The sequence below is a fragment of the Microbacterium lacus genome (assembly GCF_044794305.1).
In the GTDB taxonomy this organism is placed as follows: Bacteria; Actinomycetota; Actinomycetes; order Actinomycetales; family Microbacteriaceae; genus Microbacterium; species Microbacterium lacus_B.
This window is the reverse complement of record NZ_CP084996.1, coordinates 2,240,648-2,295,743: the sequence shown is the minus strand read 5'-3', so window position 1 is coordinate 2,295,743 and position 55,096 is coordinate 2,240,648. Positions and strand designations below refer to the sequence as shown.

Annotated in this window: 62 protein-coding genes (2 of these 62 cut by a window edge); 37 read left to right on the top strand and 25 right to left on the bottom strand. The window is 66.6% G+C overall.

The window, feature by feature from the left end:
* From LG299_RS10940 to LG299_RS10930, 3 genes are all read right to left on the bottom strand, one after another.
* Window positions 1-1,136, bottom strand: partial view of a histidine kinase gene (locus LG299_RS10940; RefSeq protein ID WP_404430118.1) — the 5' portion only. It extends 163 nt beyond the left edge of the window; only the first 1,136 of its 1,299 coding nucleotides appear in the window; it begins with the start codon at window positions 1,134-1,136; the stop codon falls past the left edge of the window.
* A 130-nt stretch (window positions 1,137-1,266) separates the two neighbouring features.
* Window positions 1,267-2,862, bottom strand: coding sequence for a Na+/H+ antiporter NhaC family protein (locus LG299_RS10935; RefSeq protein ID WP_404430116.1), 1,596 nt, complete (start codon window positions 2,860-2,862; stop codon window positions 1,267-1,269).
* 137 nt (window positions 2,863-2,999) lie between these two features.
* Entirely contained in the window at window positions 3,000-3,728 is a 729-nt protein-coding gene (locus tag LG299_RS10930; protein WP_404430114.1) for an EI24 domain-containing protein, read from the bottom strand.
* 148 nt (window positions 3,729-3,876) lie between these two features.
* Between LG299_RS10930 and LG299_RS10925 the strand changes: the two genes are divergently transcribed.
* Complete coding sequence (locus tag LG299_RS10925; protein ID WP_404430112.1) at window positions 3,877-4,317, top strand: SRPBCC family protein; 441 nt, start codon at window positions 3,877-3,879, stop codon at window positions 4,315-4,317.
* 10 nt (window positions 4,318-4,327) lie between these two features.
* Complete coding sequence (locus tag LG299_RS10920; RefSeq protein ID WP_404430110.1) at window positions 4,328-4,879, top strand: GNAT family N-acetyltransferase; 552 nt, start codon at window positions 4,328-4,330, stop codon at window positions 4,877-4,879.
* On the opposite strand, the gene LG299_RS10915 is transcribed toward LG299_RS10920, so the two are convergent.
* Window positions 4,869-5,171, bottom strand: a complete 303-nt coding sequence (locus tag LG299_RS10915) for a DUF427 domain-containing protein (RefSeq protein WP_404430108.1) — start codon at window positions 5,169-5,171, stop codon at window positions 4,869-4,871. The genes LG299_RS10920 and LG299_RS10915 overlap by 11 nt on opposite strands.
* 103 nt (window positions 5,172-5,274) lie before the next feature.
* Window positions 5,275-6,849, bottom strand: a complete 1,575-nt coding sequence (locus tag LG299_RS10910) for an FAD-dependent oxidoreductase (protein WP_404430106.1) — start codon at window positions 6,847-6,849, stop codon at window positions 5,275-5,277.
* Between the two features lie 64 nt (window positions 6,850-6,913).
* On the opposite strand from LG299_RS10910, the gene LG299_RS10905 reads away from it, so the two are divergent.
* On the top strand, window positions 6,914-7,465 hold the full coding sequence (locus LG299_RS10905) for a helix-turn-helix domain-containing protein (RefSeq protein ID WP_404430104.1): 552 nt from the start codon (window positions 6,914-6,916) through the stop codon (window positions 7,463-7,465).
* 43 nt (window positions 7,466-7,508) lie between these two features.
* Window positions 7,509-8,996, top strand: a complete 1,488-nt coding sequence (locus LG299_RS10900) for an SDR family NAD(P)-dependent oxidoreductase (RefSeq protein WP_404430102.1) — start codon at window positions 7,509-7,511, stop codon at window positions 8,994-8,996.
* Window positions 8,997-9,090: 94 nt separating this feature from the next.
* Here the strand turns inward: LG299_RS10900 and LG299_RS10895 are convergent, their stop codons facing one another.
* Window positions 9,091-9,501 carry an NUDIX domain-containing protein gene (locus tag LG299_RS10895; RefSeq protein WP_404430100.1) on the bottom strand — a complete coding sequence of 137 codons (411 nt, stop codon included), beginning with the start codon at window positions 9,499-9,501 and terminating at the stop codon, window positions 9,091-9,093.
* Window positions 9,502-9,610: 109 nt separating this feature from the next.
* On the opposite strand from LG299_RS10895, the gene LG299_RS10890 reads away from it, so the two are divergent.
* Both LG299_RS10890 and LG299_RS10885 read left to right on the top strand, forming a co-directional pair.
* Window positions 9,611-10,324 carry an acyl-CoA synthetase gene (locus LG299_RS10890; protein WP_404430098.1) on the top strand — a complete coding sequence of 238 codons (714 nt, stop codon included), beginning with the start codon at window positions 9,611-9,613 and terminating at the stop codon, window positions 10,322-10,324.
* Window positions 10,321-10,647 (top strand): amino acid transporter, encoded by a 327-nt coding sequence (locus LG299_RS10885; RefSeq protein WP_404430096.1) that lies wholly within the window; start codon window positions 10,321-10,323, stop codon window positions 10,645-10,647. The genes LG299_RS10890 and LG299_RS10885 overlap by 4 nt, the downstream gene beginning before the upstream one ends.
* A 3-nt stretch (window positions 10,648-10,650) precedes the next feature.
* Here the strand turns inward: LG299_RS10885 and purB are convergent, their stop codons facing one another.
* Entirely contained in the window at window positions 10,651-12,045 is a 1,395-nt protein-coding gene (gene purB, locus LG299_RS10880) for an adenylosuccinate lyase (RefSeq protein WP_404430094.1), read from the bottom strand.
* Between the two features lie 147 nt (window positions 12,046-12,192).
* Window positions 12,193-12,711, bottom strand: coding sequence for a low molecular weight protein-tyrosine-phosphatase (locus LG299_RS10875; protein WP_404430092.1), 519 nt, complete (start codon window positions 12,709-12,711; stop codon window positions 12,193-12,195).
* A gap of 153 nt (window positions 12,712-12,864) precedes the next feature.
* Between LG299_RS10875 and LG299_RS10870 the strand changes: the two genes are divergently transcribed.
* Window positions 12,865-13,161: a hypothetical protein gene (locus LG299_RS10870; protein WP_404430090.1), complete on the top strand. Its 297-nt coding sequence runs from the start codon at window positions 12,865-12,867 to the stop codon at window positions 13,159-13,161.
* Entirely contained in the window at window positions 13,158-14,513 is a 1,356-nt protein-coding gene (locus tag LG299_RS10865) for a hypothetical protein (protein ID WP_404430088.1), read from the top strand. Before LG299_RS10870 ends, LG299_RS10865 begins: the two co-directional genes overlap by 4 nt.
* On the opposite strand, the gene LG299_RS10860 is transcribed toward LG299_RS10865, so the two are convergent.
* The gene (locus tag LG299_RS10860) at window positions 14,488-14,877 is read right to left on the bottom strand and encodes a phage holin family protein (RefSeq protein WP_404430086.1); all 390 of its coding nucleotides are present in this window, start codon (window positions 14,875-14,877) and stop codon (window positions 14,488-14,490) included. The genes LG299_RS10865 and LG299_RS10860 overlap by 26 nt on opposite strands.
* A gap of 320 nt (window positions 14,878-15,197) precedes the next feature.
* Here LG299_RS10860 and LG299_RS10855 point away from each other — a divergent pair, with 320 nt between their 5' ends.
* The 17 genes from LG299_RS10855 (at window position 15,198) to LG299_RS10775 (ending at window position 28,526) form a co-directional block, all read left to right on the top strand.
* Window positions 15,198-16,304, top strand: a complete 1,107-nt coding sequence (locus LG299_RS10855) for a histidinol-phosphate transaminase (protein ID WP_404430084.1) — start codon at window positions 15,198-15,200, stop codon at window positions 16,302-16,304.
* A 4-nt stretch (window positions 16,305-16,308) separates the two neighbouring features.
* Window positions 16,309-17,475, top strand: a complete 1,167-nt coding sequence (locus tag LG299_RS10850) for a thiamine pyrophosphate-dependent enzyme (RefSeq protein ID WP_404430082.1) — start codon at window positions 16,309-16,311, stop codon at window positions 17,473-17,475.
* Window positions 17,472-18,473 (top strand): alpha-ketoacid dehydrogenase subunit beta, encoded by a 1,002-nt coding sequence (locus LG299_RS10845; RefSeq protein WP_404430080.1) that lies wholly within the window; start codon window positions 17,472-17,474, stop codon window positions 18,471-18,473. Before LG299_RS10850 ends, LG299_RS10845 begins: the two co-directional genes overlap by 4 nt.
* A 13-nt stretch (window positions 18,474-18,486) precedes the next feature.
* Window positions 18,487-19,827 (top strand): dihydrolipoamide acetyltransferase family protein, encoded by a 1,341-nt coding sequence (locus LG299_RS10840; protein WP_404430078.1) that lies wholly within the window; start codon window positions 18,487-18,489, stop codon window positions 19,825-19,827.
* Between the two features lie 5 nt (window positions 19,828-19,832).
* A complete protein-coding gene (locus LG299_RS10835) occupies window positions 19,833-20,153 on the top strand; it encodes a hypothetical protein (RefSeq protein ID WP_404430076.1) in 321 nt (106 codons plus the stop codon).
* Between the two features lie 31 nt (window positions 20,154-20,184).
* Entirely contained in the window at window positions 20,185-21,177 is a 993-nt protein-coding gene (locus tag LG299_RS10830) for a metal ABC transporter solute-binding protein, Zn/Mn family (protein WP_404430074.1), read from the top strand.
* Window positions 21,174-21,998 (top strand): metal ABC transporter ATP-binding protein, encoded by an 825-nt coding sequence (locus tag LG299_RS10825; RefSeq protein WP_404430072.1) that lies wholly within the window; start codon window positions 21,174-21,176, stop codon window positions 21,996-21,998. Before LG299_RS10830 ends, LG299_RS10825 begins: the two co-directional genes overlap by 4 nt.
* Window positions 21,999-22,011: 13 nt before the next feature.
* Window positions 22,012-22,869 carry a metal ABC transporter permease gene (locus LG299_RS10820; protein WP_404430070.1) on the top strand — a complete coding sequence of 286 codons (858 nt, stop codon included), beginning with the start codon at window positions 22,012-22,014 and terminating at the stop codon, window positions 22,867-22,869.
* 55 nt (window positions 22,870-22,924) lie between these two features.
* A complete protein-coding gene (locus LG299_RS10815; protein WP_404430069.1) occupies window positions 22,925-23,353 on the top strand; it encodes a Fur family transcriptional regulator in 429 nt (142 codons plus the stop codon).
* Entirely contained in the window at window positions 23,340-24,374 is a 1,035-nt protein-coding gene (locus tag LG299_RS10810) for a permease (RefSeq protein WP_404430067.1), read from the top strand. The genes LG299_RS10815 and LG299_RS10810 overlap by 14 nt, the downstream gene beginning before the upstream one ends.
* On the top strand, window positions 24,367-25,146 hold the full coding sequence (locus LG299_RS10805; protein WP_404430065.1) for a TIGR03943 family putative permease subunit: 780 nt from the start codon (window positions 24,367-24,369) through the stop codon (window positions 25,144-25,146). Before LG299_RS10810 ends, LG299_RS10805 begins: the two co-directional genes overlap by 8 nt.
* Window positions 25,136-26,548 carry a hypothetical protein gene (locus tag LG299_RS10800; RefSeq protein WP_404430063.1) on the top strand — a complete coding sequence of 471 codons (1,413 nt, stop codon included), beginning with the start codon at window positions 25,136-25,138 and terminating at the stop codon, window positions 26,546-26,548. Before LG299_RS10805 ends, LG299_RS10800 begins: the two co-directional genes overlap by 11 nt.
* Before the next feature lie 8 nt (window positions 26,549-26,556).
* On the top strand, window positions 26,557-27,264 hold the full coding sequence (locus tag LG299_RS10795) for a DNA-3-methyladenine glycosylase (protein WP_404430061.1): 708 nt from the start codon (window positions 26,557-26,559) through the stop codon (window positions 27,262-27,264).
* A gap of 118 nt (window positions 27,265-27,382) precedes the next feature.
* Window positions 27,383-27,619, top strand: coding sequence for a 50S ribosomal protein L28 (gene rpmB, locus LG299_RS10790; protein ID WP_404430059.1), 237 nt, complete (start codon window positions 27,383-27,385; stop codon window positions 27,617-27,619).
* Entirely contained in the window at window positions 27,619-27,789 is a 171-nt protein-coding gene (gene rpmG / locus LG299_RS10785) for a 50S ribosomal protein L33 (protein WP_005051772.1), read from the top strand. The genes rpmB and rpmG overlap by 1 nt, the downstream gene beginning before the upstream one ends.
* A 4-nt stretch (window positions 27,790-27,793) precedes the next feature.
* A complete protein-coding gene (gene rpsN / locus LG299_RS10780; protein ID WP_404430057.1) occupies window positions 27,794-28,099 on the top strand; it encodes a 30S ribosomal protein S14 in 306 nt (101 codons plus the stop codon).
* A 124-nt stretch (window positions 28,100-28,223) separates the two neighbouring features.
* Window positions 28,224-28,526, top strand: coding sequence for a hypothetical protein (locus LG299_RS10775; RefSeq protein ID WP_404430055.1), 303 nt, complete (start codon window positions 28,224-28,226; stop codon window positions 28,524-28,526).
* 34 nt (window positions 28,527-28,560) lie between these two features.
* Here LG299_RS10775 and LG299_RS10770 read toward each other — a convergent pair whose 3' ends face one another.
* From LG299_RS10770 to LG299_RS10755, 4 genes are all read right to left on the bottom strand, one after another.
* Window positions 28,561-28,701 (bottom strand): hypothetical protein, encoded by a 141-nt coding sequence (locus tag LG299_RS10770; protein WP_404430053.1) that lies wholly within the window; start codon window positions 28,699-28,701, stop codon window positions 28,561-28,563.
* Window positions 28,702-28,710: 9 nt separating this feature from the next.
* On the bottom strand, window positions 28,711-29,628 hold the full coding sequence (locus LG299_RS10765; RefSeq protein ID WP_404430051.1) for a potassium channel family protein: 918 nt from the start codon (window positions 29,626-29,628) through the stop codon (window positions 28,711-28,713).
* Window positions 29,629-29,774: 146 nt separating this feature from the next.
* Window positions 29,775-29,921 carry a hypothetical protein gene (locus LG299_RS10760; protein ID WP_404430049.1) on the bottom strand — a complete coding sequence of 49 codons (147 nt, stop codon included), beginning with the start codon at window positions 29,919-29,921 and terminating at the stop codon, window positions 29,775-29,777.
* A 185-nt stretch (window positions 29,922-30,106) separates the two neighbouring features.
* The gene (locus LG299_RS10755; RefSeq protein ID WP_404430047.1) at window positions 30,107-30,937 is read right to left on the bottom strand and encodes an alpha/beta hydrolase; all 831 of its coding nucleotides are present in this window, start codon (window positions 30,935-30,937) and stop codon (window positions 30,107-30,109) included.
* A 150-nt stretch (window positions 30,938-31,087) separates the two neighbouring features.
* Here LG299_RS10755 and LG299_RS10750 point away from each other — a divergent pair, with 150 nt between their 5' ends.
* The 3 genes from LG299_RS10750 (at window position 31,088) to LG299_RS10740 (ending at window position 34,389) form a co-directional block, all read left to right on the top strand.
* Complete coding sequence (locus LG299_RS10750) at window positions 31,088-31,648, top strand: TetR/AcrR family transcriptional regulator (protein ID WP_404430045.1); 561 nt, start codon at window positions 31,088-31,090, stop codon at window positions 31,646-31,648.
* A 197-nt stretch (window positions 31,649-31,845) separates the two neighbouring features.
* Window positions 31,846-32,133, top strand: coding sequence for an HU family DNA-binding protein (locus tag LG299_RS10745; protein ID WP_404430043.1), 288 nt, complete (start codon window positions 31,846-31,848; stop codon window positions 32,131-32,133).
* A 261-nt stretch (window positions 32,134-32,394) separates the two neighbouring features.
* A complete protein-coding gene (locus tag LG299_RS10740; protein ID WP_404434864.1) occupies window positions 32,395-34,389 on the top strand; it encodes a cytochrome c oxidase assembly protein in 1,995 nt (664 codons plus the stop codon).
* A gap of 34 nt (window positions 34,390-34,423) precedes the next feature.
* Here LG299_RS10740 and LG299_RS10735 read toward each other — a convergent pair whose 3' ends face one another.
* Window positions 34,424-35,473 carry a hypothetical protein gene (locus LG299_RS10735; protein WP_404430041.1) on the bottom strand — a complete coding sequence of 350 codons (1,050 nt, stop codon included), beginning with the start codon at window positions 35,471-35,473 and terminating at the stop codon, window positions 34,424-34,426.
* Between the two features lie 53 nt (window positions 35,474-35,526).
* Here LG299_RS10735 and LG299_RS10730 point away from each other — a divergent pair, with 53 nt between their 5' ends.
* Entirely contained in the window at window positions 35,527-36,888 is a 1,362-nt protein-coding gene (locus LG299_RS10730) for an ATP-dependent RecD-like DNA helicase (RefSeq protein WP_404430039.1), read from the top strand.
* Between the two features lie 28 nt (window positions 36,889-36,916).
* Here the strand turns inward: LG299_RS10730 and LG299_RS10725 are convergent, their stop codons facing one another.
* A complete protein-coding gene (locus tag LG299_RS10725; protein ID WP_404430037.1) occupies window positions 36,917-37,579 on the bottom strand; it encodes a heme oxygenase (biliverdin-producing) in 663 nt (220 codons plus the stop codon).
* A 69-nt stretch (window positions 37,580-37,648) separates the two neighbouring features.
* Window positions 37,649-37,957 (bottom strand): DUF2470 domain-containing protein, encoded by a 309-nt coding sequence (locus LG299_RS10720; protein WP_404430035.1) that lies wholly within the window; start codon window positions 37,955-37,957, stop codon window positions 37,649-37,651.
* A gap of 80 nt (window positions 37,958-38,037) precedes the next feature.
* Between LG299_RS10720 and LG299_RS10715 the strand changes: the two genes are divergently transcribed.
* Window positions 38,038-39,333, top strand: coding sequence for a serine hydrolase domain-containing protein (locus LG299_RS10715; RefSeq protein ID WP_404430033.1), 1,296 nt, complete (start codon window positions 38,038-38,040; stop codon window positions 39,331-39,333).
* 2 nt (window positions 39,334-39,335) lie between these two features.
* Window positions 39,336-40,211 (top strand): EamA family transporter, encoded by an 876-nt coding sequence (locus tag LG299_RS10710; RefSeq protein WP_404430031.1) that lies wholly within the window; start codon window positions 39,336-39,338, stop codon window positions 40,209-40,211.
* 9 nt (window positions 40,212-40,220) lie between these two features.
* On the opposite strand, the gene LG299_RS10705 is transcribed toward LG299_RS10710, so the two are convergent.
* Together LG299_RS10705 and LG299_RS10700 are read right to left on the bottom strand one after the other, a co-directional pair.
* Entirely contained in the window at window positions 40,221-41,132 is a 912-nt protein-coding gene (locus tag LG299_RS10705) for a hypothetical protein (protein WP_404430029.1), read from the bottom strand.
* Window positions 41,129-41,464, bottom strand: coding sequence for a hypothetical protein (locus LG299_RS10700; RefSeq protein ID WP_404430027.1), 336 nt, complete (start codon window positions 41,462-41,464; stop codon window positions 41,129-41,131). The genes LG299_RS10705 and LG299_RS10700 overlap by 4 nt, the downstream gene beginning before the upstream one ends.
* Before the next feature lie 89 nt (window positions 41,465-41,553).
* Here LG299_RS10700 and LG299_RS10695 point away from each other — a divergent pair, with 89 nt between their 5' ends.
* Window positions 41,554-42,378, top strand: a complete 825-nt coding sequence (locus LG299_RS10695) for a zinc-ribbon domain-containing protein (RefSeq protein ID WP_404430025.1) — start codon at window positions 41,554-41,556, stop codon at window positions 42,376-42,378.
* A 65-nt stretch (window positions 42,379-42,443) separates the two neighbouring features.
* Window positions 42,444-42,842: a hypothetical protein gene (locus LG299_RS10690; protein ID WP_404430023.1), complete on the top strand. Its 399-nt coding sequence runs from the start codon at window positions 42,444-42,446 to the stop codon at window positions 42,840-42,842.
* 38 nt (window positions 42,843-42,880) lie between these two features.
* On the opposite strand, the gene LG299_RS10685 is transcribed toward LG299_RS10690, so the two are convergent.
* Entirely contained in the window at window positions 42,881-44,602 is a 1,722-nt protein-coding gene (locus LG299_RS10685; protein WP_404430021.1) for an amidohydrolase, read from the bottom strand.
* Complete coding sequence (locus LG299_RS10680; RefSeq protein ID WP_404430019.1) at window positions 44,599-46,041, bottom strand: APC family permease; 1,443 nt, start codon at window positions 46,039-46,041, stop codon at window positions 44,599-44,601. Before LG299_RS10680 ends, LG299_RS10685 begins: the two co-directional genes overlap by 4 nt.
* A gap of 87 nt (window positions 46,042-46,128) precedes the next feature.
* On the opposite strand from LG299_RS10680, the gene LG299_RS10675 reads away from it, so the two are divergent.
* The 3 genes from LG299_RS10675 to LG299_RS10665 all read left to right on the top strand — a co-directional run bounded on the left by LG299_RS10675 (window position 46,129) and on the right by LG299_RS10665 (window position 48,541).
* Complete coding sequence (locus LG299_RS10675; protein WP_404430017.1) at window positions 46,129-46,731, top strand: TetR/AcrR family transcriptional regulator; 603 nt, start codon at window positions 46,129-46,131, stop codon at window positions 46,729-46,731.
* 214 nt (window positions 46,732-46,945) lie between these two features.
* Window positions 46,946-47,413, top strand: coding sequence for a GNAT family N-acetyltransferase (locus LG299_RS10670; protein ID WP_404430015.1), 468 nt, complete (start codon window positions 46,946-46,948; stop codon window positions 47,411-47,413).
* 72 nt (window positions 47,414-47,485) lie between these two features.
* A complete protein-coding gene (locus tag LG299_RS10665) occupies window positions 47,486-48,541 on the top strand; it encodes an LLM class F420-dependent oxidoreductase (protein ID WP_404430013.1) in 1,056 nt (351 codons plus the stop codon).
* Here LG299_RS10665 and LG299_RS10660 read toward each other — a convergent pair.
* The 3 genes from LG299_RS10660 to LG299_RS10650 form a co-directional block, all read right to left on the bottom strand.
* Window positions 48,538-49,089, bottom strand: coding sequence for an AAA family ATPase (locus LG299_RS10660; RefSeq protein WP_404430011.1), 552 nt, complete (start codon window positions 49,087-49,089; stop codon window positions 48,538-48,540). The two genes, LG299_RS10665 and LG299_RS10660, sit on opposite strands and share 4 nt — an antisense overlap.
* Before the next feature lie 47 nt (window positions 49,090-49,136).
* Complete coding sequence (locus LG299_RS10655) at window positions 49,137-49,361, bottom strand: RNA-binding S4 domain-containing protein (RefSeq protein ID WP_404430009.1); 225 nt, start codon at window positions 49,359-49,361, stop codon at window positions 49,137-49,139.
* Between the two features lie 229 nt (window positions 49,362-49,590).
* Entirely contained in the window at window positions 49,591-50,016 is a 426-nt protein-coding gene (locus LG299_RS10650; RefSeq protein WP_404430007.1) for a hypothetical protein, read from the bottom strand.
* A 259-nt stretch (window positions 50,017-50,275) separates the two neighbouring features.
* Between LG299_RS10650 and LG299_RS10645 the strand changes: the two genes are divergently transcribed.
* Complete coding sequence (locus LG299_RS10645; RefSeq protein WP_404430005.1) at window positions 50,276-50,467, top strand: hypothetical protein; 192 nt, start codon at window positions 50,276-50,278, stop codon at window positions 50,465-50,467.
* A 748-nt stretch (window positions 50,468-51,215) separates the two neighbouring features.
* Here LG299_RS10645 and LG299_RS10640 read toward each other — a convergent pair.
* A complete protein-coding gene (locus tag LG299_RS10640) occupies window positions 51,216-54,092 on the bottom strand; it encodes an exo-alpha-sialidase (protein WP_404430003.1) in 2,877 nt (958 codons plus the stop codon).
* 191 nt (window positions 54,093-54,283) lie between these two features.
* A protein-coding gene (locus LG299_RS10635; protein ID WP_404430001.1) for a Gfo/Idh/MocA family protein crosses the window boundary here: on the bottom strand, window positions 54,284-55,096 show its 3' portion. It continues 303 nt past the right edge of the window; 813 of the gene's 1,116 nt are visible here — the last part of the coding sequence; the start codon falls outside the window, past its right edge — the gene reads right to left on this strand; it ends in the stop codon at window positions 54,284-54,286.

Here is a 55,096-nt window from a genome sequence, read left to right as displayed (position 1 = left end):
CACAGGGTCGCGCCGTCGTGAAGCCGCACGACCGCACGGCATTCTGTCGCCCGGGAGTGCTTGGCTGCGTTGGTGAGCGCTTCGGCGATGGCGAAGTACGCTGCCGCTTCGCTCTCTCGGCTGCAGCGTCCGTCGATGCGCACGTCCAGGTGGACGGGAATCACTGATCTACCCGCGAGGGCAGAGAGCGCAGCGTCCAATCCGCGGTCATCGAGAATCGACGTGTGGATGCCGCGGGCCAACTGCCGCAGCTCGGTGATGGCCGCCTTGGTCGAGGTGTGAGCTTCGGCGATGAGGGCTTTGGCTGCGTCGGGATCGCTGTCGATCTTCTGCTGGGCAAGTCCGAGAGTCATCCCGACCGAGACCAGTCGCGGCTGAACGCCGTCGTGGAGGTCACGCTCGATGCGGGTGCGCTCGAGTTCAGCGGCCCGCATTGCTCCCGCTCGTTGCACTCGCGATGAGCGGGCTTCCTCGGTCAACTGGGCCTCACGCGAGGGCACCATGATGGCGCGCGCCGTCACCCCGTGAAGGATCGCCACCCCCACGATCGCGGCGAGCGACAGCACTGCGCTCGCGATGCCGACGGGCACCGCCCACACGATCGGGACTCCGATCCCGGTTCGCGCGATTTCGACGACGTCACCACGGGCGAACAGCGGAGAGAAGGCGAGGGCCACACCTCCGGCGAAGAGGCTGAACAGGAAGAGCACGATCGCGCCGAGCAGCGCCGAGATTGCTGCGTGAGCGACGCTGCGCCACATGCCCGGATCAACGAACTGCTGCCAGATCGTGCGCAGGGCCCCACCGAAGCCGGGGCGTCCGCTTGTACGTGTTCGCCTAGCCGGCAACCCGAAGGCGTACAGTCCATCGATGCGTGCCGTCTCGAGCCAGCTGAGGGCGAAGAGCGCGTAGACGAGCGCGACAAGGAGTAGGAGTCCGATCCCGAAGACGAACGTCAGACCGATGCCGACGCCCAGCATCCCGAACAGCATCCCGAAGACAGCGGGGCCGATCACTCCCCACGCCGCCAGTTGTGCAGTGGCGCCGGCGATACGGCTCGGCGAGGCGATTCGGGTCGAGGAGGCGGCGGGGGCCACGGTGGTGGGCGGTGGTGAACCCAGAGTTGCGGTGGTCATGCTCTCACGGTAGATCGTTCGGCGCTCGGGCACCCTAGAGGCTTCCGCCTACTTCTCCGGGGGCTGTCCCCCAGAAGAAAGGTCTGCTGCAGTGGGAACCTGAGCACGCCGACGTATGTCGGCAATCACCTCAGCTCGCGTGAGCCTCGACCCGCACGTCCTCGTCAAGGGGTTTGGCGATGAAGCGTGCAAGCAACGTGGCACCGACGATCCCCGCGAGGGTCACGACAAGACCGACCCAGATCAGACCGGTCGCGGCCAGCACGATGTACCCGATGAGCGCCGCAGCACCCGCGATGCCCACGAGTGGCAGCTGCGTCATCACGTGCGTGATGACATTGCACCCGGCACCGGTCGACGAAAGGATCGTGGTGTCTGAGATCGGTGAGCTGTGGTCACCGGCGACGGCGCCCGCGAGCACCGCACCGAGGATCGGCAAAAGGAGCTCGGGGGCATCCACCGAGTTGATGATTCCGCCCGCGATCGGCAGCAGCAGTCCGAACGAACCCCACGAGGTGCCGGTGGCGAACGCCATCGCGGCGGCGACGACAAAGACGATCGGGATGAGCCACTGTGGTGCGAGATTGGATGCCTCGACCAGAGAGCCCAGGAATGCTCCCGTTCCGAGCTGATCAATGAGACTTCCCAGCATCCACGCCAGCAGCAGGATCCCGATCGCCGGGAGCATCGCTCGTGTGCCACCGAGCCAGGCCCGACCGAAGCCACCCCAGCCGAAGCCCGCCTTACCTCTGGTGTAGAGCACGTAATAGTAGATCGCGAAAGCCAATCCGATGAGCCCGCCGATGACCAGCGCAAGGGTGGTGTCTGTTGCTGCGAGGATCTCGACCGGCGCCCAGCTGCCTGAGGCCTCCACACCCGTCCACACGATGGCGGCGAGAACGCCCAACACGAGAGCGACGAAGGGAACCACGAGTGCCTTTTTGGCGCCAGGCTCGTATACGGGAACATTCTCGCTGAGCTGCCCCGGAATGATCTCGCCTGCTTTGAACGGCTCGCCGGTTTCGATCGCCCGCCGCTCTTCACGCCGCATGGGGCCGATGTCGACGCGCAGCAGGATCACGAGCCAGACGAGTACGACCGCCGCAATGGCGTAGTAGTTGGATGCCGCTGCTCCAAGGAATGCCTCGACGCTGCTGATCGTGAGGGTGGATGCCGCCACGATCGGCGCGAGAATGCCGATGATGTACGCGCCCCAGCTCGAAAACGGTGCGAGCACCGCCACGGGGGCGGAGGTGGAGTCGACGATGTAGGCGAGCTTCGCGCGAGAGATGCGGTGCACGTCCGTTACGGGCCGGCTGATCTGGCCGACCGCGAGCGCATTGAAGTAGTCGTCGATGAATATCACGATGCCGAGGATCGCGGGGAGCAGTTGACCGCCCCGACGGGTCCGGATGCGTTCGACCGCCCAGTCTGCGAACGCTTTCGTTCCTCCCGACATCATGATGAACGCGGCCATTACACCGAGCAGCACGATGAACAGGAGGATGTAGATGTACCAGGTGTCGATCGCGCCGTCGCTCCAGAACAGCGCGACGAACGAGTCCCAGATGATTCGCAACGCCTCCAGCGGGTTGAATCCGGCAATGAGCAGCGCCGCGACGACGACGCCGGCTCCGAGGCTGATCATGACCCTTTTGGTGAGGATCGCGAGCACGATCGCGACGATCGGCGGTGCGATTGTCAGCCATGGGGCGGACTCGAGCATGTTGTGTCCTCTCGTCGGAGGTGCTTGCACCCCTCGCGAACGACCGCTGGCGGCCGGGCATCTGCCCCACATCGTACGGGGCAACGCACCTTCCCGCCCCACAGCAACCGTTCGACGCCTTCGAGGATTGTTCCCGGCTACGCCGCTTCGCGAAGCTCCCGAGCAAGGAGGGTCGATCCCGCCACCGCAGCCGGCATCGTTGCGACAGCGCCGAGAGGGATGAGGAAGCACAGTTGTGTCGCCACCCCGAAGCCCAGCGTGAGCCCGCGGTGTCGCCTGAGTAAGACTCGCTGCTCGGCGGACGAAAGACCGCGCGCCGACAGTCCGCGCCCGGCGAGTTCGTTCGCGAGCAGCCACCCCGTCAGAAGCACGCCGATGACGGTGCCGGCAACCGCGCCGACCACCGGAATGAACCCGAGCAGCGCGGCAACGATCGCAACGCCGAAACCACGGATGAGCAGGCCGAGGCCGGCGCCGAGCGATCGCCAGAACCCGGGTCCACTGTCGAGTCGTGTCTCGCCCAGGTCGGCCTCGACAGCTCTCCAGATTCGCTCGTAGAACGGATCACCGACGAAGAGAGTCAGGGCAGTGAAAGTGACCGCGACGAGAACGAGCGCTGCCCCCAGCACAGCTGTGCCGGCGGCGATACGAATGACCGTCACCCAGAGCCCGGGCCACCCGTCGGCGAAAGGCGTCACCGATTCCGCGATCCACGGCAAGTTCACGCCGAGAGTGATCAGGCCCGCGAGCAGAAACGCCCCGACAATCGCCGCGGGAATGAGCCCCAGCGCCATCCGTCGCGGCAATCGCCGCCAGTAGCCGAACCCACGGCCGAGGAGCGACATCCCCCTCACGAACTCTTTCATCGCCAACAGCCTAGGTGGCGCGCCTCGCGGGGCGACGAGATCAGATCAACGGCCGCGCGCGCCGTTTCGCGTGCAACGCTTGTCGTGCGCGGCTCTCATGCACCGCTTGCCCGACCGTCCGCTCGCCCGACCTGCCGTGAGGAGCCCGATGTTCACCGTCACCGAGGTTGTCTCCGTCGACCGTCCCATCGCGGAGGTCTTCGACTTCGTTGGCGATGCGCGCAACCGGCCACAGTGGGACTCGTCGGTCATCTCGGAAGAGCTGACCTCGCCCGAGCCGATCGATGTCGGCAGCACGATTCACACCCGCATGAAGGCTGTCGGACGCGAAGTCGAGTTCGATTGGCGAGTGCTCCAGCATGAACCGCCGACGGGCATGACGGTGACGAGCACCTCGGGGCCCATGGAGACGACCCTGCACTTCGAGCTCACCGGGACGGATGCTTCGACCGTCGTCCGCGCGACGATCGAGGCGAGCCCTACGGGGTTGATGAAGTTCGTCGAACCGATGATCTCTGAGGCCGTGCGCAGCAACCTGGCCACGGGCCTTACTCGCGTCAAGGTGATCCTCGAGGGCCGTCCGGCCTGAACCTCGACCAATGGACGATCTCATCGGTGAGCGACTACGCCTTCGCCGCCCGGCATCCGAAGACCTCGCCCACATCACTGCTCTCCACGGCAACGCGGAGGTGATGCGGATGATCGACGACGGCCGACCGGTGCCGGCCGATGTGGTGCGCTCGCGCGATTTCGTCACGCTCACGCGCGACTACGGCCCTGGACGGGGGTACTGGATCGGCGTGGATCCCGCCGGCGCCTTCATCGGGTGGTTCGGGTTGCGTCCGCGTTCGACTGACCCGGACGTGGTTGAACTCGGCTACCGCCTGCTGCCGGAGTTCTGGGGTCGTGGCATCGCCACGGAGGGGGCACGGATGCTGGTGCGCCACGCGTTCGACAGTGTCGGGGTGGCTCGGGTTGTCGCCACCACCATGACTGTCAACGTCGGTTCACGCCGGGTGATGGAGAAGGCGGGCCTGACGTGGGAGCGCACGTTCCACGAAGAGTGGGACGAGCCGATTGACGGCGCCGAGCACGGCGATGTCGACTACGCGCTCACCGCTGAACAATGGACGCGCGGCGTCAATCGCTGACGCGGACTTCTTTCCAGAACGCAACGTAACCCGAGAAGTCGCTGCCGACGCGCTCGATGGCGCTCGGCGTCGGGGTGAGGTACGCCCAGGCGCGGTCGGCGAGCTCATTCCCATCGGTGGTCACCGTGTAGTAGCTGCACTCACCCTTCCAGGAGCAGGTGTACGCCGTGGGGCTCGAGACGAGCACGCTCGCGGAGACGGATGCGGGCGGGAAGTACCAATTGCCCTCGATGCGAATCAGGTCGGACTCGGGTGCCTCGGCGAGCACCGTGTCGTTCAGCATGGCCTTCATGGCAGTCCTTTCGAGCGGGAACCATCTGGACTCGAGCCTAGGTACGCCTCGGTGGTGCAAGGGCCGATCTGTGGTGATCGGTAGGCCAGTTGCTGCAGGCGAATCACCGCCGACGGACCGCCACGACGCTGTCGTCGATCGTGGCAAATTCACCGTTGGGGTCAGTGATCGTGCGGGTGCGGAGCTCGGCGACCACGACCTCCCACTTGGTCGGGTCCAGTTCGAGCCCTGCCATCTCGTCAGGCGGGGTGATAAAACCGCCGTGGTTCGAGTGCTCGCCATCGGACCATGACGGCGGCGAGGCGTGGGAGACGAGCAGGAGGTATCCGCCGGGGGCGAGTGCGTTCGCCGCACGGCGCAGGATCGCCGAACGTGCGAACGACATCGGCGCCTGGAAGAAGTTCGCCGTGACGAGCTGCGCGTGCCCCGGAAAAGTCGCACGTGTGAGGTCGGATGCCTCGAACCGCACCCGCTCCTCACCGAGACCGCGCTCGCGCGCAGCGCGCTCGGCCCGAGTCGTTGCAGTGGCCGAGATGTCGATACCGAGCACTTCGAAGCCCTGCTCGGCGAGCCAGATTGCGTCGCCACCCTCGCCGCATCCGAGGTCGATCGCGCGGCCGCGCTCAGGATCGAGCTCGGCGATGAGGCTGACGAGCATCGCGTTCGGCTGGCCCGACCACACGCGCTCGCTGCGACCGTAGTGGCCCTCCCAGAACTCCGTGGCGTCCGCGGCCTCACCTGCCGCAACGGCGCGGTCGAAGTCTTCGGCCGTGAGGGTCGCGTTCACCGCGGCTCCGGTCATCGATCCGTTGCCCATCGACACCGGAACGTTGGCGAACGGCGCCACGACATTGCCGACGGCCCACACGCGCGGGTCGCTGGTCCGGCCAAGTGGGTCGACTTCGATCAGCTCACCCATCGGGCCATCGATGCGCGTGAGCCCGAGCTGGGACAAGAACCCGTCGTGCGGGCGCGGAGTGCCGGCAATGAAGAGCGCATCGATCGGAATGCCTCGACCATCCGCGCCGAGACCAGCACCGACCCGCACCTCCGAGATCGCCGAGCTCTCGCCCGTCACTTCGACCACCGGCTCGTCGATGACGATCACGCCGCGAGCGGCGAGACGGGCGCGGGCCGCAGCATCCACTCCCGCGATTCCGGACGTGAACACCGTGACCTGTGCACTCAACTGCCGGGCGAGCTCGGCCTGATGAAGGCCCATCGGCGAGGTGAGCAGCACGCCGATCCGCTGATCGCGCACCTCCCACCCGTGGCAGTACGGGCAGTGCAGCACGGTCTCGCCCCAGCGCTCGGCGAGCCCAGGAACCGGCGGCAGGTCGTCGGTGATTCCGGTCGCGACGATCAGCGCCCGGGCGTTGTGCGTTGCCGATGCGGTCGTCACCTCGACGGAGTCAGCGGTGGTCGTGACCGAAGTCACGTGTGCGTCCACGAACTCGACGCCGTAGACGGATGCCTCAGCCCGTCCCCGCGCGAGCAGTTCACCGGGAGGCGTTCCGTCGTGGCCGAGCACCCCGTGCATGTGGCTCGCGAACCGGTTGCGCGGCTCGCCGGCGTCGATCACGAGCACACGGCGGCGCGAGCGACCCAGCATGAGTGCGGCGCTGAGGCCAGCAGGCCCTCCGCCGACGATGATCGCGTCCCAGGCAGTGTGTGTCATTCTTCGAGGATTCCCGGGATAGGCTGAATCTGCAAGCGAGCTTGCAGAAACGGCAAGGTGTGTGATGAAGGAACTCGAGCAAGTCGGGCCCCGCTTGCGCGCCGTCCGCAAAGCCAAGGGCTGGACCCTCGACGACCTCGCCGAGAAGGCGGGAATGTCGGCGAGTACGCTCTCGCGCCTCGAGTCGGGCAAGCGACAGGCGAGCCTCGAGCTGCTCCTGCCGCTGACTCGGCAGCTCGGCATCCGTGTCGACGACCTGCTTCCGGACGAGCAACGCGACCCGCGCGTGCGGCGCCCGGTCATCCGGCGCGACGGGCTCGTCATCGCCCCGCTCGCGCCCGAGGACGCCGCGGTCGCCACCTACAAGATCACCTATCCGGGCGGTGTCGAACCGAAAGAACTGCGCACGCACGACGGGTTCGAATGGCTCTACGTGCTTTCGGGGCGGCTGCGGCTGAGGCTCGGCGAACAAGACCTCGTGCTCGGCAAGGGTGAGGCTGCGGAGTTCGACACCCGCATCCCCCACGCGATCTCGGCCGCGGGCGGCCGCCCGGCGCAGATCATCAGCATCTTCAACGCCGAAGGTGCGCGCATGCACACCCACGGCACCGACTGAGCGCGCGGGGCTGTCGCACAGGGTGTCCTCGATAGAATCTCCTGTGCCCTCCGAGAATCCTGACCTCGCCGCGCACCCGATCGACCCCGCAGAACTTGCCATCACCCTGCGCGTGATCGACGCCACGGTCGATCTCGACCGCGATGACCCGGTCTACATCGCGCTGCGTCACGCCACCGGCAAGATGTACAAAGACGTCAAGCGGCAGTCCCGCCGGCAGAAGCGCGATGCCATCGCCGAGGCTGATCGCGCGGTCGTCGCCGCCACCGCGACCGGAGCCCCGGACCGCATCGACGATGAGACCCGAGGCATCCCCCTCGCCACTCGCACGAAGACGCCGACCGCGGGCGAACTCATCAAGTCGCGCGCCTGCTACATCTGCAAAGAGCAGTACACGCTCGTCGACGCCTTCTATCACCAGCTGTGCCCCGACTGCGCGGCGATGAGCCACGAGAAGCGGGATGCGCGCACCGACCTCACCGGCAAGCGCGCGCTGCTCACCGGTGGTCGGGCGAAGATCGGCATGTACATCGCTCTTCGCCTGCTGCGCGACGGCGCGCACACGACGATCACGACGCGCTTTCCGCGTGATGCGGTGCGCCGGTTCACCGCGATCGAGGACTCGGCCGACTGGATCCACCGCCTGAAGATCGTCGGCATCGACCTGCGCGACCCCGCCCAGGTGATCGGGCTCGCCGACGCGGTCGCCGCGGACGGACCCCTCGATATCCTCATCAACAACGCCGCGCAAACCGTGCGCCGCTCGGCGGGTGCGTACAAGCCCCTCGTGGATGCCGAGCTCGCTCCCCTGCCGCACGGACCGCTGCCCGAGCTGCTGACCTTCGGCCACACGAACGACGCCCACCCGCTCGCCCTCGCGAAGTCGGTGTCGGCGCATCCGATTCTCGCCGCCGCGGCGCCTGCTTCTGAAAAGCTCAGTGCGGACGAGCTGACGGCCGAGGCCATGGCCGCGGGTTCGTCGTCGCTCGAGCGCCTCGCCGCGGGCACCGCGATCGACGCCGGCGGGCTCGTGCCCGACGAGCATCACATCAACAGCTGGACCCAGTCCGTTGACCAGGTCGAGCCGCTCGAGATGCTCGAAGTGCAGCTCGCGAATATGACGGCGCCCTTCCTCCTCGTCTCGCGGCTGCGGCCGTCGATGGCGGCGTCCTCCGCCCGTCGCACCTACGTCGTGAACGTGTCGGCAATGGAGGGTGTCTTCGGTCGCGGGTACAAGGGACCGGGGCATCCGCACACCAACATGGCCAAAGCCGCGCTCAACATGCTCACCCGCACGAGTGCGCGCGAAATGTTCGAGACCGACGGCATCCTGATGACCGCCGTCGACACCGGCTGGATCACCGACGAGCGCCCGCACTTCACGAAGGTGCGTCTGGCCGAAGAGGGCTTCCACGCCCCGCTCGACCTCGTCGACGGCGCCGCGCGCGTGTACGACCCGATCGTGCGCGGCGAGGCCGGCGAAGACCTGTACGGCGTCTTCCTCAAGGATTACCGCAAGAGCTCCTGGTAAGTCCGTGCGAGCACGCCCCCCATGTTGAGTGTCCAAGACACGCGGACGGGCTCACCGCAGCATCCGCGTGTCTTGGACACTCAACCGTCCAGAGTCATCGCTCCGGCAGAAAGTACGTCCGCGCGAGCGGCGCGACCTCGAGATCGTCGGCATCGGCGCGGGTGATCCAACGAAGTTCGTCGATTTCGGCGGCGATGGATGGATGCTGCGCCCCGAGGTCGACTTCGAACACCTCGGCGACGACGACGAAGCCTGGTTCGTTCGCCGCGCTCGCGCGGTAGCTGCCGAGGTGGCGGAGCTCGCTCGTGGCCACCTGCACACCGATCTCTTCGTCCAGCTCGCGGGCCAGCGTATCGGCAGGTGTCTCGCCCGGTTCGGGCTTGCCCCCGGGCTGCATGAAAGCGGTGGTTCCGGCTTTGCGCACGAGCAAGAGTCGCCCCTCAGCGTCGGCGATCACGGCTGCCGACACGTGGATCTCGCGCACGACAACGGGTTCAGCGGTCACCCTCGCACGCTAACACCGCTCGTGTTCTGACGCCGGGCTGCCCCCGGCAGGTCACAACCTAGAATGGAAGCATCCCACCCGATTTCCGTAGCTTTGCACAGGACTTTTCGTGACCGACACCCCCGCCGCCGCACCGCGCACCTTCGAGGTGCGCCACGTGCAACTCGCGCGCGCAGCGTTCGCGATCGTCGCGACGGTGATGATCACGTTCTCCGCCGATCACTCCGCCCCGGTCGGGCTCGCGGTGTTCAGCGGCTTCGCAATTGCGACCGGGCTCGTGCATTTGCTCGCGGTGTGGCTGGTCTACCCCGCCGGCGCGCGCTGGCCGTCGGTGCTTCTCGGTATCGTGACGCTCGCCGCAGGTATGGCGGGCGGCCTCGGACCGTTGCGCACGACGACGGGGTTCCTCGTGATCGTGATCTCGTGGGCGTTGGTCAGCGGGGTGATCGAGGCGATCGCCGGCTGGCGCGGGCTCCGCGGAGTGCGCGCGGCGAAGGACGGCGACGTTGCGCCCTGGGCCGGGGGCCCCCAGACCACGGATGCCCCGCGCAACGAGGCACGTGACGCGCTGGTCGTCGGCATTCTGACCATCGTCGTGGGAGTCGCGCTGCTGTTCGTGCGCGCGAGCTACGCCCTGCAGTACACCATCACCGACGTGAACGAGACGTTCACCCTGACGGGCATCATCATCGCCGTCGGCATCTTCGGCGGCTACGCGGCCATCCTCGGGGTCTACCTCGCGATCGCCGGATTCTCGCCGCGCGCGCCGCTGCCCGTCACGACCGAGGCTCCGGCCTCGCAGAATCTGAAGGACCACGCGTGACCGAGCCCACCACCCGCCGCGACCTCATGAAGCCCGTGCAGCTGCTCGGTCTCGCTTTCGGCGCGGCCGTGTTCGCCGGCGTCGTCACCCTGATCTCGATGGGCTTCTTCCAGCAGCGCTTCGAGGGTCAGTCCGAGCGCGCACTCGTCGTAGCGGCCGTCGTCGCGGGCATCACCTTCATCGTCGTCCTCGTCGGTGTCGCCCTCATGCTGCTCGTGATCGATCCGGTTCAGGTCACGAAGACCGTCGATCGCCCGGTCCTCATCGCGAAAGACGAAGAGCGGGCGGCAGATGCTTCGGCCCCCGGCGACCCGAAGCTCTAGGTCCTAGAGCTCTTCGACCAGCAGTTCGTCGACCAGAGCAGAGGCGAGCCCGACGTAGCAGGCCGGCGTCAGAGCGAGCAGGCGCTCTTTCGCGGCGTCGCCGATATCGAGGCCGCGGACGAACTCGGCGAGTTCGGGTCCACCGACGCGGCGACCGCGGGTGAGGTCTTTGAGCAGGGCGTAGGGGTCTGTGATCTGCGAGCGCCCGGCCGCGATTTCGGCGCGCACCACCGTCTGGATCGCCTCTGCAAGCACCTCCCAATTCGCATCGAGGTCGGCGTCGAGCGCCGGCTGGGCCAGCGCGATTTCGCGGAGCCCGCGCTGGAGGTTGTCGAGCGCGAGCAGCGAGTGACCGAAGGCGACGCCGATATTGCGCTGAGTGGTCGAGTCGGTGAGGTCGCGCTGCAGACGGCTGGTCACGAGCGTCGACGCGAGGGTCGAGAACAGTCCGCCGGCGATCTCCAGGTTCGCTTCGGCGTTCTCGAACCGGATCGGGTTGATCTTGTGCGGCATCGTCGACGAACCGGTCGCGCCCGCGACCGGAATCTGCGAGAAGTAGCCGACAGAGATGTAGGTCCATACGTCGGTCGCAAGATTGTGCAGGATGCCTCCGGCATGCCGAGCCCGATCGTAGAGCTCGACCTGCCAGTCGTGCGACTCGATTTGGGTGGTGAGCACGTTGAAGCCGATGCCCAGGCCTTCGATGAATTCGCGCGAGAGCGCGGGCCAGTCGACATCCGGCTCGGCCGAGAGGTGTGCCGACCAGGTGCCGGTCGCTCCCGAGAACTTCGCGAGGTAGTCGCCGCCCTCGATCTGGTCCGCCACGCGCTGAAGGCGCCAGGCGAACACCGCGAGCTCTTTGCCCATCGTTGTGGGGGTCGCCGGCTGACCGTGCGTGCGGGCGAGCATCGCAGCATCCCGATGCTCGACGGCCAGTGTCGACAGCGCCTCGATGACCGCGTGCAACTTCGGTAGCCACACCCGCTGGACGGCGCGCTGGACCGTGAGGGCATAGGACGCCGAGTTGATGTCTTCGCTCGTGCACGCGAAGTGCGTGAGCTCCGCGATACCGTCGAGACCGAGCGTGGCGAGGCGATCGCGCACGAGGTACTCGATGGCCTTGACGTCGTGGCGGGTGACCGCTTCCTTCTCGGCGAGCCAGTCGATCTCCGGCTGCCCGAAGTTCTCGTACAGCTCGCGGAGGCGCGCCTTGTCGCCCGCCGACAGCGGCGAGCTGCCGAACAGCGACCGATCGGTGAGGGCGATCAGCCACTCGACCTCGACCTCGACCCGAGCCCGGTTGAGGCCTGCCTCGGAGAGATAGTCGGCGAGCTCGGTGACCGCGGCGCGGTAACGACCGTCGAGAGGGCTGAGCGGCTGGGGAGGAAGAGAAGTCACGCTCCATGATATCGAGCGGATATCGCTCGAAACCGGAGTGCCGGGCGCCGACGAATTCACCCACGCGCTCATCTACAAGTTCGACCGCGCGTCCGTGGCGGTGCGGGTCGGGCCCCAGCACCACAGGGATTGGCGCTCCGCTCGGTGCTAGCTCAGTTTTGAAGGCACCGGGCGGATCGCGGGTTCGAGCTGCCGGAACAGTCCTTTCGTCGCGATCTCGATCATCGCGAGCACCTCGTCGAACATGCCTGTGCCTGCGTAATACGGGTCGGGCACGTCGAGGGTCGTCGCCGAGGGGTCGAACGAGAGCAGCAGGGCGATCTTGTCGGCGTCTGAGTCATCTCGCGCCCAACCGCGCAGGATGCGCTCGTGGCTGCGGTCCATCGCGATGACGAGGTCGTTGCCGGCGAAGTCCTCTTGGGTGAATTGCCGCGCACGATGCAGGGTTCCTTCGTACCCGCGGCGGTGCAGAGCGTCGATCGTGCGCTGATCAGCCTGCTCACCCACGTGCCAATCGCCGGTGCCGGCGCTCGACGAACCGACGCGGACACCGAGGCCCGCGGCATCCGCACACTCTCGAAAGACCGACTCGGCCATCGGTGACCGACAGATGTTGCCCGTGCAGACGAACACGACCCGAAACGGGTCAGCGGCGCTCGCGGTCATGGGCTCCATTGTGGCGTGCCCAGGCAGATCGCGACACTTTCGCTTTCTGGAGGCGTGGATCGACCGCTCCTGCACAGCGGGCTGAAGGTGCCCGTTGTGCACGAGTGCGGCGGCTGCGGGCATGGGACGACACTGTCCGGCGAGAGTGGAGCGGTGAACGACCTTCCCCCGAGCCTCCCGATCGACCCGCACACCGCTCGCACCCTGCTCGATGACGCTTCCCGACAGCTCGCCGAAGTGCAGTGGCGGCTCGTGAATGCGCGCGGGCGCGCAGCGCTGCTGTGTGAGGAGGTCGACTGGCGGACGCCTTCGGCTCGTGCCTTCTTCGCGCACATCGAGCTCTGGCGTGACGATGTGGTGCGCCTCTGGGGCGTCGCTGACAACGCGCGCGATCACGTGGGGTGGGCCCGGAGTGAGCTCGAGTCGCTCCTCTGGCGGGGTGCCGCGTGAGTGGCGATCTCGACATCCGTTCGGGGGGCGCCATCGCCGTCGACACCGAGTCGCTGCGCCAAGCCGCCGACGGGTTCGACATCATGGCGCGCGAACTCGACGACACGGTTCGCATGGCGACGGATGCTGCCGCCGACCTCTCGGCACTGTCCTGGCTGACCCCTGCCGCTGCACGTCACGCCGATCATCTGTGCGCGCAGGTACGCGAAGCGGCCAATCGGTCGCGCGACTCGGCCAGTGGGCTACGGACGACAGCGGCGCTGTACGAGAGCGCCGAGCTCGACGCACAGCTCGTCATCGCTCAGGCGGCGGGCGATACCGACGCCGTGCGGCAGATCCTCGCGCGCCAGGTTGCGCTGGAGGCGATGTATCCGGGGCTCGAGACTCTCCTCCGTGACCTCAGTCTTGCGCACGGCAACGACTGGGCGAACGGTCTGCTCCGAGATGCCACCGGCGGTCTCGGGGGTCTGCTCGGTCCGCCCAGTCTCGTCGGCATCGGCGCAGGCGGAACTGCGGCGCTCGCCGCACTCATGCTCGGAGTCCGCTCAATCGGCAACGGACCGGTTCCCCGCGGCACAAAGCTCGCCGGATCCCCCTCGCAGGTCACGGTTGCTCCTCTGAAGACCGGCCCTGCGGTAGCGCCCGTCTCTCTCGCGGCGATGGTGGCGCGTGTGCCCGGAGGATCAGACGCGCGCGTACGAGTCGAAACCTACGCAATGCCCGGCGGCACGAAACAGTACGTCGTTTACGTGGCAGGCACGCAGCCACCGAAATTGCGTGATCCGTTCGACCACATCTCGAACCTGCAGCTCTACAGTGGCAACCGCTCCGCGTCGTTCGACGCGACGCTCGAGGCGCTCCGTGCGGCGGGTGCGCAGCCCGGCGACACGGTGCACGCGGTCGGGCACTCGCAGGGTGCGATGATCGCCGCACACCTCGCTCTGGACAGTGAGTTCGACACGAAGACCCTGTTGAGTATCGGGTCCCCCGTCGAAGCCGACCTCGACGACGCGACGCTCAGCATCTCGCTCCGGCACACCGATGACCCCGTCTCGGTGCTCGCCGCCGGTGGTCACGCCCAGACGGTTGGCGCTCCGGGCAGTCTGCTCGTTGGGCGCGATGCATCCGACTCGCTCGGCATCACCTTCGACGCGCACCATCTGACCGAGTACGTCGAGACGGCGAAGATGATGGATGCCTCGACCGACCCGCGCATGCGGGGCGTGCACGACCTGCTCGATGAACTCGGCGGCGCAGCATCCGTCACCGTCACCGAATACTCCGCGATGCGCGGATCGGCCGTCCCGGTAGGTCGGTGGACGCCCGTCAGTCCTTCTGCGGACGCAGGATGATGCCGAACAGCCAGTTGATCAGCGAAATGATGATCGCCGCCACCACGCCGAGCCAGAAGTCCTCGACGCGCAGTCCCCAGCTCCAGAAGCTCGTGATCCACGCGGTGAGCCACAGCAGGAACGCGTTGATGATCAGGCCGATCAGGCCGAGCGTCAGGATGTACAGCGGGAAGGCGAGCACTTTCAGCACGGTGCCGATGACCGTATTGACGACGGCGAAGATCGCGGCCACGAGCAGCAGAGTCAGCACGAGCTGGAGCGTTTCGCCCGGGGGGAACGGGATGACGGTCACCTGCAACGCAGTGATGAGGGTGACAACCCAGATGGCGAAGGCGTTGATGACGACACGGATAAGGAATCGCATAGTGCGGCCAGTCTGCCACGCGCGCTATTCGGGTGACGAGCCCTCGCGGGGGCGATCCGCAATCGTCGACAGATCAACCTTGCTCTGCGCAACTTCGAGCACAAGGTCGAACGCCTCATCGTTGGTGAGTGTCATGCGGCGGTCGTTGAGTCGCAAGAACGTGAATGTGATGTACAGCGAAAGTCGTCTGTTGCCGTCGAAGAGCCCACAATTCTGCGCGACCGACGAGAACAGCGCCGCGGCCTTGAGCTCGCGGCGAAGAGGCGTGTCTGCGGCTGGATCCCTTCGGTGCTCCCGCCCACGCCTTCTAGACTCGGGTCGTGAGCTCAGACATCCCGATCCGCGTCCGGCCCGCCATCGCCGCGCTCCCGCCGTACAAGCAGGGCAAGCAGGCCGGGGCCGAGGCGTACAAGCTCTCGAGCAATGAGAACCCGTTCGATCCGCTGCCGGGTGTGCTCGAGGCGGTGCAGGCGGCGACGTCGTTGAATCGGTATCCGGATGCGTCGGCCGCCCGCCTGCGCGCAGCCCTCGCCGAGCGGTTCGGCGTCGACACCGACTCGATCCACGTCGGCGCCGGAAGCGTATCGATCCTCGCCCAGCTCGTGCAGGCCGCCGCAGGGCCCGGCGACGAGGTCATCTTCGCCTGGCGCTCGTTCGAGGCCTATCCGTGGCTCGCGATCGTCGCCGGGGCTACGGCAGTCCAGGTCCCGCTGACTGCCGGCTCGCGGCATGACCTGCCCGCGATGGCGGCGGCGGTGACCGACCGCACCCGCGCGATCATCGTGTGCAGCCCGAACAACCCGACCGGCCCGATCGTCACGCAGGCCGAGTTCGATACGTTCGTCGATACCGTGCCTGCCGATGTGCTCGTGATCCTCGATGAGGCGTACGCCGAGTTCGTCACCGACCCTGATGCCGTGGACGGAATGTACGTCCTCGGCAACTCGGGGCGTTCCAACGTGGTCGTTCTCCGCACGTTCTCGAAGGCCTTCGGACTCGCCGGCCTGCGAGTCGGCTACGCCGTCGGACACCCTCGGATTCTGGATGCTGCGCGCAGCGCCGCGATACCTCTGTCGGTCACCCTTCAGGGCGAAGAGGCCGCGCTCGCGAGCCTGACCGTGCAGGACGAACTTCTCGAGCGCGTGTCGGTCATCGCCGAGCGCCGCGACCGGCTTGCCGCCGGGTTGCGCGAGGCCGGGTGGGATGTGCCGCAGGCACAGGGAAACTTCATCTGGCTGCCCACGGGAGAGGAATCCCTGACTGCCGCGGCGGCGTTCGAAGAGGCCGGGCTCATCGTCCGACCCTTCGCCGGGGACGGGATTCGCATCTCGGTGGGCGAAGACGCGTCTGTCGAGAAGGTCCTAGGGATCGCAGCATCCGTTGTGAAATCTCTCCCAGAGGGCCACTCGGCGCGCGGGCTAGCGTAGAAAAGTGACCCAGCCTGACGTCTCGGCCCCTGTGACCCCACTGGCTCTGCCCGAAGAGCCGGGCCTTGTGCGCGTGCTCGCTGCGGACGGATCGTTCGCGCCCACCCCCGCGGCAGAGCCCTATCTCGCGCTGATCGATGGCCTCAGTGAGCCAGAGCTCGAAGGCCTTTACCGCGACATGGCGGTGATTCGGGCCTTCGACCGCCAGGCGACGAACCTCCAGCGACAGGGTCAGCTGGCCCTCTGGCCGCCGAGCCTGGGACAAGAAGCCGCGCAGGTCGGTTCGGCCCGCGCAGCCCGCGCTCAGGACCACATCTTTCCGTCCTACCGTGAACATTCCGTCACGCGCATACGTGGAGTCGACCCGGTCGACATCCTGCGAGTCATGCGTGGACTCACCCACGGCGGGTGGAACCCCGTCGACCCGAAGAACGGCAACACGCACATCTACACCCTCGTGCTCGGGTCGCAGACCCTGCACGCGACCGGGTACGGCATGGGGCTCGTCTTCGATGGTCGGTGCGGCACCGGTGACGTGGAGCGCGACGAAGCGGTGATGGTCTACTACGGCGACGGCGCGTCCAGCCAGGGTGATGTGCACGAGGCCATGGTGTTCGCTGCGAGCTACCAGACGCCCGAGGTCTTCTTCCTGCAAAACAACCAGTGGGCGATCTCGGTGCCGGTTGCCACGCAGTCGCGCGCTCCGCTCGTGCGGCGCGGTGAGGGCTACGGGATGCCGAGCATTCAGCTCGACGGAAACGATGTGCTCGCCAGCTACGCCGTCACCCGCGTCGCGCTCGACGAGGCTCGGACCGGCGGCGGACCGCGCGCGATCGAGGCGCTGACCTACCGGATGGGCGCGCACACGACGAGCGACGACCCGACGAAATACCGCACCTCGGCCGAGGAAGAGTCGTGGGCGCTGCGCGATCCGATTGAGCGCATGCACGTTTATCTGCGTTCGCGCGGGGCATCCGACGCGTTCTTCGCTGAGGTTGAGGCCGAGTCAGCCGCGGTCGCCGACGACGTGCGCGTGCGCACGAATGAGCTCGGAGGAATTCCGACCGAGTTGATGTTCTCGAACGTCTACACCGACCCCCATCCGCTCGTCGATGAGCAGCGCGCGTGGTTCGCCGCGTACGACGCATCGTTCGAGGAGGGGGCATCATGACCGCTGTCACTGGGACCAGCCAGATCTCGTCGATGCCGATCAGCAAGGCGCTCAACGCCGGGCTGCGCGCAGCGCTCGCGGGCAACGACCGCGTACTGCTGATGGGCGAAGACATCGGGCGTCTCGGCGGAGTCTTCCGTGTCACAGAGGGTCTGCAGGCAGAATTCGGCGAACGCCGCGTGCTCGACACGCCTCTCGCCGAATCGGGCATCGTCGGCACGGCGATCGGCCTCGCGATGGCGGGGTTTCGCCCGGTGTGCGAGATCCAGTTCGACGGGTTCGTCTTCCCCGCGTTCGACCAGATCACCTCTCAGCTCGCGAAGATCACCTACCGCCACGAGGGTGCGCTGCAGATGCCAGTCGTGATCCGCATTCCCTATGGCGGTCACATCGGCGCGGTCGAGCACCACCAGGAGAGCCCTGAGGCGTACTTCACGCACACCCCGGGCTTGCGCGTGGTGTCGCCCTCGACGCCGAACGACGCGTACTGGATGATCCAGGACGCGATCACCTCGAACGACCCCGTCATCTTCCTCGAGCCGAAGGCGAAGTACTGGCAGAAGGGCGAGGTCGATGCATCCGCCCGCGCACTGCCGCTGCACGCGTCACGGGTTGTGCGTCGGGGCACCGATGTGACCCTCGTCGGTCACGGCGCGATGGTGACCACGATGCTGCAGGCGGCGGCGCTGGCCGAGTCCGAGGGCACTTCGTGCGAGGTCGTCGACCTGCGCTCGCTGTCGCCCGTCGACTACGGTCCGATCCTCGATTCTGTGCGTCGCACCGGCCGGATGGTCTACTGCCAGGAGGCGCCGGGCTTCACGAGCCTCGGGTCCGAGGTTGCTGCAACAGTCATGGAGCGCGCGTTCTACGCCCTCGAAGCTCCGGTGCTGCGGGTGTCGGGCTTCGACACCCCGTTCCCCCCGGCCAAGCTGGAGGGCAACTACCTGCCCGACGCCGACCGCATTCTCGAGGCCGTAGACCGCGCCCTCGCCTACTGACAGGGAGACTCAAATGAGCACGCAGACGTTCGTCCTCCCCGATGTCGGGGAAGGCCTCACCGAGGCCGAGATCGTTCAGTGGCGGGTCGCCCCCGGCGACACCGTTGCCGTCAACGACGTGCTCGTCGAGATCGAGACCGCGAAGTCGCTGGTAGAGCTCCCTTCCCCGTTCGCGGGAACGGTCCACGATCTGCTGGCCGAAGAGGGCGCGACCGTCGAGGTCGGGTCGCCGATCATCACGATTGCGGATGCTGCGGCCCCCGCGACGACCATCGGTCAGAGCGAGCACGGGGCTCCGGCCGAGGCCGCCGAGCCCGAGGGTGGGGCCGTGCTTGTGGGCTACGGCACCGGCGGGCACGTGCAGTCCCGGCGGCGGCCGGTTGTGGCGACGGCGAAAGAGCGGGTCGAGGCATCCGTGGGGGTCGTGGCGAAGCCGCCGATCCGCAAGCTTGCGCGCGACCTCGGAGTCGATCTCGCGACGGTGACCCCGAGCGGCGCCGCCGGCGAAGTCACGCGTGAAGACGTCGTGAGCCACGCGTCGCAGGCATCGGTGTTCCGCAACATCGAAACCCCCGAGTGGGGTGCCGTGCGTGAAGAGACGATTCCGATCGCGCCCGCGGCCAAGCCCGCGGCGGCGGTGCCGGCGGCATCTGACCGTGAAGAGACGATCGCCGTCAAGGGTGTGCGAAAGGCCACCTCGTCGGCGATGGTGCAGTCGGCGTACACGGCACCGCACGTGTCCGTGTGGACCGACGTCGACGCCAGTCGCACGATGGAACTCGTCAAGCGCCTGAAGGCGTCGGCGGACTTCGCCGACGTCAAGATCTCGCCGCTGCTGATCATGGCGCGTGCGGTTGTGTGGGCATCGCGCCGCACCCCAATGATCAATGCCGCGTGGGTCGATGGCGATAACGGCGCCGAGATTCGCGTGCGTCGGTATGTCAACCTCGGCATCGCCGCGGCGACTCCGCGCGGACTGCTTGTGCCGAACATCAAAGACGCGCAGGATCTGTCGATGCGTGAACTCGCCCGGGCGCTCGAGAAGCTCACGCTGACCGCGCGCGAGGGCAAGACGACTCCGGCTGACCAGCAGGGCGGCACGATCACGATCACCAACATCGGTGTGTTCGGGATGGATGCCGGAACCCCGATCATCAATCCCGGTGAGTCGGGCATCGTGGCGCTCGGGACGATCCGGCAGAAGCCGTGGGTCGTGGACGGCGAGGTGCGGCCGCGCTGGGTGACCACCGTCGCCGGGTCGTTCGATCACCGTGTGATTGACGGAGACGGGATGTCGCGGTTCATCGCCGACGTCGCCTCGATTCTCGAAGAGCCCGCACTTCTTCTGGACTGAGCACCATGGCCGCTTCGCTGTTCGGATACGCGCTCACGGGCCCGCCGCCCAAGAATCGGTGGCGATGGCTGGCGTGGCTCGTCGCAGTCGTTGGCATCATCCTCGCTGTCGGGATTCCCGCCACGATCGGCGCAGTGGGACATTGGATTGATTTCGCGGAAACCGGCGAGGGTCGTGGGCAGGCGATCCTTTCGTCGCTCCTCCCTGTCTTTCTGCTGTTTCCGCTGACGATCGTGGTCGTGATGGGCCCGTCCCAATGGCGCTTCCACCGAGAGCGGGATGCTGAGGCGGAGAGCGCAGAAGACGGGCTGCCTCCCGGGTTTTGAGAACGATTATCAGTAGCGTTAGAGTGGAGGCATGAGCCCCCGACGTCTGATCGTTCCTGCTGCGCTGGTTGCAGCATCCGCCCTCGCCCTCGCCGGCTGCGCGAGCGCCGAAGCGTCCGGAAGCGAGGACGGACGAATCGCCGTCGTCGCGTCGACCAACGTCTACGGCCAGCTCGTCGAAGAGATCGGCGCAGACCGCGTCGCTGTCACCTCGATCGTCGCGGCGGGCTCGCAAGACCCGCACTCGTTCGAGCCGAGCGCCCGCGACCAGCTTTCGGTCAGCCGCGCAGATCTCATCGTCGAGAACGGCGGGGGGTATGACTCCTTCGTGGATGCGCTCATCGACGCGACCGGCACCGCGGCGCACGTCATCACCGCGGTGGAGTTCTCGCACGACTGGCCTGAGAACGACGGCCACGCCGAAGAAGAGGCGGGCGCCGAAGGCGATCACGCCGATGAAGAGCACGATCACGATCACGCCGACCACGGTCATGTCGAGGGCTTCAATGAGCACGTCTGGTACGACCCGCACACGATCGTCCACGTCGCTGAGGCGATCGCTGAAGAGCTCAGCGAGCTCTCGCCCGACGACGCCGCAACCTTCGACGCCAATCTCGAGACCTTCGCGGCGGGCATCGAAGACCTCGAAGCTTCGCTCGGCGAGATCGATGCCGCGCACGGCGGCGAAGAGATCTTCGTGACCGAGCCCGTTCCGCTGTACCTGACCGGTGCCGCCGGCCTTCTCAACGTTGCCCCCGAGGCCTTCACTGAGGCAGTCGAGGAAGGGCAGGATGTCGCGCCCGCGACGCTCCTCGACGCGCTCGACCTGGTCAGCGCAGGCACCGTGCGCGCGGTCATCGCGAACGCGCAGACCGGGGGTGCCGAGACAACCGCCATCATCGACGAAGCCGAAAGCCGAGAGATTCCCGTGGTGGAGTTCACAGAAACGCTGCCGGACGGCCAGACTTACCTCTCGTGGATGCAGTCGAACATCGAGGCGCTGGGGAAAGCGTTGGCGGAGTGAGCACCAGCCGGTCCCAACCCGCGCTCGAGATCCGCAACGCGTCACTGCGGCGAGACGACCGCGACCTGTGGAGCGGGCTGGACCTGGTCGTCGAGCCTGGCGAGTTCATCGCCGTGCTCGGTCCCAGCGGCTCAGGCAAGACCACCCTCCTGCGTGCGATTCTCGGGCTCGAGGACCTCAGCGCAGGCACGATCGCAGCTCTGGGTGCCCCGGTCGCCGGGCGTGGCAGTCGTGGCATCGGGTACATCCCCCAGCAGCGCCCGCTGCCGCCCGAAACGAGCCTGCGTGGCCGCGATCTCGTCGCGCTCGGCGTTGACGGGCACCGGTTCGGCCTGCCGTTCCCGAAGCGCGGCGACCGTGCCAAGATCGACGCCCTCATCGACGCCGTCGGCGCGAGCGAGTTCGCCGACCGGCCCGTCGGCCTGCTCTCGGGCGGCGAGCAACAGCGGCTTCGGGTCGGGCAGGCCCTCGCCGACGATCCGCGCCTGTTGTTGTGCGATGAGCCGCTCACGAGCCTCGACCTTGCCAACCAGCAGGCCGTCATCGGGCTGATCGACCGCCACCGCACCAGCACCGGCGCGGCGGTGCTGCTCGTCACCCACGACATCAACCCGGTGCTCAGCAAGGTTGATCGCATCCTCTACATCGCCAACGGACGCTTCACCCTCGGCACGCCCGCCGATGTGCTGCGCAGCGACGTCCTCAGCGACCTCTACGGCGCTAACGTCTTCGTGCTGCGCGCGGGCGACCGGCTCGTGGTGGTCGGCGCGCCGGATGCCGAGGCATCCCACCACCATCACGAGCACGAGCTGCACGAATGAGCGGTGAAGGCGCATGAATTGGGCAGACATCGCCGACGCGATGTTCGGCGGCCTTCCCGACTACGCCGAGATCCTCGCACTCGTGTCGAACTCGGTCATCGCGGGGGCCGTGCTCGGGCTCGTCGGTGGGCTTGTCGGCGTGTTCGTCATGCAGCGCGACATGGCTTTCGCCGTCCACGGCATCAGCGAGCTGTCGTTCGCGGGCGCCGCCGCCGCCCTGCTGATCGGCGTCGACGTGGTGACCGGCTCGATCGTCGGCTCGCTGATCGCGGCGGCGATCATCGGCTGGCTGGGGGCCAAAGCGCGAGATCGCAACTCGATCATCGGAGTCCTGATGCCTTTCGGGCTGGGCCTCGGCATCCTGTTCCTCTCGCTCTACGACGGCCGCAGCGCCAACCGGTTCAGCCTGCTGACCGGCCAGATCGTGTCGGTGCAGAACGCACAGCTCGGGTGGCTGATCGCGATCAGCGCGTTTGTGCTGATCGGGATGCTGCTCATCTGGCGCCCCCTGCGTTTCGACTCGCTCGACCCGCAGGCAGCGGCCGCCCGCGGGGTTCCGACGACGGCGGTGTCGCTCGGGTTCATGCTGCTGCTCGGACTGATCGTGGCCGTCAGCGTGCACATCATCGGCGCTCTACTCGTCATGGCACTGCTCGTCACCCCGGCCGCTGCGGCAATGCGCATCGCCGCAGGACCGCTCGCCGTGCCCCTGCTGGCCGCGCTGTTCGGTGTGATCTCGGCGGTTGGGGGGATCTTGCTCGCGATCATGGGAACCCTGCCGGTGAGTCCGTACATCACGACGATCTCGTTCGTGATCTACCTCATCTGCCGGATCATCGGCTCGCGTCGGGGTCGAGTGCTCCGTGCCTGAGGACTCCCGGCGGCCGCCCAGGGCTCAATCAGTGGCCGAAGGTAGAGTACCCACCATGACCGAGCGCATTGCAAAACCACGCAATACGAAGCAGCGCGACATGGTGCGCGAAGCGCTCGCTGGCGCGCCCGGATTCGTCAGCGCACAGAGCCTGCACGCTTCCTTGCGCGAAGACAACACCGGCATCGGCCTCGCCACGGTCTACCGCGCCCTGGCTGGGCTCGTTGCCCAGGGTGACGCCGACTCGCTGCAGAGCCCCGACGGCGAAGCGCTGTATCGCGCGTGCACCAGCACGGGTCACCATCACCACCTGATCTGCCGATCCTGCGGCCTGACGGTCGAAATCGAAGCGACCGACGTCGAGCAGTGGGCGCGGCGCACCGCCGAGAGCCACGGCTTCAGCGAGGCCGAGCACATCGTCGACATCTTCGGGCTGTGCACTGCATGCGCACAGAACCGGGACTCCGAGCGTGACGCGGACTGACTCGTTCGCGCCGCGCACCGCTCGCCTCGAGCCGACACCCGCCGCGCGCGCCGTTGTCGCCCTGGCCATCGGGGTGGCGTTCATCGCCGTGCTCTTCGCGATCGATGCGTTCGCGCCGGCGCTGTTCGAAGCATCCCTCCCCACACGCGCCGAAGACGGGCTCACACTCGCCATCAGCGTGCTCATCGAGTCGCTCCCCTTCGTAACCTTGGGCGTCTTCCTGTCGATCGCGGTGCAGGTGTGGATTCCTCCGGGAATGATCGAGCGATGGATGCCTCGCAGAGCCTGGGCGCGGCGGGCCGTGCTGTCGCTCCTGGGCATGTTCGTCCCCGTCTGCGAGTGCGGCAATGTGCCCTTCGCCCGCGGCCTGCTCATGCGCGGGTTCGGCGTGTCCGAGACGATGACGTTCCTCATCGCAGCTCCGATCGTCAACCCGATCGTGATCATCACGACCCACCAGGCCTTCGGGTTCAGTGACGGCATCCTGGTCGCACGCCTGATCGGTGGATTCGCGATCGCGAACCTGATCGGCTGGCTCTACAGCCGGCACCCTTCGCCGGATGCGCTGCTGACCGAGCGCTTCCGTGAGACGTGCGAGATCGTGACGCATGAGCCGGGAGGCCGCGGCCGCCGCAGTCTCGCGCAGTTCGTGATCGAACTGCGGGCCGTGATGCCGGCGCTGATCATCGGTTCGGCGCTCGCCGGAGCGGTGCAGGTGCTCGTGCCTCGCGACGCGTTGCTGGCGATCGGCTCGAACCCCGCCCTGTCGATCGTCGCGATGATCGCCCTGGCGATGGTGGTCTCGATCTGCTCGAACGTCGACTCGTTCTTCGCGCTGTCGTTCGCGTCGACTTTCACGCCCGGCTCGATCGTGGCGTTCCTGCTGGTCGGCCCCCTGGTCGACGTCAAGATGCTCGCCCTGATGCGCACCACCTTCACGACTCGGACGCTCGTCGGCATCACCGTCGTCGTGATCCTCGCGGCCTTCGCGATCGGAGCGGTGGTGAACCTGATTGTCTAGATCGAACGCCCTCGCAACCCGCTGGCTCGGCGTCGGATTGGCATCCGCGCTCGCCGTCGTCACAGTCTCGCTCTCGCTCACCGGTCGAATCGGTCTCTACATCAACCCCGAGTCGTCGTGGTTCGCGGTGGGCATGGCGGTATTGCTCCTCGTCGGTGCGATCCTCTCGTTCCTCCTCCCGCTCGGCGCCGAGTCCGACCACGGGCACGACCATGGGCACGACGGTGGCGACGACTCCAGCGATGCTGAAGGCGGCCACGAACACCACTCCCCTCAGGGGATCGGACTCGTGGCGTCGGTCGTGGGCGGGGTCGTCGCATCCGCCATCGTCATCGTCACCCTTGTGTTGCCGCCCGCATCGCTGTCTGCCGAACTCGCGATCTCGCGCGATGTCGGGGCTCCGCCTCTGTTTGTCGGAGCCGACACTGTCGCGCTCGCCGCGACCGGAGATACCGCGAGTTTCGGCATCGGCGAGTGGTCGGCGGTCTTCGCGACCGCGACGAACCCCGAGGCGTTCGACGGAGCCCCGGTGACCCTGACCGGGTTCGTCACCCCCGGTTCGGACTTCGCGCTGACCCGCCTCGTGATCACCCACTGCGTGATCGACGCGCAGACCGCGAGCGTTCCCGTCACCGCGTCGATCGATGTGCCCGACACGGGTCAGTGGGTCACCGTGACCGGAACGGTGCGCTCGACCACCGATGGCCAGTTGCGCATCGACGCGACCGAGGTCGAGCTGATCGACGAGCCGGTGGATCCATATGAGTACTGAGCCGCTCACGCGCAGGGCAAGCGCCCGGACGCGGAGGGGACGCACCTTCATGGTGACCTTCGCGATCGTCACCGCCGTGCTCGCCGCCGTCGGGATCGGTGCCGCCGCGGCGAGCGTGGTGCAGGGTCCGCGGGTGACGAACGTGTCGATCGATCCTGAGGCGTCGGTGGCAGCATCCGGCTCTCGTGTCATCTTCACCACCTCACAGTCGCTCGCGGAAGTGGACGACTCTCAGGTCACGGTCGAGCCCTCCGTTCCGTTCGCCGTCGACACGTCGGGGCGCAGCGTCGGAGTGCGGTTCGGGATGCCGCTACACGATGACACCACGTACACGGTGACGATCACGGGCCTGACGGGTATTGGGGGCGGGCCCGAATCCACGGTCACTGAGACGTTCACCACACCGTCGCTCGAGGTGAATCTCGCTCAGCGACGGGATGGCGAGGACGACATCGTCTACCGCACCGATCTCACCGGAGAGCAAGCGGTGGCGATCTTCCACCACCCGCGGATCGAGGACTTCCGGGCCACCGGCTCGCACCTCGTGATGTCGGTGCGCGACGACGATGACCGGTCTTCGCTCATCGTCACCGACCTCAACGGTGAGAACGCCCGCGAGTTGCCGTTGCCCGGCGATGGGTCGATCCGCGGGTTGCAGGCTGCCGACCGGGGCGAGGTGATCGGCTACACCTTCTCGGATGCCGACCTCGGCGAAGACGGAGGCCTCGAGAGCGTGCTCTTCACGGCGTCGCTCGATGCGAGCGCGGCCGACGCGGCGCCGACCCAGGTCACGATCGCCGGCGCCGACCCGCGTGTCGCCGACTGGCGGTTCGTGCCCGACACCGACAGCATTCTGGTGCTCGGATTCGACGCCAACCTGTTGCTCGCGGCATCGGACGGTTCGGGCGCGACGTCGCTCGGCTCCGCCCTGGCAATTCAGGGCATCGCCGGCACGGACGCGATCGTTGACCGCATGGAGAACACGGTTGTGATCGACCTGACCGACGGCTCGGAGGCACCGCTGGTCGAGGCCGATACCGTACTCGGCCTCCTCGGGTCTGTGCTCCCGGTGCCGGGCGGCGGAACCCTGCGCACCTACGCCACGATCGACGACGCCGGTGCCATCGGGGCGACCCAGCTGGCATTCGTGGACTCTGACGGCGTGGCACGCGTGATCGGGGAGGTCCCGGTGTCAGACGCTTATCTGCAGACCTGCGTGTCGCCGAGCGGTCGCTACGCGGCGCTGCTCGTGGCCCCCGATGCCGTATCGAACCCGTACGACCTCTACCCGCTGCCCTTGCCCGCGAACCTCGAGACGCAGGTCGTCGAGATCGATGACGGCACTCCGGTCGTCTCGCTCAATGGGTTCGACATCTCGTGGTGCCGGGTTCCGCCCGAGTGAGTGGCGCGATGCGCCCGACGCGCCCGATGCGCCCCGCGACCCGCGAAGATTTCGCGGGTCTGCCCGTCGATGTCTCCCCACGACTCCTCGGCGCGCACCTCACCACCGAGGTCGCGGGACAGACCGTCACCGTGCGCCTGACCGAGGTCGAGGCCTATCACGGCGCCGGAACCGGTGACGTGCCAGACCCGGGTTCACACGCCCGCATGGGCCGGACGACTCGCAACGCGACCATGTGGGGAGAACCCGGACACCTGTACGTGTACCTCAGTCACGGCATCCATTCGTGCGTGAACGTCGTGTGTGGCCCTGATGGTGTTGCGGGCGGAATCCTCTTGCGGGCCGGCGAGATCATTGCGGGGACGGATGCTGCGACCCGTCGCCGCCGTGAACGCGGGGTCGTGCGCGCAGAGCGTGACCTCGCCCGCGGACCCGGGCGGCTCGGTGATGCTGTGGGGCTTCGGCATCCGGTCCACGACGGGATTGACGCGATCACCGGGGTTGCCCTTGCGGGGGCGTCGGCTCAGATCTTCCTGCTGGTGGAGCCGATCGCGGATTTCGCGCGCGGGCCGCGTGTGGGGGTTGCGGGTGTTGCGGGGACGGATGCCTTCCCGTGGCGCTTCTGGATCGACGGTGACCCCTCGGTGTCGGTGTTCCGGTGGGGGCGCGGCGCTGGGCCATCCGTCAGGGACGAAGCATCCGTCGTGCTAGACTGAATCTTTGTCTGCGCGCACTCCTGCACGCAGTTCGTACTCTTGCGCCGGAAGGCGCGGGGGTGCAGACAAGGGATCTTGGGTGAGGCCGTCCGGCCTCACGGTATTAAGGAGAATCACTATGGCAGCAGTGTGCCAGGTGACTGGAGCGGTTCCCGGCTTCGGTCACAACATTTCGCACTCGCACCGCCGGACGAAGCGTCGCTTCGACCCGAACGTGCAGAAGAAGACCTACTTTGTTCCTTCGCTCGGACGCAGCATCAAGCTGAACGTCTCGGCTAAGGGCATCAAGGTCATCGACGCTCGAGGCATCGAGGCCGTCGTTCGTGACATGCAGGCGAGGGGTGTGAAGCTCTAATGGCCAAGAAGGCTCAGGACGTACGTCCGATCATCAAGCTTCGTTCGACCGCAGGCACGGGTTACACCTACGTCACGCGCAAGAACCGCCGCAACAACCCCGACCGCATCGTGCTCAAGAAGTACGACCCGGTCATCCGCAAGCACGTCGAATTCCGAGAGGAGCGCTGATCCCATGGCTAAGAAGAGCAAGATCGCGCGCAACGAGCAGCGCAAGGTGATCGTCGATCGCTACGCCGCCAAGCGCGCCGAGCTGAAGAAGGCGCTCGTTTCGCCCGACTCGACCGAAGAGCAGCGTGAAGCCGCTCGCCTCGGCCTGCAGAAGCTTCCCAAGAACGCGTCGCCCGTGCGCGTGCGTTCGCGCGACGTCATCGACGGCCGCCCCCGCGGTGTCCTCACGAAGTTCGGCATCTCGCGTGTCCGCTTCCGTGACATGGCACACCGTGGCGAGCTGCCCGGCGTGACCAAGTCGTCCTGGTAACCACCAGATCACGCTGAAAGGCCCGGGGTTCTTCGGAACCTCGGGCCTTTCGCTGTTGTGGGGTTGTCCCGCGCGCGATGTGAATGGGCCACCGCCCGAAACACGCGCGGCATAGGCTCGTCGCATGGATGAGGTCGAACACATGGCGACGCAGCTCGAGCGCATGATGGGCGACCCCATCGCGGACTCGGTGCAGGGCTATGTGCGAGTGGTCTCAGTCAGCGCCGTCCCACGCCGGGGCTTCGGCTACTTCGCGTGTCAGCTCGAGCTGATGACCGAGTCGTCCGACGTCGCACCGACGTTGGTCAGCACCGAGGTCGTGACGAGGCGCAAGTGGTGGCCCGTGGTTGGTCAGCGTCTGCCGGCTCGCATCGCGAAGTCGCAGCCGTCGCGCATGGATGTGAACTGGGACGCCCTCGCGCGCTGACGGCCTCCAACCACTTCGCGCCCGAGGCGTCCGCCTAGAGCGGTTCGGTGGTGCGGATCACGCCGCAGTTCACGCACGACCACACAACGAGGAATCGCTCGTCGTCCAAGATCTCGAATGTCAGCGGATCGCCGCAGGTGGGGCAGGCTCGTGGGTCCGCAGCATCCACCGTCATTGCTTCAGCCTACGGACGTGGGGCGTCCTCGGGCTCCTTGTCCGTGCCGCCCGCCGGTGGATCGAATGGGTGCCCATGGCGCTGCGCTGCGCTGCCGAACACCTCGTCGGCGGACTCGCCGCGCAGGTGCGGATACTGGCCGCGCAGCGCCCGGGCGAGTTCGTCGATCACGTGCGAAAGGACGCGCCCTTCGGCACGCACGTCCGCGTTCGCCGATGCCAGCGCCCCATCGCGCAGCTGGAGCGAGTAGTGCAGCGCCCGCGGAGCCGACAGCGCCTTGTCCTTCTCGGTGAAGTAGAAGATCTCGGGGTTCTGCACGAGATCGGCGGTCACGGCAGCGAGGGACTGCGAGACGGCACGGACGACGGAGGCTGCGTGCGCGTCGCTCACGCGCCCGAGCCCGTTGGCGACCCCGGCCTCGTGCAGTCCCGTGAGGTCGATCGCGAAAGCGCGCCGCCGCGAGAGCGCAGGGAACAACTGCATGAACCACGCCACCGCTGCCGACAGCAGCGCGAAGCCGGTGAGCGCTTCGAGCGGCGTAAGCAGGCGGATCAGTGGATCGGCGGGGACGACATCGCCGAGACCGAGGGTCGTCAGAGCGACGAGTGAAAAGGTGATCGCCTCAACGAACGGGTGGTAGTCACCCGGGTTCACACCGGAGTATGCGAATCCATCGGGGACGTGCGGCAGATAGATGAGCGCCCATCCGAAGGTGACGAGGAGGAGCCACATCGAGATGGTCGTGAGTATCGTCAGGGGTCCGCTGATGTTGGACATCGGGCGCGGATGCCGCGTCAACGCCGACACGGCGCGGAAGACCATGGCCGAGAGCCTGCCGGTCGCGGCCGGTCGCAGCAACGTGTGGAACACGTCGTTCAGCGCCACGAGCACGAGGACGACGCCCGCGATGGTGCTGATGAGGGGCATGTGGCCACAGTAGACCGCAACTCTGAGGTGAGGTCGCGGTCGGCACCCGTCACCTGATCATCTACGACGCTGCGGGCGGACTCTTGCCTCTGCTCGTCGGTCGCGACCGAGGACTCGCATCCTGGATCGCGACCGAGCACAGGCCCCTAGCGGTTCTTGACCCTGGAGACGGCGTCGGTGTTCTCGACCCGACTGCTCGCCGCCCGCTTGTCTGCCTTTGCCGTGCGCTTCTCTTTGAGGGTCTTGGCAGGCGCTGTCTTGCCGCCTTCTTTCCGTGCGGACTTCTCACCCATGAGCGTGCTCCTTCGAGAGCCACGGTGACCCTATCTGCCTGACGCTACACTCCGTGCGCACGGCGAAGGCCCGCGGATCTTGCAATCCGCGGGCCTTCTCTCTCCGTATCCCACCGCGGACACCGGATCCTGGGCGAGACGCTCATGCCTCTCGCCCAGGATCCGGCGTCCGTGAGGGACGGATGCTACTTCCCTGCCTCGACGACCGCGTGGCTGGTAGCCCACTCGAGGGCATAGTCGGCGATCTCTTCCCAACCGTCTTGGCTGACCAGGCGGTGGGTGCGGCCCGCGTAGGTCTTGTAGTCGACGATCGCGGGGCTGCCGGTGGAGCGGTACTTCTTGACGATCGCTTCGCCGATGGCCGGCGGCACGACGTGGTCGATCTCTCCGGTGATGATGAGGAGCGGAGCACGGTCCGTGCGAGCGTAGTCGACGTGGGTCACGCCGCCCTTCTCGTTCAGTACCGAGAGCACGCCTTCGAAGAAGACGCGGTTGTATGAGTTCACGGCGAACTCATCCCAGAGCTTGTCGGACTCTTCGCGGGGCAGGTCGTTGCCGAAGGTGAAGTGGAAGTGGCGCTTGGAGAGAGGCTTGGCGCCGTTGCGCCCGAAGGGGTTCGCGAGGATCGGGGTTCCGGTCCACAGCGTCGAGATCGGCAGGGCGGTGACGCCGGCGGTCTGGCCCGGAGCGACGCCGACGTAGGCGACGCCGAGCCCGCGGTCGGCGAGCATCTGCGTGATGACGCCCCCGAACGAGTGGCCCATGATGATCGGCTTCTCGGGAAGCTCGCGGATGATGCGCTCGTAGTTGTCGGCAATCTGCTTCAGGCCGATGCCCTTCAGTGCAGCGGGGTTGGTGCGGATGTCTTCAACCGAGCGGTCGTCGATGCCAGGCCATCCCGGCACGATGACCTGGTGGCCGGCAGCGCGGAAGCGGTCTGCCCAGGTGTTCCAGCTCTTGGGCGTCATCCAGAGGCCGTGGATGAGGACGATGGGGGTTTTGGTCGTGGTGTTCATTTCATCTCTCCTGAGTGTTCTTGCGGTGGGTTCCGGATCCTGGTGTCTCCGGTTGGTGTATCTTGATAGTAGACCGAACGTTCTATCTACACAACCCTATTCCCGAACATTCTCAAAAATCGTGAGAAAGTCATTCCGGAGGTTCCCGACATGCGCACTTCACCCGCCCGCGAGCGATTGCTCGCCGCGGCGACCGACCTCTTCTACAACGAGGGCATCCACTCCGTCGGCGTGGACAAGATCATCGAGCAGGCAGGCGTCACCCGCGCGACGATGTACAAGCAGTTCTCTGGCAAGGAGGGGCTCGTTCTCGCCTACCTGCAAGGTGAAGACGACGGGCTGCGCGCGCTGTTCGCCGAGGCATCCACCGCATCCGACGATCCGGACGTGCTCCTTGACCTTGTCGTCGGCGGAATCGAGCAGGACATCCGCACGCGCCACACGCGCGGCTGCCCCTTCATCAACGCCGCGGCCGAGTATCCCGAGCAAGGACCGGTGCGCGAACTGATCGCCGATCACCGCGAGTGGTTCCGCTCGACGCTTGAGCAGCTCGCCGCGGCGGCGGCGGTGGATGAGCCCGCGGAGGTGGCAGCATCCCTCGTTCTGCTCCGCGACGCGGCGCTCGTCGGCGGCTATCTCGACGGCGAGGAGCGGGTTGCGCCCGCATTCGCGCGCACCGCTCGGAGAGTCATCGCGATCGCTCGAGTCTGAATGACGACTACACACCAGTCACTTCAGTCACATCAGTCACACGACACGCCGAACGAAACCTCGAAAATCCGCAGAAATACGCGGAAGTGTCGGCGGTTTCAGGTACGTTCGAGGCGGTCGATCAGACCAGCCGGCGGGCTATCAGTCATCCGGTCCGAGCAATGAAGGCGGCGATCCAGCCGCCTTGGAGGAATCCCATGGCCGACAAGTCCATCACCAAGACCGAGCTCGTCGCGAGCATCGCCAGCGCCACCGGTCACAGCCAGGCCGCCGTGTCGGGCGTGCTCGACTCCCTGTTCGCCACCGTCTCCGAGGCCGTTGCCAAGGGCAGCAAGGTCTCGATCCCGGGCTGGATCTCGTTCGAGCGCGTCGAGACGTCCGCACGCACGGGTCGCAACCCCCAGACCGGCGCCGAGATCAAGATCCCGGCCGGCCAGCGCGTCAAGGTCACCGCAGGTTCGAAGCTGAAGGCTGCCGTCAAGTAGACGCGATCTGGATCAATGCCGAGCGAAGCCCGGCGTTGACGCAGGTCGGGTCTAGGTCGAGTAGCGCGCCAGCGCGTATCGAGACCTAGAGAAAACGACACAGAAGAGGGGATGCCGCGACTCGCGGCATCCCCTCTTCTTTGCGTGCACGGACCTACGCACACGGGGAGAGCAGGGACAGGACACGTCCACCGGCACGGCGATTACGCTGGAGGTGTGACATCCGCACCCGCTCGGCCCCGCGCTCCGCGCGCAGCGACCGTGGCAGGCGGACCGGAGCGGTCTGCCGCGTTGCTGCGGGTCGCCGGCCCTGCGATTCTCGTCGTGGCCGCGCTGATCGCGCTCGCCTGGGCCCTGGCGTACGGCGGCGGGGCCGCGCCCCTCGCGATCGCTGACCCCGGACCGTTCGTACGATGGGGACTCCCTGCGGCGAAGTTGTTCGTCAACCTTTCGGCCGCCGGGATGGCGGGCGTGCTCGTGACGGCGCTGTTCACTCTGAAAGCAGGTACCCGGGCTTTTGATACGGCGCTGGATGCCGCATCCATCTCCGCCGCTGTGTTCACTGTTGCGGCGGCAACGACGGGGTTTCTGACGTTCCTCGATGCGTTCAACCCTCAGCTGAGCTCGGGCCCCGAGTTCGGATCACTGCTCGGACGCTTTCTCGTCGAGACCGAGCCCGGACGCACGTGGCTGATCACGATGGTCGCCGGAGCCGTGCTCACGGTGCTGACCTTCGCCGTACGGTCGTGGACGGCGACCCTCTTGGTCACGGTGCTCGCGCTCGCCGCTCTCGTACCGATGGGTACGCAGGGGCACTCGGGTGAAGAGGCCGACCACAACTCGGCCGTCGTCGCGCTGGTACTGCACATCATCGCGGCCGCGGCGTGGCTCGGTGGCCTGCTGCTCATGGTGTTCATCCGCCCGATCGTGTCACGCACCGAGGGGGCGGCCGCGCTCGCGCGGTACTCGAGCATCGCGCTCGCGGCTTTCGTCGTCGTGGCGATCAGCGGTACTGTGCGCGCCGCCGTCGGGCTGCGCGGGTTCGAGGCGCTGTTCTCGCCGTACGGCGTGATCCTCATCGTCAAGATCGTCGCGCTCATCGCGATCGGCGTGCTGGGGGCGTGGTATCGCCAGCGGCTGATTGCGCGCATGACGGAGGATGCCCCCGCACGGCGCTTCTGGAGCCTCGTCGCGTTCGAGCTCGCGCTGATGGGCATCGCGTTCGGCGCTGCGGCGGCGCTCGCCCGCACCCCTCCGCCGAGCGGCGCGGCCGCTCCGCTCGCGCAGACACCGGCCGAGATCCTGACCGGAGCCCCGCTGCCGCCCGAGTTCACGATCGACCGCTGGCTCACGGCGTGGAACATCGATCTGCTCTGGGCCTTTGCCGCGGGGTTCGGCATCTTCTTCTACCTCGCCGGTGTCTGGCGACTCCGGCAACGCGGCGATGCCTGGCCGATCTACCGCACGATCCTCTGGATCTTCGGCCTGCTGCTGCTCGTCTGGGTGACCGGTGGCGCGATCAACGTGTACCAGAACTACCTCTTCAGCGTGCACATGGTCGGCCACATGCTGCTGACCATGGCGATTCCGCTCGCGCTCGTTGCGGGGGCACCGGTCACGCTCGCTTCACGGGCGATCCGCAAGCGGGATGACGGTACCCGCGGCGGACGCGAGTGGATCCTCTGGGCCGTCCACTCTCCGGTCGCGAAGGTCGTGACGCATCCGTTCGTCGCGGCGGCGCTGTTCATCGGATCGCTTTGGATCTTCTACTACACCGGCCTCTTCCGCTGGTCGTTGTACGACCACCTCGGGCACGAGTGGATGGTCGCGCACTTCCTCATCACGGGCTATCTCTTCGTGCTGAGCCTCATCGGCATCGATCCCGTGCCGTACCGGTTGCCGTACCCCGGACGCCTTGTGCTGCTCATCGGCATCATGGCGATGCACGCGTTCTTCGGCATCGCGATCATGATGCAGTCTGGCCTGATGGTCGCCGAGTGGTTCGGCTCGATGGGGCGCACGTGGGGCGAGACTCCGCTGCAAGACCAGTACACGGGCGGTGGCATAGCGTGGTCGATCGGCGAGGTCCCGACACTGATCCTCGCGATCGCTGTCGCGATCCAGTGGTCTCGGTCGGATGCCCGCATCCAGCGTCGTCGCGATCGTCACGCCGACCGGACGGGCGACGCCGAGCTCGCGGAGTACAACGCGCGCCTAGCCGAGATCGCCGAGCGCGACGCGCGGACGCGCGGCTGACGCATCCGCCACTGCACACTCCGGATGCTGCGCCTCAGCGCGTGTCCGGACCCGCGACCGCGATCGACGCGGTGCCATCGGGCAGAAGCGTGATTTCAGAGGTGACGATGAATGGCACGTCTTCGTTGATCTGAGTGACCGAGCCGTCGAAGATGGAGCGGATCTCGACGTCGATGCGCGCGCGGGCTTCGGTCGCGGGGATCTTCCAGCCGTTGCCCGACGGCTCAAGGGCGACGGTCGGCTGCGCGGCGATCGACCAGACGGGGGGAGAGACGATGCGGTCCTGCACGAAGTAGCCGAACGGGCACCCCGTTGGCTGCAGCACCTCTTGGGTTGCGCAGCCGGTCAGGAACTCCTCGACGCGTTGCTGCACGAGGGCGGCGAACTCGGAGGTGGGTTCGGCTTGCACAGTGACGTCGACGGCGGTGAATGGGGTGTCGGAGAGCACGGCGACGCCGGGAGTAGCGGCGATGGAGGTGTCGACCGAGACCGAGTAGATGCCCGGCGAGAACACCAGCAGCGCCAGCGGGGCGAGCGGGTCGGCCTCGCTGCCATCAGGCGAAACTTGGCGCTTGTCGATGACGAAGCCGTTGACATCGAAGGTGTGGGCACCCTTGACGACCAGCTCGATGACCGCCAGAGGACTCTTGAGGAACCGCCAGGTCGGCACGACTCCGACGGCACCGGCACGTTCGACCTCGAACGTCGTGGTCCCGGCGTATGCCCCGGCCTCGTATTCGACCGTGACTTCGAAGACGCCGCCGGTGTCGGTTTCAGAGACCGCCGTGATGTCGGTCAGCGTTGCCATCGCGTCCGGGCGGAGGAGCGCGTCCGAGGCGGTGGGGGTCAGCCCCGCGGCCTCGAGTTCGTTGGAGGCGACGGCGACGCCGTCGACCATAAGGGCTTCGGCGGCGCGGCCCTCGGAAAGGAGCGTGAGGTACCGCTCCACGAAGGCTGAGGGGCTGTAGAACTCGCGGTAGAGCGACCCGACGGCGGCCGCGGCCGCGGCGATGAGAAGGACTCCGACGATACCGAGCAGCGTGAGGTCGACCCAGAGGCGAGAGCGCCGGGGAGAAGAGTTCACACATCCAGTCTAAGAAGTGCAATCTGACAGGTCCGTGTGGTTAGCATGAATCGATGATCACGCCCCCGCTTTCGGCCGAACAGGAGGCGCTGTTCCGACTCATCGAAGACACCAACGAGCACGTCTTCGTCACCGGACGCGCGGGCACCGGCAAATCGACCTTGCTGCAGCACCTCGCGTGGAACACCAAGAAGCAGATCGCGGTGTGTGCGCCGACGGGTGTGGCAGCGCTCAATGTCGAGGGTCAGACGATCCACTCGCTCTTCCGCTTGCCGATCGGACTCATCGGTCCCAGCGACGAAAAGCAGTCCGACGCGACGCGCAAGATCCTCAACGCGATCGAAACGCTCGTGATCGACGAGATCTCGATGGTCAACGCCGACCTCATGGACGCGATCGACCGGTCGCTGCGGTTGGCGCGCGGGCGTCGCGGCGAACCCTTCGGCGGCGTGCAGATCGTGATGTTCGGCGATCCGTACCAGCTCGCCCCCGTGCCGCCGCGCGGCGATGAGCTACGGTACGTGCAAGACCACTACCGGTCGTTCTGGTTCTTCGATGCGCACGTCTGGGCGGGTGAAGAGCCGGCAGCAGACGGACTGATCGGGCTCGGTCGTCACGGTGCCGACCTGCACATGCGTGAACTCGTCGAGATCCACCGGCAGTCCGATGCTGACTTCAAAGCCATGCTCAACGCCGTGCGGCATGGGTATGTGACGGCAGACATCGCGCAGATCTTCAACGACATGGGCGCGCGACAGCCCCCGGAAGGTGACGACGATGAGCCCATCATCACGCTCGCCACGCGCAACGACATCGTGAACTCCATCAATCGTCGGCACCTGCTCGACCTCAAGGGGCGCGAGCAGACGGCGATGGCCGAGATCAGTGGGGATTTCGGCAGGGGGGATGCCGCGTACCCCGCCGACTCCGAACTCAAGCTCAAGGTCGGCGCGCAGGTGATGTTCTTGCGCAACGATCGGGGCTCATTTCCCGATCCGCCGCGCTGGGTCAACGGCACAATCGGGCGCGTCGTGCGCATCGCTGGCGGAACCGTTCGCGTCGAGGTCGATGGCGAGAACGTCGAGGTCGAGCCAGCGGTGTGGGAGAAGTACCGCTACGCCTACGACCCAGGATCGAAGGCGTTGACCCGCGAGATCGTGGCGGAGTTCACCCAGTTTCCGCTGCGGTTGGCGTGGGCGGTCACGATCCACAAGTCGCAGGGCAAGACCTATGACCGGGCGATCATCGACCTGGGCTCGGGTGCTTTCGCTCCGGGACAGACGTACGTCGCCCTGTCGCGGCTCACGTCACTAGACGGTCTCTACCTCTCGCGTCCGCTGCGACCCAGCGACATCCGCGTCGACCCCGACGTGCGCCGGTTTCTCAGCGGGGTTCGGCCAGGTCAGGCGACCTGAACTGATTCGTCAAGGGCCGCGAAGGTGGTCAGGCGACTTGGGTGTTGTCGGCTGCCTTCGCCTCGGCCAGGCCTTCGAAGAGCTCGGTGTTGAACCGATACGCCCGCAACACCTCGTCGATCACGCGTTCTTGCTCGGCGGCACCCCAGGGCGCGGCGTCGAGCTGCTCGCGGTAGACGCCTTTGAACGCTTTCGGGTCGGCGATGTCGTCGAAGAGGTAGAAGCCGATGCCGTTCGTGTCGAACCCGAAGCGGCGAGACATGAGTCGTCCGATGAACTGTCCACCCGAGAGGTCACCGAGGTAGCGGGTGTAGTGGTGCGCGACGAAGCCGCCCGCCCAGGTCGCGCCCACCTCGTTGATGCGGTCGACGTAGCGCTTCGTCGTCGGCAGCGGTTCGATGATCTCGGGCCACTCCGGGCCGACGAGGTACTCGAGGTCGGCCTCGAGCGCCGGGAGTCGCGTGAGCTTGTCGCTGATGAAGACGGACGCCACGGGGTCATTGCGCATCTGCTCGGCGGTGCGCTCGAGTGCCTCGTAGATGAACCAGTGCTGGATGACCAACGCGACGTAGTCGTCGCGCGTGCCCTCGCCCTTCATGAGGTCGGACATGAAGCCGGAGTGCTCGCTCCCGGAGTGGGCACTCTGCGACCGCTCGCGCAGCGCGGTCGAGAAGGGAAGAACCTCGTTCATGACCCCAGCTTAGGGGCTTAGGGCACCCTAACCTAAGCCGGATCTCGGCCGTAGGTGCTTCAGCGTGCTTCAGGCGTGGGGGCGCGGGGTCTGCCCGAGCGCGAGGCAGGCCGCGTCGTACAGCGCGACGATCTCGCGCCGCACCTCGGGGCGCTCGCTGATGGGTCCACCCGGCCAGGGCACCCGGACTTCTTCTTCCTCGCCGCTCGCCGCGGTGACGCGCCACGCTCCGGCACCGCCGTCGAACCCGGTCATGGTCGCGGCGATCGCGTCGGGGGACGAGAACGCGCGTGCGATGAGGAGATTGTCATCGGCATGGTCGTTGTTCATGTGGCTGAGCACGCCCGAGACGATGCCGGGGTCGAAAACATGGGCCATAGGGCTAGCCTACGGATCGCCGTGACCGGACTGTGACTTCGGTGTGTTTGAATTCATAACAGATCATCGGGGGGTGACTTATGCGGGTTCCACGCACGACGCGCCGCGTCGGAGCCCTCATCGCGGGCGCGCTCACCGTGGTCCTCGCCCTCTCCGCATGCTCGGCAGACACCGAGGTGACGCTCGACCTCCCCGCGCAGGCGGAGGGCGCTTTCCCCGAAGCGACGCAGACACAGTTGCAGGATGCTGTGACCCACGCGATGACGGCGGCCGGAGCATCCGGAGCGATCGTCGGTGTGTGGGCACCGTGGAGCGGATCGTGGGTTGCCGGTCAGGGAACACAGGATGTCGGTGCCGGAGCTCCAGTGACCGCAGACATGCAGTTTCGGGCCGGTCGCATCACGCGGTCGATGACCTGCGACATCCTCTACGAGTTCGTCGAGCAGGGTCGAGTGTCGCTCGATGACAGCGTCTCCGACTACGTTTCGGGCGTCGCCGACCTCACCGACGTCACGCTCGGGCAGTTGTGCGACAGCACATCGGGCATCGGATCGTTCTCGCCCCAACTCGCACCGCTATGGACCGCAAACCCGACCCGCGTGTGGAACCCGCGGGAACTCGCCAGCTACGGTCTCGGAGTGGATCGCACCGCTGAGCCCGGGCTCACCTTCTCTGACTCCGACGCCGGCTACGTGCTGCTCGGGCTCGCGCTCGAGCGCATCGGGGGGATGAGCGCCGCAGAGCTCTTCCAGCAGTACATCAGCGAGCCGCTCGGCCTCGAAGCAACCGTTCTCCCCGGCGATGCCGCCGCCGCACCGGGCGAGGGGCCGGTGCTCGAAGGACGCGTCACCAAGCTCGGTGAAAACGGCGCGATGAACTGCCTCGAGCCGGTCGACGTCACCGAGATCTCGGCCAGCATCGGCTACACCAACTCGGGCGTGGTCTCGACCGTGACCGACCTAGGTCGGTACGCGCAGGCGCTCGCCACCGAGGCGCTCCGTGCCGAAGAGACAGACCGCTTCAAGGAAGCCAAGCCCGCCTACCCGGGAGCGCCATCCTGGTTCAATGCCGCTGGCGGCGCGTTGCTCGCCGGTTCCCTCGTGGGCAACTCCGGAGTTGTACCCGGGTACGCCAGTGCGACATTCGCTGACAGCGGTACAGGGCTCACCGTCGTGGTTGTGCTGAACAATTCGACACCCGGTCCGGACATCGCCAACGCACTTGCTTGGGAGCTCGCGGCTCTCGCCTCGAAGGCTCCTGCCGCCGCTGGCGAGACGGTGCCCACCGCGGGTCTGCCCTGGACAGCCGAGCAGTATCACGCGTACATCGCGAGTATCGCGATCTGCCCGTTGCCGGAACCGGCTCCGGTCCCCTAACCGTGGCCGGTCGCGTGGGGTCGACATCGGCCCTGCTCCTGGTCGTGGTCGGGCTCGCGTGCCAAGAGGTCGGCGCCTCGATTGCGGTGCTGCTTTTTCCCGAGGTCGGTCCGCTCGGCATGGTCATGCTGCGGTTGGTGTTTTCTGCCGTCATCCTGTTGGTGATCGCGCGTCCCGCCCTGCGTGGGCACACCCGTTCGGGGTGGACAGCTGTCGTTCAGTTCGGGCTCGTGCTCGCTACGATGAACGGCCTCTTCTATCTCGCGCTCGAGCGACTGCCGCTGGGGGTGACCGTCACCATCGAGGTGCTCGGACCCCTTGTGCTCTCGATCGTCGCGAGCCGTCGACGCTCTGCCTGGCTGTGGGCCGTACTTGCCCTGCTGGGAGTGATCGCTCTCGGTGGCGGTGGGTGGGATCGCCTCGATCCGCTCGGGGTGCTGTTTGCGCTCGGCGCGGCGGCGAGTTGGGCTTTCTACATCCTGGCTTCGGCGCGCGTGGGGCGGGAGTTTCCGAAGCTCGACGGCCTGGCGCTTGCGATGACGGTCGGCGCGTTGATCGCGTTGCCCTTCGGGGTCATGGATGCGGGCGCCGCCCTCTTGCGCCTCGACCTGCTTGCTCTGGGCGCGGCGGTAGCGATCCTCTCGTCCACAATCCCATACGCGCTCGAGCTGGTCGCCCTGCGGCGATTGCCCGCCGCGGCATTCGCGATTCTCATGAGCCTCGCCCCGGCGACGGCGGCGATCGCCGGATACGTGATTCTGGGGCAAGAGCTCAGCTGGCTCGAGCTCGTGGGCATCGCGCTCGTCATCACGGCGAGCATCGGCGCGGTGCGGGCGTCGACGCTCGCTGCGCGTCAGGCGGCCGAGCCGGTCGCGTAGTCGTCGCCGCTACTCGATGTCGGGGATGTTGGGCTCTTCGATGGTCGGCGGGAGGGGGAGATCGGCGAAACCCTGCATCCCTCGCAGGTACTCCCCGGGAAGCGTGGTGCTCCCCAGGAAGGGGCCGCCCACGTAGGTGAGCGTCACCGTGGAATCGTCGATCGTCAGGGTGAGGCGCTGCGCCTCGCCGCTCCACGTGCGGATTCCGTCAGCGGAGCCGACATCGCCGGACGGATCGGCGACTGTCGTGAGTCCGAGTTCCTCCGCGGATGCCGTCGTGGACGCCACGAGCGTTGCGCGCTGGGCGGGAGACCCATCGAAGTCGGAGGTTTGCCAGAGCGGAGCATCCACTCGTTCAAAAAGCGAACCTCCGCCGAACCCGTTCGCGATGATCGAAATGCCGACCTGGCCGTCGCCAACCTGCCACACGTAGCCATAGGCGTCAGACATCTCGCCGACGACGTCGCGCAGGACTCGCTGTACGTCCATGGCCAACCCGGTCGTGTCGACGGGCTGCGTGGCCGGGGTGGAGGGTTCCCACCCGGCGATGCCCGGGTAGGCCTTCCACAGCACGATCCCGTCACGCAGTGACAGGGTGATGACGCCTGCGTGGCGCTCGACGTACGACCCGAGACCCGCGGTGGTCAGTGGGTTGCCCATGACGGCCAGGCACACAGCGAGCGGCGCAACGACGAGGCTGCGACGCCCGATGGCGCTGAGGCTGGCCCACACCAACACTGCGAGGGCGGCGACAGTGAGTACGGCGACGATCGGCCACGGAGCGCGAAACGCGACCGACATCCAGGACACGACGGCGACGATAGCCGCGGCGACCAGGACGGTCGCGGGACGCAGGGAAAGTGGGAAGCGGATGCTTCGGGCGGGTGCTTCAGCCGGCCCGGTCCGTGTGGCCGTGCTCATGTCAGCCCCAACACCAAGAGAGCGAGCGCCGCGGTGTACGGATTGAGCACCATTGCGGCGAGCATGGCGAAGGCGCCGGTGAGGCGGGTGCGGGCATCCAGCATCGCAACCAACCCGAGGACGCCCACGATGATGGTTCCGGCGAGGAGGTAGCCCGCCAGCTCGGCCCAGGCCTCACCGCCGGGTGCCTGAGCGAGATCGGTCGCGACCAGCGTCGATACGCCGAGACCGACCGCGGCAAGAGGAAGAAGGCCGATGCCGAGCGCTCGCACGAGCCACGCACGGAACACGGCGGTTCCGCGTCGGGGGACGGCGACGACCTCAGCAGGCATCCGTCGAGTCTACGTTCGGTGGCTGACATTGTCGTCGTCGGGCTCGGCCCGAAGCTGAGATGTAGGTGGCCCCGGCTACCGTTCCGCACATGGTTGAGAGGGTCGAGGCATGGTGGGCGCGCCGCCAGTTCTCGCGGGGAATGGACGTCCCATACGAGGTCGGCACCTACCGTGAAGCGTGGGCAGGATTCCCCATGCTCATCCGGCAGTACCACCCCGACCTCAACGCCGGCATCACGCTGACTCAGATCCCTCCGGCTGCCGACGTCCTGTTGCTCTGGCAGTGCGAGATGGGTCACACGTTCGTCGCCACCCCCGCCGAGCAGCGTGGTCGCCCGGGTCGAGACAGACGCAGGTCGGCGTGGTGCCCCGAGTGCGCAGTGCTCGCGAAGCCGCCGCGCCCGCGACGACCGGGAGAAGAGCGGATGCCACGCCCGACACCGCAACGAACCCTCTGCGCGAAGACCCCAGATCTGCGGGTCGGCGAACCTTTTGTCAGCGAGTGTGCTCCGAAACCAGCATCCGCCGTCGAAGCGAAGCTGCGCGCCGACCTCTTTGCTCGACTGGGAGTCACACCCGGATTCAACGCCGTGAAGGTGAGTCGCCCCTTCTTCGATCACCTCGAGGTGTGGCCCGACATTCTGCTGCCCGAGCTGAGGATCGCGATCGAGTACGACAGCCCCGGGCGCTTTGGTCTCGAACACGTCGGCAAGCGCGAGGCAGCAGACCGACGCAAAGACCGCGCGCTCCGCTCGGCGAAGTGGGAGGTCGTGCGGATCCGCACGGGCAAGCTCGAAAAGCTCGGCCATTACGACCTGCAGGTCTCCTCGGTTGGACGCCGCGGCATGGACCAGCTGATCGAGGCGCTGCGCGGCATCCGTGGATCCTTGTTCGTGGATGCATACCTGAAGTGAATCGCGGCCCGCCCCTGCGCGCGCGCAAGCTGGCGTGACCGGCGTCCGTCCAATACCGTGTGGCTATGAGCGCGACGCCCGAAGCACTGCCCGACAATCAGCCCGCAGCCTCGGAGACGACCGCGGGAGTGTCGACAAAGCACGGATTGTGGAGCGTCGCCCTGGCGCTGGGCGCGGCAGTGGTGTTCTGGGTCATCGGCTTTCTCGTTGCAGCGACCGTTACGGCCATCTTCGGGGGAATGCGCGACCCTGACGCCCAGGCGGCAGCGGGTGTGGCGTCCGTCGTGGTCTTGTTGCTCGCCATTGCCCTGGTTATCGCGGGTGCGCTCTTGGGGATCTCGTCCATCGTTCGCGCGTTCACACAGGCTGACCGGCGCGGACGAAACACCGCGATCGCGCTCGGCGGCCTGGGCATCGTGCTCAGCAGCGCGATGGGGTGGGTGCTTCTGCTCGCCATCCTGTGATGTCGAGCTGACGCCTGGCTGACCTGCCCTGACCTGATCTACGGGGCCTCATGGCCGTGCGGGTCGAAAGACGTGTGCCGGTCCTCCGAGAAGCCCTGCGGCACCGGATCGCGCATCTCTGCGCCTACGCGCTCGGCGAGGGCTCCGCGCGAGTGTTCGATGCGTCCGCCGACGATGGTGAGTTCGGCGTGTTCGGTGAGCAGCCCAGAGGGGTCGGACTCGTGTGCGCGAAGATCGCCCGACCACGCCACGACATCCGCCTTCATGCCGGGCGCGAGCCTGCCGAGCTCGTTCTCGAGGTGCCAGGCGCGCGCCCCATGCACGGTGTAGGCCTCGAGCGCGCGATCGATCCCGACGCGCTCGCGTGTGGTCCAGGAATCCGATCCATCGAGTGATGCGCGGGATGCTGCGGAGTACATGCCGATCAGGGGATCCATCTCTCCGACCTGCCAATCGCTCGAGAAGGCGACCGTCGCGCCGTCGTCGAGGAGGCTGCGGAAGCGCCACGCGCGATCCCATCGCTCCTCGCCGATGTTGTCCATCCACGTTCCCGCGACGAGATCGGGCGAACAGTGGCGAGGCTGCATGGCGGCCGTGATGCCGAGCGCTCGAAAGCGCGGAAGGTCATCAGGATGCAGGCACTCGACGTGCACGATTCCGTGCCGCCGGTCGCGCGTGCCGTTGGCGCGGGCGGCGTGCTCGATGGCGTCCAAAGCGAGGCGGATTCCTGCATCCCCCGTCGCATGTGTGTGGGTCTGCAGACCGAGGCGATCGAGTTCGGTGACGATGTCGACGAGTTCGCGGCCGGGGTAGCTGGGTCGTCCGTGCACACCTGGGCGGTTCGCATACTCCTCGATCATGAGCGCCGTGTGGGGTTCTATGACGTCGTCGGCATAGAGCTTGATCGGACCCACGCGCAGACGCTCGTCGGGCGTGAACGAGTCGATCGTGCTGCGCAGGCTCGCACGGAAGTCGCCGTCGGCACCCACCGGGTGAAACAGCGCGGCGATCACGCGAGACGACAGCGCGCCTTCGGCCAGCGCACGCTCGAACAGCGGCAGCTCGGCCAGCGGAACCTGCGGTTCGACCACCGTGGTGATCCCGACCGAGGTCGCCATCTTCATGCTCGACAGCAGCTTGCGGTAGCGGCGCTCGGGCGAGTACATCGGAATGTCGCGCTGCAGTTCGGCGAGCCCGGCCGTGGTCATCGCGCTCGTGTAGAAGTCGGTCACCCAGCCTGTGGGCTCGCCGGTCGCGGCATCCCGTTCCGGTCGTCCCCACGCGATATCGCCGCCGTGCGAGATGCCCAGCACGTCGAGCGCTACCCGGTTCAGCCAGACCGAATGCTGATCGTAGGTGGTGACGAAGATCGGCCGATCAGTGAGACCGTCCAGGTCTCGAAGGTTCGGCCGACGGTTCTCGACGATCGAGTAGACCGCGTTCTCGGCGCACACCCAGCGTAGATCGGGGCGGGCGGCAGCGAAGTGGCCGATGCGCCGACGCACATCGGCGAGGTCGTGCGCTCCCTCGAGGCTGACCGCGTCTTCGTCGAACCCCAGCAGGAGGTGGTTGTGACTGTCGATGATCCCGGGAGTCAGCATGCGTCCATCGGCATGGATTGTGCGTCGCGCGGCCGGGGCGGATGCTGCGGGCCCGACATAGGCGATGCGATCGCCGTCGATTCCGACGGCCTCGGCCCACGGCATCCGTTCATCAAAGGTGCGCGCGCGCGCGCCGGTGATCAGCAGATCGATCGTCACGGAGCAACCTCGTCGTCTTCCCCGGAGAGCAAGTGGGCTGTGGCCGGGTTGCTGCGCAGGTACACCGCGTAGTAGAGGAACCCTGCGGCGACGATGCCGAACGCGATGCTCAGGCTGAGCCACTGCGCCGGGTCGAGCACACCGATGATGAAGATCGTCGAGATCGCGATGAGTGCGACGACAGGCGCGACCGGCCATGCGGGCATCCGGTAGGCTCCGGGAGCCTCGCCCGACTTTGTGCGGCGCATGACCAGGGCAGCGACGGCGATGAAGCCGTAGCTGAACGCGAGGGTCGATCCGGTCGCGTTGAGTAGCACGTCGAGCGGAATGAAGCAGGCGGCGAGCGAGATGACGCCGACGGTCAGCGTCGCCACGATCGGCATGCGCGTGCGGGGCGAGATCGAAGAGAGCGGGCGGGCGAGGGCTTCCGGCATGGCGCGATCGCGGGCGGCAGCGAATAGGAGGCGTCCGGACTGCAGCGCGATGGCGATGATTGCGTTGATGATCGCGAGAGCGACGGCGATCAGGATGACGACGGTCACGGCCGAGCCGGCGCGTTCGGTGAGGAAGTGCTCGACCGGGAGTTCGGACCCGAACAACTCGGGCAGCGATGACGCGCCGAGCAGGATGGCGGTCAGGGGGACGAGCTCGGCGGCCACCGTGATCAGGACGCTCCACAGCACGGCGCGGGCGATTGTGCGGCGCGCATCTTTGGTCTCTTCGGCGAAGTAGATCGCACCGCCGTAGCCGTTGTACGAGAAGATGCCCTGTGTCACGGCGAGCACCAGACCCGCGATGCCGAGGGGGGCCAACTGCCCGGTCGTCGTGTCGAGAAACTGCGGGTCGAACAGGGCGGTGACCGGGCGCGAGACCGTGATGAATCCCAGGAAGGCCAGTACGACCAGCGCGGCCATTTCAATGAAGAGGAACACGCCGGTGACCCACGCGTTGGCGCGGATGTTGAAGCAGGCCGTGATCGTCGTGAGCACGATGACGATCAGCGCGGTCCAGAGCGGATCGAGTCCAGCGATCGCGACGCCGAGATAGTCGGCCACGCCCAGCGCGAAGATCGCGATGATCAGCGGCAGCGTGATGAGGCTGATGAAGAAGACGGCCGAGCCGGCAGCCGGGCCGAGCACCCGACTGACGAGTGTGTAGTCGCCACCGGCGATCGGGTGGCGCGAGCCAAGTTCGGCGTAACAGAAACCGATCAGGATGCTGATGACACCGGCGAGCAGGAAGCCCCAGAAGACTCCGGTTCCGTAGACGGCGAGGGCTGCGCCGCCCAGGATGAACACGCTCGAGGCAGGGGAGATGCCCGACAGCGTGATCAGGATGTTGCCGCGGAGTCCGAGGGATCGCGAGAGAGTCGCGCCGTGCGTGGTGACGGTGGCGGTGTCGAGTGGCGGAGTGGTCGCCGTGTTGTCGTGAGTGGTCACGATCGCTCCCTTGCGGTTCAGGGTTCTTTGACTTCAGTGTCAAAGAATCGCTTGGAGTCTTCCATTGTTTGACGATAGTGTCAAGGAATGGCCAGACCCCGCCGTCAGGAAGGGCGTCGCAGTTCTCTCATCGACGCCACGCTCGCCGTCGGTGCCGAGCGCGGACTGCGCTCGCTGTCGCTCACCGACATCGCTCAGCGCGCGGGTCTGACGCGCGGCGCGGTGCTGTACTACTACGAAGACCTCGATGCGCTCCTGGTCGAGACGCACGCCGCGGGGATCGACCGATTCTGCGATGCACGCGACGAGGCCCTCGCATCGATCGACGACCCGCGCGAGAAGCTCGCGGTGGCAATCATCACCGGACTGCCGACCGGGCCCGATGACGCCCTGATGGGACTGCTCTACCAATTCGATGCCGTGCCGGGAAACAAGGACCTTCACGACGAGCTCGTGCAGACCCTCTACCTCCGGCAACTCGCTACCTATCGCGGAATCGTCGCCGCCGGGCGTGAGACGGGCGTCTTCACTCCGCGGCCCGACGACGAGACCGTCGCGATGACCCTCGTCGCTCTCGAGGATGCCTACGGCCTCCACATCGTCGGCGGTAACGCGCTCATGACGGTTGAGGCTGCCGAGCGCGCGATGCGTGCGGTGGCGGTCGAGCTGGGATGCCCGCCCGCGGGGTAGCCAGCACCCTTCAGCCTTCGTACACGACCTCCCATCCGGATGCTTCCCCCCACGCGTGCGCGACCGTCGCCTTACGGCATCCTCACGAGTGCCCTCGGCGCGGTCTTCCTCGGCACCCTGCAGTACGCGCCGACGCTGACCCGATGTCAAGGCCCTGCGCGGCTGAGCGTGCATGGTCTTGACTCGGACTGAGCCGCTCGTAGAAGGAAGTTCCGTGTCAGATCCTGTACTCACTCCGATCAGCGCCGACGATGCCGACGAACTGCTGACCGTGCAACGTGCCGCGTTCGTGTCGGAAGCGCTCATCTACGGGACCGCCGACATGCCGCCGTTGACGCAGACGCTCGAACAGTTGCGCGCCGAACTCGAAGACGGCCAAGGCTGGGTCGCGCGCGTCGACGGGCGACTGGTCGGCGCGATTCGCGCGCGAGACGTCGACGGCGTGCTCATGATCGGCAGGATAGCCATCGCTCCTGACCAACAGGGATCAGGTATTGGTCGGATGCTGCTGGCCGCCGCCGAGTCTCATTCCGCGGCGCCGGTGGCCGAGTTGTTCACGGGCAGCCTCAGCGAGGCGAACCTGCGGCTCTATGAGCGATGCGGCTACATCGAGGCGAACCGCATCCCGCAGGATGACGGCATCGAGCAGGTGTTCATGCGCAAGCAGTTGTCTGGCCAGTAGCGGGCGACCGCGCCGTGGGTTCGGCGTATCGCCATCGATAGGCTGAGTGTCTCGACGAGAGGGCGGCGGACGATGAAGTTCGGACTGATTCAGAATTACTCGGCAGACATCGCTGAGATTGCGGATGCTGTCGACACCTACGAGTCGGCGGGGCTCGACACGATTGCCGTCGCCGAGGCCTACTCGTTCGACGCGGCCACCCGCCTCGGCTATCTCGCGGCGAAGACGCGGAACATCGGTCTCATGTCGAACATCTTCCAGCTGTACACGCGCACCCCGGCGCTCACCGCCATGACCGCCGCGAGCCTAGATTCGCTGGCGCCGGGCGGTTTCACACTCGGGCTCGGAGCATCCGGACCTCAAGTGATCGAGGGTTTCCATGGCGTGCCCTACGACGCACCGCTTGGACGCACCCGCGAGATCGTCGAGATCTGCCGGCAGACCTGGCGGCGTGAGCCCGTCGTGCACGACGGCAAGAACTACTCTGTTCCGTTGTCGCGCGAGCGCGGTGGGTCGGGGCTCGGCAAGCCGCTCAAGCTCATCAACCGTGTCGCCCGCGCCGACATCCCGATCTCGATCGCCGCGCTCGGCCCGCAGAGCGTCGCGCAGGTCGCCGAGATCGCCGACGGGTGGCAGCCGATCTTCTTCGACCCGACACGTGCATCCATGGTGTGGGGCGAGTCTCTCAAGAGGGGTACGGCCAAGCGCAGTGCCGAGCTCGGGCCACTCGCGATCCAAGTACAGGTGTTCTTCGCGTTTGGCGAGCCGTCCCCCGAAGCTGTCATCAGAATCAGGTCATACCTCGCGCTCTACATCGGGGGGATGGGCGCCAAGGGCAAGAACTTCTACAACGACATCGTCTCCAGCTACGGGTTCGAGGCCGAGGCAGCCGAGATCCAGAATCTCTACCTCGCGGGGCGCCGGGCTGAGGCGATGGCCGCGGTTCCTGATGAGCTCGTGCAGGGCGTGACGCTCCTCGGTGATCCTGACCGGCTGCGCCAGAGAATTGCCGACTTCGAGTCGGCTGGAGTGACCGAGCTGCTGCTCGCTCCGGTTGCCGACACCGCCGAGCAGCGGCTCGATGACGTTGTCGCGCTTCTTGCGCTCGTGGGTCGCGGCCGCGGCTAACCGTCCTGGGTGGGCGCGACGAGTCCCTCGTTTCGGTAGAAGTCGCTGACGGCGGCCGGGATCGGAAGAAGCAACTTCGGGATCTCGAGCCGCTCGAAGACCTCCCTGCGCCGTCGCCGGCTCGGCCGGGTATGCACGCTGATGAAGTGAACCATGTCCCAGGAGAGCCGGTCGCGGGTTCCTTCCAGGCCTCCGGCACGCGGGCCGGGAGTGAGGGTTCGGCGGACGTACCGTGCGAGGCTCCGCGCGGTCGAGATGTCGAGGAGTATGACACCGGTAGCCATGGCCAAGCGCTGCGGCATCAGCTTCGAGTAGTTCCCGTCGATCACCCATCGTTCTGAGGCGACGGCAGCGTCGTGCAGTCGCTCGAACTGCTCATCCGGGCGAAGCTCCCACTGCGTGCCCTCGAGGTGGCGGTACTGATCGAGGTGGACGACGGGAATCCCGCGCGCGTTACCGATCGCCTGCGCGAGCGTGGACTTGCCGCTGCCCGATGGGCCGAGCACGCAGATCCGCGGTCCGAGATCGTCGAGTCGGTCGAGTCGCACACCGCGATGTTACGGGAGCGGGGCGGCGTCTCGCAGGCGTTCCGGACTCACGGGCGGACGCGGTAGCGGCGCCCCTCGAATCCGACGATGTCGCCGTCGTGCAGTTGCCTTCCGCGGCGGCGGTCGACCTCGCCGTTCACCGTGACGTAGCCGTCGATGATCGCTTCTTTCACGTCCCCACCGGTGTCGAGGACTCCCGCGAACTTCAGAAACTGCCCGAGCCGGATCATTTCGGACCCGACAAGGACGTCGATCGGGGGAGAGGTGGCCATCCCGGAATGCTAGCTGACCTCACGGACCGGGTGCGCCCCGAGATCTGGTGAAGTATGCGCCAGCGGTCGGGTGAACCCTCCTTTGACTGTCGTGGACGGACGCGTCCTGGTGGAGGCCGACGAGCATTCTCGGTGACCCTGGCGGAAGAGGCCGAGGCGTCTTCATGAGCGCGATGTGAGGGCCCGACGTAACCATCCAGTCTTTCGGGGAAGTGGCCTCGTTCGCTTATCAGTGACGAAAGGGAGCGTGATGCGGGATCGGAACGGGTTTGATTCCCCCGCTTGGCCGCTTCTGCCAGAGTGCCAGATCGGCGAGGGCATCTTCCGGAGTGGAGTATCGGGTCGGGAGCGGCGTGGGCTGCACCCAGGTGATGTCGGCGTAGTCGTCCTCGGTGAGGACGACCTGTGCGACGAGGCACGGCACTGTATCAGCGTCTCCGTGAGATTCGATGACCCAATTCTGGGGGCTGAGCTCGACCAGCGCGAATTTGCCGATGCGCAGAGGGCGGTTTGCGTTTACCGACGAATCCGCGATGGCGCCCGGGAGGGGGATCTCTGGGGCGCGCACGTCTGTGAACTGGTTGGCGTCGTTTCGCAGGTCCTCCGCGGCCCGCGGGTCGACCCACGGAGTGCGCTCGGTCCGCCTTGTGTTCATCTCGATCATCTCCCTTGATCGGCGGTAGGCGCCGCCGCAGCCCGGACTCGAAGGATGCGTCATTCCGGAAGCGCGGACGAGGCCATTGACAAGCAGGACTTGTGCGTGTTCGCACCCGACGCGGCTCGACCGTGCCAGTTCCGTACCGCAGCCGGGCGAGTGATTCTCCCTAACCCGCAGTTCGGGATTCGTCAAGGCCCGTAAGACTTCCGGGATCATCGCCGACGCTGGCGGACATGGTTGAGGCAAGGAGTTGATAATGGCGCTGGGTGATGACGTGATGGTGTGGGGGAGTTACGTGACGGAACACGCCCTTGCGCACGGGGACAGCACGTCGCGAATCCGAGCCGTGCGAACGGCGTACCTGGATCACGGCTTCGATATCGATCTGATCACCGAACTGAGCGGCTTCCCAGTGTGGAGAGTTCGTCAGGCGATTCTCGGCGGCTGATTCGAGGCGCCGAACCGGGGCAATCCGTGGTCAGGCGGAAGGTGACCGGAACGTCTCCGCACGACGAAAATCAGCGAGAGTAGCCGTCCATGTGCTCCGCCGACGTGGGGAACGGCCGCGTAGCCGCGATCCCAGTTCCGTCATGGACCGCCTGAAAGCCGTCGCCGTTGGGTTCATATCCTTCTCGCTTTCGACAATGTGTTGCAGAGGAGTACCCGCCGTCGCCTGGCTGCTTACATGTCATCGATTGGGTGTGAGTCTCGTGGCGCCCCCGGTTCGGGCCGGCTGCGACAGTCGAGCGCGAGTTGCTGCATCGCTTCGCGCAGAGTCTCGTAACAGGACACACCTTGTCGGTCTCTCACCCACATGACGTAGACGCGGTGATCTTTGTGTTCCACGTAGGCGATGACCCGACGTGAGCCCCCATCAGGTACGCCGGGATCGCAAGCGATCCATGCGCCGTCATCCACCCAGATCAAATCCGGGATCGGCGTGGCAGTAGAGATCACCGGCATGAACGTCAGCCTCCCTCTCGCCCACCCGCGGGTGCGAGGTGGTGGAATCAGAGTGCGCGCGGACAGCAGGAATCTGGCTCGGGATTGACGCAGACCCATTTCTACGGTATAACCCGATGATCGCGCTCAAGCCCGTCACCTGCACCCCGAAGGTCCCGGAAGCGTGGGGCTTCCGGGACCACCTGGTCGTCTCGTTCGACTGATTGTGAGCCCTGCGCTGAGGAGGTATCTGCTCAGTCGCCGTCCAGTTCCTCCCACGGGCTGCGTGCGGTGCCATCAGGCTGCTGGTTGCGGGTCCACCACTTGGCGACGTAAGCCGCTCCCTCGTGGATGACGACATCAGCCTTGACGAAGATGCGAGTGGGAACCCACAAGGCAATGCCCGCATCGGTCGTGACGATCTGCTGCCAAGCCCCCGTTGCGTCTCCGGGTGCCTGGTCTTTCGTCCACCAGGTCGCAACCCACAGTTGCCCAGCGAACGTCACCATCTTCCCCTTCGTATACACGGCAGTCTTATCCCAGGGCGAAGCGAACGGGATGGCGGGAGCGGTGACGGCTTCGTCGACAACAGCCGCGAGCGCGCCGTTCGATCCAGAGACCTCGAGACTCGGAACTGTCGGAGAGGCGGCCGCAAGGTTCGCAGCATCCATCGGCACAGTCTTCGTGAAGACGGTGACCGATTCCCCGGCCAACACCTCGCCGAGGGCTGCATCATTGGCGACAACGTCAGTCAGGCGAACGTTGCCGGTGTTGGCAACCGAGGCCACCCAGGTGATCGTGTCACCGACGTTCGCGACTCCGTTCCCGTTGGTGTCATTCCATGTGCCCGTCAGCGTCTCGGACAACCGAGGGCTCCGCGCCGCAACGTCGACCTCGCCGCCGTCGACTTCGAGGGTTGCGGCCGTCAGACCGGAGGTGCTGATCGTCCACGTCGACGACGCAGTGAAGTACCCGTCAGCGACTTCCTCCGCTGTGACGGTGTGTCGCGGAGTGGTGCAGTCATATCCGCCGAATGCCGCCAGATTGGTCCAGCGGCAGTTGCCTGCCCCGGGCGGGACGAGAGGCGCGAAGGTTCCCTCAGTCGGTGCGATGGTTGCAGCAACCGGCGACGTGCTGTCGATTCGGAAGCTGTAGGGCACCTGCTCGCCGGCCGAATATGGTGACGTTTCGAGGTCACGGCCGGCATCGGCGCGTTGGCCGGTGATGGTTGCCCCGAGAACGCCGTCGCGCAGCGCAACGGGCGCGCCGGTGTGGTTCACCACGACAGTCTTCGCGGTGTCGCTCATCGGTGCGACGGTGAAGCTGAACTCGGGCTGGAACCACCCGCGTTCGATGTCGTCGGCCGTCAGCGTGCGGCGAGGTGTCGTGCAGTTGTAGGCGCCTTGCCCTGCGAGGTTCTGCCATCGGCAAGCCGTCGGCAGGAACCCGGACGTGAAGTTTGCTGCACTCGGCGTGACAAGCGTGGCGACGGACGCGGTGCTGGTGACCCGAAGGCTGTAGCTGAGCACATCGCCTGCCTGGAAGGGATTGGTTGCCAGGTCACGCGCGGGGGTGGTGTTCGTTGAAGTCAGAGTGAGACCGATGCTGGTCGACTGAGGCAATTGCACCGTGGTCGTGAACTGGCTGATACGCCCATCCGTTCGCGTGAACGCGGCCTGGAGACGGTTCGCGCCCACGGCCGTGGTCGGCGAGGTCAACGAAACCTCGACGGTGGTGGACTCTCCCGGCGCCAGTGTGGTCACGGGAGCCGATGACGCGTCCCAGCCGGCCGGAGTGAAGAAGGTCACCGTTCCGCTGATCTCGGTCTGTTCCTGGTTCGTGATGGTCACCGGAACATCGATCGTCCCGCCGGGCTCTGCCTGCTGTTCGGGAACGGATAGTGGGGCACAAACATAGTTCAGCCACGCGTCGTCGAAGGAAGTGAGCCGCATGTCGCTGGTGTAGTTGCGCTCCCAGAGCACGCCAATGCGACCGTCATCGAGCACAGTCGCGGAGGAGTACGCGAAGAATCCTGAGTCGATCGTGCGTAGCCCTGGCCAGGTCGCACCATCGTCGCAAGAAACGCGCGCGGCGCCATTGACACGGTCGCCGTTCGCTCCGTTGTTGGAGTTGGTGAAGAGGAGCTTGCGAGCCTCGGCACTGCCCTCCACTGCGTCGGGGTGCAGGCGGATCAGCGACGCGTTGTTGGTGGGGTCGGGGAGCTCTGAGTCGCGCTCGACCGGTCCATAGGTGACGCCGCCGTCTTCAGAGATCGCGACCTTACGGAGCCTGCCATTGCTGCTGTCGCGCGAGTTGAGCATGACGCGACCATCAGAGAGCTCCACGACCTTGTTCTCGTCCATGCCCACGCCGACGTTCTGTCCCTTGTGCCAGGTGTCGCCGTGGTCGTCGGAGTAGACCGTGTAGGCCTGGATCTGAACGGACCCGTCCGGCTGCAGAATCGTCCCGGCGAATTGTTGCAGGAGGCGCCCGGCATGCTCGCCGTAGCGCAGCTGGATTCCTTCACCCGACGTGGCGAAGTTTCCGCGAACATCCCCGGCCACTGGTGTGTAGACGCCGTTCGCGACAGTGCCGTTGGCGGGCTTTGTGACCTCGGTGATCAGCCGAGGAGTCGTCCAGGTCACCCCACCGTCATCGCTGTGAATGACAGCCGAGCTGATGATCTGGCGGTCTGCGTCGTCATTTCCATATCGGCTTCCTTGAAAGCCTTGGTCCTTCGAGTAGACGAAAAAGTTGAACACACGTCCGGTCTCACGGTCGACGACGTAGCTTGGGTCGGAGTAGCCGTATCGGGGTCCCGAACCATCGGCAGTGTGTCCAGCAGCGATGATCTGCAAAGGCCCCCACGTTTGCCCATTGTCGACAGACCGACGCTGGATGATCGAGTTGGGGTTGGGCGCATCGGCGGCGCTGCCAGGACGCGCGTCCCACGAGGCGACAACGACTCCGTCACCGAGATGTGCAAGAGCGGGGATGCGGTAGAAGAAGTTCGCGGAGGTGCGGTCACCGCCGATGTTCGACGATGCGAACGAACCGGGGGCGGCGTTCGGCGTGGTCACGCTGTCCGGTGTCGGAGCCGCATGGGCGGGGACCGCCACGGTCAACGCCATAGTGAGTCCCACCGCCGCGGAAAGCCCGGCGCGGACGGAACGGCGGCGTCGCCGAGGTGGGGGACTGAGGGTCGGGAGATGGTGAGGCATCGAGCACCTTTCGTTGATCGTACGACGTCAGACGTCTGATTTTCGAAAGGTACCGTGAAGGCGCTCCGTGGTCAAGCGACTTCGAGAGGACGACCACCGATTCAGCGCGCGGCGGTCACTTCGCTGATCACAACGGTCCGGCGCAGCTCAGACGCGAGCGTGAGAGCGGATGCAGTGGCTATCGACGACCTCGCAGCCGTGCCGTCCGTCAATGGCCTCCAGAATCCGCCGCTCGACACGGTGCCGCGCACGAGCCCATCGAAGTACTCGAGCTCGCGATGCATTCCGGCCCTAAGCCATCCCGGCGGACGAAGAGACGCGTCACCGTACGTCACGCCGCCGCCTGAGGTCGTCGAGGCATTCTGACGGGCGCGTTCCGCGTCCACGGCGTAGCTGTCATGCAGCGGAAAGCGCTCGGTCTGCGCGCCGGTGTGGATGGTGACCCCGACCTCATGCATGTCGATCGTGAGGTAGCCCTCCGTGCCTTGCAGGGTGATCTGATGTTCAGGTCGGCGGTGCACCGAGCCCCACTCGAGGGTTGCGTAGCGGTCGTGGGGGAGAGTCAGTGTGGCGAGTGCGATCGGATCTTCGTCGCCGGTACGAGACCCGGCCTGAGGCGCCTGTCCACTGATCATCGTGGCCGTATCGGCCGCGCCCATGAGGAGTTGGAGGACGTCGAGTTCGTGGATGTGGTGGAAGTGGTGCCCACCCGAGAGTGCGCGGGTCTTCTTCCAGCTCGGCGCGCGGCTGCCGTCTTCCCACCCGGTTCGCACCGCGCGGCCCACGACGGGCTCGCCGATTGCTCCTTCGTTCACCAGCTGGGCCGCGCGTTCGACTCCCGGCATGAAGTGCAGCACATGGCCGGCCATGAACAGCGTTCCCGCGCGCTCGCACGCCGACAGCATCGCATCGCA

What these genes read in the sequence shown, in the direction of transcription:
- LG299_RS10935 (WP_404430116.1), bottom strand. Translation starts at nt 2,862, where the DNA reads ATGCTCGAGTCCGCCCCATGGCTGACAATCGCACCGCCGATCGTCGCG.
- LG299_RS10930 (WP_404430114.1), bottom strand. Translation starts at nt 3,728, where the DNA reads ATGAAAGAGTTCGTGAGGGGGATGTCGCTCCTCGGCCGTGGGTTCGGC.
- LG299_RS10925 (WP_404430112.1), top strand. Translation starts at nt 3,877, where the DNA reads ATGTTCACCGTCACCGAGGTTGTCTCCGTCGACCGTCCCATCGCGGAG.
- LG299_RS10920 (WP_404430110.1), top strand. Translation starts at nt 4,328, where the DNA reads ATGGACGATCTCATCGGTGAGCGACTACGCCTTCGCCGCCCGGCATCC.
- LG299_RS10915 (WP_404430108.1), bottom strand. Translation starts at nt 5,171, where the DNA reads ATGAAGGCCATGCTGAACGACACGGTGCTCGCCGAGGCACCCGAGTCC.
- LG299_RS10910 (WP_404430106.1), bottom strand. Translation starts at nt 6,849, where the DNA reads ATGACACACACTGCCTGGGACGCGATCATCGTCGGCGGAGGGCCTGCT.
- LG299_RS10905 (WP_404430104.1), top strand. Translation starts at nt 6,914, where the DNA reads ATGAAGGAACTCGAGCAAGTCGGGCCCCGCTTGCGCGCCGTCCGCAAA.
- LG299_RS10875 (WP_404430092.1), bottom strand. Translation starts at nt 12,711, where the DNA reads ATGACCGCGAGCGCCGCTGACCCGTTTCGGGTCGTGTTCGTCTGCACG.
- LG299_RS10860 (WP_404430086.1), bottom strand. Translation starts at nt 14,877, where the DNA reads ATGCGATTCCTTATCCGTGTCGTCATCAACGCCTTCGCCATCTGGGTT.
- LG299_RS10845 (WP_404430080.1), top strand. Translation starts at nt 17,472, where the DNA reads ATGACCGCTGTCACTGGGACCAGCCAGATCTCGTCGATGCCGATCAGC.
- LG299_RS10840 (WP_404430078.1), top strand. Translation starts at nt 18,487, where the DNA reads ATGAGCACGCAGACGTTCGTCCTCCCCGATGTCGGGGAAGGCCTCACC.
- LG299_RS10835 (WP_404430076.1), top strand. Translation starts at nt 19,833, where the DNA reads ATGGCCGCTTCGCTGTTCGGATACGCGCTCACGGGCCCGCCGCCCAAG.
- LG299_RS10830 (WP_404430074.1), top strand. Translation starts at nt 20,185, where the DNA reads ATGAGCCCCCGACGTCTGATCGTTCCTGCTGCGCTGGTTGCAGCATCC.
- LG299_RS10820 (WP_404430070.1), top strand. Translation starts at nt 22,012, where the DNA reads ATGAATTGGGCAGACATCGCCGACGCGATGTTCGGCGGCCTTCCCGAC.
- LG299_RS10815 (WP_404430069.1), top strand. Translation starts at nt 22,925, where the DNA reads ATGACCGAGCGCATTGCAAAACCACGCAATACGAAGCAGCGCGACATG.
- LG299_RS10800 (WP_404430063.1), top strand. Translation starts at nt 25,136, where the DNA reads ATGAGTACTGAGCCGCTCACGCGCAGGGCAAGCGCCCGGACGCGGAGG.
- LG299_RS10795 (WP_404430061.1), top strand. Translation starts at nt 26,557, where the DNA reads ATGCGCCCGACGCGCCCGATGCGCCCCGCGACCCGCGAAGATTTCGCG.
- rpmB (WP_404430059.1), top strand. Translation starts at nt 27,383, where the DNA reads ATGGCAGCAGTGTGCCAGGTGACTGGAGCGGTTCCCGGCTTCGGTCAC.
- rpmG (WP_005051772.1), top strand. Translation starts at nt 27,619, where the DNA reads ATGGCCAAGAAGGCTCAGGACGTACGTCCGATCATCAAGCTTCGTTCG.
- rpsN (WP_404430057.1), top strand. Translation starts at nt 27,794, where the DNA reads ATGGCTAAGAAGAGCAAGATCGCGCGCAACGAGCAGCGCAAGGTGATC.
- LG299_RS10775 (WP_404430055.1), top strand. Translation starts at nt 28,224, where the DNA reads ATGGATGAGGTCGAACACATGGCGACGCAGCTCGAGCGCATGATGGGC.
- LG299_RS10770 (WP_404430053.1), bottom strand. Translation starts at nt 28,701, where the DNA reads ATGACGGTGGATGCTGCGGACCCACGAGCCTGCCCCACCTGCGGCGAT.
- LG299_RS10765 (WP_404430051.1), bottom strand. Translation starts at nt 29,628, where the DNA reads ATGCCCCTCATCAGCACCATCGCGGGCGTCGTCCTCGTGCTCGTGGCG.
- LG299_RS10760 (WP_404430049.1), bottom strand. Translation starts at nt 29,921, where the DNA reads ATGGGTGAGAAGTCCGCACGGAAAGAAGGCGGCAAGACAGCGCCTGCC.
- LG299_RS10755 (WP_404430047.1), bottom strand. Translation starts at nt 30,937, where the DNA reads ATGAACACCACGACCAAAACCCCCATCGTCCTCATCCACGGCCTCTGG.
- LG299_RS10750 (WP_404430045.1), top strand. Translation starts at nt 31,088, where the DNA reads ATGCGCACTTCACCCGCCCGCGAGCGATTGCTCGCCGCGGCGACCGAC.
- LG299_RS10745 (WP_404430043.1), top strand. Translation starts at nt 31,846, where the DNA reads ATGGCCGACAAGTCCATCACCAAGACCGAGCTCGTCGCGAGCATCGCC.
- LG299_RS10730 (WP_404430039.1), top strand. Translation starts at nt 35,527, where the DNA reads ATGATCACGCCCCCGCTTTCGGCCGAACAGGAGGCGCTGTTCCGACTC.
- LG299_RS10725 (WP_404430037.1), bottom strand. Translation starts at nt 37,579, where the DNA reads ATGAACGAGGTTCTTCCCTTCTCGACCGCGCTGCGCGAGCGGTCGCAG.
- LG299_RS10720 (WP_404430035.1), bottom strand. Translation starts at nt 37,957, where the DNA reads ATGGCCCATGTTTTCGACCCCGGCATCGTCTCGGGCGTGCTCAGCCAC.
- LG299_RS10715 (WP_404430033.1), top strand. Translation starts at nt 38,038, where the DNA reads ATGCGGGTTCCACGCACGACGCGCCGCGTCGGAGCCCTCATCGCGGGC.
- LG299_RS10705 (WP_404430029.1), bottom strand. Translation starts at nt 41,132, where the DNA reads ATGAGCACGGCCACACGGACCGGGCCGGCTGAAGCACCCGCCCGAAGC.
- LG299_RS10700 (WP_404430027.1), bottom strand. Translation starts at nt 41,464, where the DNA reads ATGCCTGCTGAGGTCGTCGCCGTCCCCCGACGCGGAACCGCCGTGTTC.
- LG299_RS10695 (WP_404430025.1), top strand. Translation starts at nt 41,554, where the DNA reads ATGGTTGAGAGGGTCGAGGCATGGTGGGCGCGCCGCCAGTTCTCGCGG.
- LG299_RS10690 (WP_404430023.1), top strand. Translation starts at nt 42,444, where the DNA reads ATGAGCGCGACGCCCGAAGCACTGCCCGACAATCAGCCCGCAGCCTCG.
- LG299_RS10675 (WP_404430017.1), top strand. Translation starts at nt 46,129, where the DNA reads ATGGCCAGACCCCGCCGTCAGGAAGGGCGTCGCAGTTCTCTCATCGAC.
- LG299_RS10665 (WP_404430013.1), top strand. Translation starts at nt 47,486, where the DNA reads ATGAAGTTCGGACTGATTCAGAATTACTCGGCAGACATCGCTGAGATT.
- LG299_RS10655 (WP_404430009.1), bottom strand. Translation starts at nt 49,361, where the DNA reads ATGGCCACCTCTCCCCCGATCGACGTCCTTGTCGGGTCCGAAATGATC.
- LG299_RS10650 (WP_404430007.1), bottom strand. Translation starts at nt 50,016, where the DNA reads ATGAACACAAGGCGGACCGAGCGCACTCCGTGGGTCGACCCGCGGGCC.
- LG299_RS10645 (WP_404430005.1), top strand. Translation starts at nt 50,276, where the DNA reads ATGGCGCTGGGTGATGACGTGATGGTGTGGGGGAGTTACGTGACGGAA.
- LG299_RS10640 (WP_404430003.1), bottom strand. Translation starts at nt 54,092, where the DNA reads ATGGCGTTGACCGTGGCGGTCCCCGCCCATGCGGCTCCGACACCGGAC.